Raw genomic sequence first — 52,744 nt, 5'->3', positions numbered from 1 at the left:
ACTACCTTTTTAGGAAAATTAAAGAAAAGTATGGTGACTTCGACATAAGAGTAATTAAAGAGCTCATACAGAAAATAAATAGTATATTTATAATTCTATATGGAATATATATTATTCTTTCTGTAATTTTATTGGATAATTTCTATAATATAGGAGAAGTAAAAGTAAAATTATCAACTCTAGAAATTGTCCTTCTAACTATATACTTGCTTTTAGGATATTTATTCTTAATTGTGGGAAGATTATCTATAGATAAGCAAAAGAAATCGCTAAAACTCATTATGATTACAGGATTTAGTCAGACTATATTTCTAATTGCAATTGGTGAAAACATAGTATCGATCTTACCTGTGCTCATCCTTATGGCTCTTGGATTCTATACTAGGGGTTTATTATTTAAGGAAAGATTTATATATAGTTGGGAAGAAAAGACAGTTGATTTCATGCTTATCCTGGTAGGATTTTTCTTCTATATTTTAAATATAAATAGGAATAAATACCACAGCTTGACCCTTAGCCTTGGATACATAATTCTTATCCTAGCTTTATTTATCCTAATTGCAAAAGCAATATTTTCTTATATGAAAAAGGGAGGAGATAATCTTTATAATACAAACTTAGATGATTTAGATACTTTGATAGATAAATATGGCTCAAGTCAATCTCTGGCTTCTGGATTATCATTTCTAAATGATAAATATATATACTATTATATCGATAAAGAAGGAGAAAAAACTGTAGCCTTTCAATATCAAATCATTAATAACAAGGCAATAGTCATGGGTGAGCCTTTTGGAAAAGAAGCGGATATTCCCTTAGCTTTATTTTGCTTTAACGAAGTATGTCAAAGGTCAGGCCTTAATCCTATATTTTATGAAGTAGGCGAGCAATTTACCCTTAGCCTACATGATTATGGATATGACTTTATGAAGTTTGGGGAAAATGCCATTGTAAGTCTTTCAGACTTCTCCCTAAAAGGAAGGAAGAAGTCAACGGAAAGAAATATTCTAAACAGATTTGCTAAAGAAGGATACAAATTTCAGATTGTATCTTTCCCATATACGGACGAATTTCTAGATAAGCTAGAAGATATATCAAACTCTTGGCTTAGGGATAGGAAGGAGAAGGGATTTTCTTTAGGATTTTTTGATAGAGATTATCTTAGAAAATCTGATATAGCAATCGTTATGGATAAAGACGAAGAAATAACTGCCTTTACCAATATTATGCCAAATAAAAATCCAGATGTCCTTACAATCGACTTAATGCGTTACGATCAAGATAAGAATGTAAACTCTATGATGGATTTTCTATTTCTTAATCTATTTATTTATGGGAAAGAAAATTCATACAAATATTTCAATCTTGGAATGGCGCCTCTGTCAAATGTAGGCCTTATGAAATCAGCCTACCTATCAGAAAGATTGGCATATCTTGTTTACACACATGGAAGCAGATTCTATTCATTTAAAGGCCTTAGAAATTATAAGCAAAAGTATGCTAGTATTTGGCTTCCTAAATACATGGCTTATGCCAAGGGGAATTGGCTCTTGTACTCACTATTAGCTGTATCCTTAATTGATAATAAACTTACAAAAAATAATAAATAATCTTTTGCAAAATGGAAATTAAAGTATAATAATTGTATCCTAGTAAAAGAATAGGGTATAAAGGAGTTTTTATGAAAGATAGTAAAATAATTTTAATTGGAGATGGAGCAGTTGGCTCCTCCTTTGCTTATGCTTCTACAATTCTAGGCATAGGTAGAGAGCTCGGAATAATTGACATAAATGAAGACAAGGCTTATGGCGACGCTATGGACTTATCTGATGCTTTAAGTTTTTCTAAGCCAAAGTCAATCTATAAGGCAGACTATAAGGATTGTAAGGATGCAGAAGTTGTTGTAATAACAGCAGGGATACCACAAAAGGACGGGGAGACAAGACTTGATCTAGTAGAGAAAAACCTATCTATTTTTAAAGACATGGTAGGAAAAGTTGTAGAATCTGGCTTTGATGGAATTTTTCTAGTAGCAAGTAACCCAGTAGATATTCTAACATATGCAACATGGAAATTCTCAGGATTTCCTGCAAATAAGGTAATAGGAACGGGAACAACCCTCGATTCTTCTAGATTTAAGAAAGAAATTGCTCAACTTATCGGCATAGATCCAAGAAGCGTCGATGCCTTTATCCTAGGTGAACACGGAGATAGCGAATTTGCAGTTTGGTCTCACACAAATATCGGTGGCCTACCAATTTATGAATGGGTTAAGGCAAACAGCGAAGTTGATGAGCTAGCCCTCCTCGATACTTTTGAAAAAACAAAAAATGCTGCCTATGAAATTATAAAAAAGAAGGGCGCAACATTTTACGGAATAGGCATGGCACTTGCAAGAATTGTTGAATCAATTATTAATGATGAGAACTCAGTATTTTCTGCATCATCATATCTTGATGGAGAATACGGACTTAAGGATATTTATATTGGAGTTCCAACGGTTATAGGTAAAGATGGAGCCAAGTGGGTTATAGAAGTGCCTTTGACTGATACAGAAAACGAAAGAATGCAAGCATCAGCCAAAACACTTAAAAAAATCATAGATGAATCATTTTAAACTGATAGAATTGAAGCGAGGTTAATCCTCGTTTTTTTTAATTAATTGAATGTGATTTCGTTATAATGAAACGTTATCATAGTAAAATATTTCTTTTTTGATTCTAATAATAACTATCAATAGAGCAGATACACAAGGCCTAGTACTATCTAATTGAGCAAAAATAATATTGACATGAAAACGTATATTTGATATTATAAGGATGATCAAATGATCAATTTTCATTTAGGAGGAAAAAATGAAAAAATTGGGTTTACTGCCAAGGCTAATCATAGCCATCATTTTAGGTATTCTAATCGGTCTATTTGGACCAGCAGTTCTTGTAAGAATATTAATTACCTTTAATGGACTATTTGGCAACTTCCTAAACTTTGTTATTCCTTTAATCATCATGGGATTTGTTATCCCAGGTATAGCAGATTTAGGAAATGATGCAGGTAAGACACTAGCTATTACTGCTGGAATAGCATATCTATCAACGGTAATATTCGGTACGGCTACATATTTCACAGGAAGCGCTATTTTACCACACTTCATAGATGCTGGTACAATGAACTTTAACCCTGACCAAAACACAGGCAAAGTCCTAGAACCTTTCTTTGAATCACCAATGGATCCTATATTTAGTGTAACAACCGCACTTATTATGTCATTCATACTTGGTGTAGGTATTGCTGCAGTTAAGGGAGAATTCCTTAAAAAAGCAGTACACGAGTTTTCTGATATTATTACAAAATTAATTTCAAACATAGTAATTCCTTTATTGCCTATCCACATTGCTGGTATTTTTGCTAATTTGGCATATCAAGGAACAGTAGTAAAAGTATTATCAGTCTTCTCAAAAGTATTCATAATGGTAATTATACTTCACTGGTTGACGATTTTGATCCAATACACGGTAGCAAGCTCTATGGGTGGTGGTAATCCATTTGAGAAAATCAAAAATATCTTCCCAGCTTATATGACAGCAGTAGGAACACAATCATCAGCAGCTACAATTCCTGTAACATTAAGACAAACCTACAAAATGGGTGTTAACAAGGGTATAGCAGACTTTGTTATTCCTCTTTGTGCAACGATCCACTTATCAGGTTCAACCATAACGATTACATCTTGTGCTATGTCTATACTCATGCTACAAGGTGGCGATGTATCTTTAGCTCACATGTTCCCATTCATATTGATGCTTGGTGTGACTATGGTTGCAGCACCTGGAGTACCTGGAGGAGCAGTAATGGCAGCTTTAGGTATATTACAATCAATGCTTGGTTTTACTGAGCCTATGACAGCGCTAATCATTGCTTTGTATGTTGCCCAAGACTCTTTTGGTACAGCTTGCAATATCTCTGGTGACGGTGCTATAGCATGTATGGTAAACAAAATTAGTGGATTCAAATTAGACCCACAAGCTAATGAAGCTTATATTGATGAATTAGTTAAATAAAAGAAAAAGTTAAAATAGGACTCATTTGAGTTCTATTTTTCCGCTCATATACATTTCTTTAATGTATTACATAAGGAGAGACAATGACTATTACAAGAAAAAAGAAAACAATGGATGGAAATACCGCCGCAGCACACGTATCTTACGCATTTTCTGATGTTGCAGCAATTTATCCAATAACACCATCTTCACCAATGCCTGAATTTATTGACAAATGGGCTGCTCAAGGTAGAAAAAACCTTTTCGGAAACGAAGTCTCAGTAACAGAGATGCAACATGAAGCAGGAGCTGCTGGTGCAGTTCACGGATCTTTAGCAGCTGGTGCTTTAACATCTACATATACAGCAAGCCAAGGATTCCTCCTAATGATTCCAGATATGTATAAGATGGCAGGTGAGAGACTTCCAGCAGTATTTCACGTAGCAGCTCGTTCCATTTCTACTTGTACAATTAACATGTACGGCGACCATCAAGACGTTATGGCAGGTAGACAAACTGGATTTGCAATGTTAGCATCTGGATCTGTTCAAGAGATTATGGACTTATCACCTGTTGCCCACTTAGCTGCAATTAAGGCAAGAATTCCTTTCGTAAACTTCTTCGATGGATTTAGAACAAGTCACGAGATTCAAAAAATCGAAGTTTGGGACTATGATCAATTTGAGGACATGGTTGATTATGATGCTATTGATGCTTTCAAAAACGATTCCCTATCTCCACATAGACCTACAATGCGTGGTGTATTTGAAAAGGGTGGATATTTCCAAAGAACAGAAGCACAAAATGAAGCCTATGATGGACTACCATCTATAGTTGAAGAATACATGGATAAGATTAACGAAAAAATAGGCACAGATTATTCACTATTCAACTATGTAGGTGATCCAGAAGCTACAGATATTATTGTGGCAATGGGTTCTGGTACTGATACAATCAACCAAACAGTCGATAGATTAAACGAAGAAGGTAGAAAAGTAGGACTAGTTAAAGTTCACCTTTATAGGCCATTTTCTGCTGAACACTTATTAAAAACAATACCAGAAACTGTTGAAAGAATAGCTGTATTAGATAGAACAAAAGAAAAGGGTTCTGTTGGGGAGCCTTTATACCTAGATGTAGTAGAAGTATTTGCTAATTCTGATAGAAATCCAAAGATTATTGGTGGTCGTTTCGGTCTTGGTCAAAAGGATACAAACCCAGCTCATATCAAGGCTGTATTTGATAATCTCGTAGAAGAAGACGCAAAGAATCACTTTACAGTAGGTATTGATGATGATGTGATGCATACATCACTTGATGTTGATAAAAGCTTCGTAATAGATGATGGTAAGACAAATAGATGTATCTTCTGGGGTAATGGTGGTGATGGTACTGTAGGTGCTAATAAAAACGCTATCAAGATTATAGGTGATAACACAGACATGTTTGCCCAAGGATATTTCGACTATGATGCTAAAAAGAGTAATGGTCTAACCCTATCTCACTTACGTTTCTCACCAAATCCAATTCATGCAGCTTATTTAATAGATGAGGCAGACTTTGTATCATGCTCTCCTCAAGCCTATGTAAAACAATATGACTTAACCAAAAACCTAAAAGACGGAGGAATTTTCCTTCTAAATACAATATGGAATATGGAAGAATTAGAAGAGCATATGCCAGCTTCTATGAAAAAAGATATAGCAGAAAGAAATATCCAGTTCTATACTGTAAATGCTTCAAAAATTGCCCTAGAAGTGGGCTTAGGCCATAGGACAAACATGGTAATCCAAACTGCCTTCTTTATCCTATCAAAGGTTCTACCAATTGACGATGCCATAGACTATCTAAAGGAATCTATCCAAGCTTCTTACGGTATGAAGGGCCAAGATATTGTCGATATGAACAACAAGGCAGTTGATAGGACTAGAGAAGAATTATCTAAGGTAGAAGTCCCAGAAAGTTGGAAGAACCTTAAGGTTGAGGCAGCAGAAGATAATTCTGATGAACCAGACTTCATTAGAAATATGGTTAAACCAATTATAAATCTTCACGAAGACGATCTTCCAGTATCAACCTACCTTCCATATGATGATGGACAATATATGGCAGGCACAAGCCAATATGAAAAAAGAGGTATTGCCTTATTCGTACCAGAATGGAAGATAGACAATTGTATCCAATGTAACCAATGTTCATTTGTTTGTCCTCATGCAACTATTAGACCATTCTTATTAGATGAAGAAGCTAAGGCAAATGCTCCAGAAGGCTTTGAAACAAAGAAAGCTATAGGTAAAGGCCTAGAAGGATATGAATTTAGGATTCAAGTATCTCCATATGACTGTATGGGATGTGGTAACTGTGTAGATGTATGTCCTGCCCCAACAAAAGCGCTAGAGATGAAGCCAATTGATGAGCAAATAGAAAAGCAAGCAGATAATTGGGAATATGCTCACAACAAGGTTGGCTACAAAGACGAAGAAATCGAAGCTAACAATGTAAAGAATTCACAATTCTCAAGACCATTATTAGAATTTTCTGGAGCATGTGCAGGTTGTGGTGAAACACCTTACGCTAAGCTAATTACACAACTATATGGAGACCACCAACTTATCTCAAACGCTACAGGATGTTCATCAATTTGGGGATCATCAGTGCCATCAATGCCATATTGTACAAACAACAAGGGAGAAGGTCCTGCTTGGGCATCATCACTATTTGAAGATGCAGCAGAATACGGTTACGGAATGCTTCTTGCAAGCAAGGCTAACAAACTAGCCCTAGAAAATCTAATGAAGAAATTCTTAAGTCTACACCTAACAAGCCCATTAAATGATGCATTTAATGAATGGTTAGAAAATAACAACGACTTTGAGTCAAGCAAGAAAGCTGCAATTAAGATAGAGTCACTTTTAGGAAATCAAATTGACGATCCAGAAGCTAAAAGAATCGTAGAAAGAGTAAAAGCACTTAGGGACTATATGGTTAAGAAGAGCCAATGGATATTCGGTGGTGACGGTTGGGCTTATGATATAGGATTTTCAGGAGTAGATCATGTCCTAGCAAGTGGTGAAGATATCAATATCATAGTATTCGACACAGAAGTTTACTCTAATACAGGTGGCCAATCTTCAAAGGCAACCCCACTTGCTGCAGTTGCTAAATTTGCCGCATCTGGTAAAAAAGTACGTAAAAAAGACCTCGGTCTAATGATGACAACCTATGGTTACGTATATGTTGCACAAGTAGCTATGGGAGCAAACCAAGCGCAAACCCTTAAGGCAATCAAGGAAGCTGAGGCTTATCCAGGTCCATCATTAATTATTGCCTACGCTCCATGTATCAACCACGGTATCAAGGCTGGAATGGGCAAGACTCAAAGAAGAGAAAAAGAGGCAGTTGCTTCAGGTTACTGGCACCTATGGAGATTCAATCCACTTCTAGCAACAGAAGGCAAGAATCCATTCATTTTAGATTCAAAAGATCCAGATGAATCCTTCCAGGAATTCCTCCAAGGGGAAGTTCGTTACGCATCACTTAAGAAGGCCTTCCCTGAAAGTGCAGACCAACTATATGCAGAAGCAGAAGAAGCAGCACGTGAAAGATTAGAATCTTACAAGAAAATGGCAGAAGAAAAATAAAAGAGGTAGTTATGACAGCAAATTTAGAAATGATTAAAGAAGCAAGAGAAATTCTTGAAGGTAACATCGAAAAGACTCCAATCTATACAGCATCTAGAATGGGTGAAAACCTCTATATCAAGATGGAAAACTTACAAAAAACTGGTTCCTTCAAACTTAGAGGAGCCTTCAACAAGATTGCCCACCTTACTGATGAGCAAAAGAAAAAAGGAGTAATATCTTGCTCGGCTGGAAATCATGCCCAAGGTGTGGCTCTTTCAGCAACAAGACAAGGAATCAAATCATACATCTGTATTCCATCAATTGCACCTCTTTCTAAAATCGAAGCAACTAGGGGCTATGGTGGTGAAGTAATCATAGTAGATGGAACCTTTGATGATGCACAAGCTAAGGCTTATGAGCTTCAAAAGGAAAGAGATCTAACTTACGTTGCACCTTTTGATGATGAATATGTACTATCAGGTCAGGGTACAATAGGTCTTGAGATATTAGATCAACTTCCTGATGTAAAATACATCGTAGTTCCAATCGGTGGAGGTGGACTAATTTCAGGAATTGCCCTAGCTGTAAAATCTATAAGACCAGATGTAAAGATTATCGGTGTAGAACCAGAAACAGCAGCTTCAATGCTTGCTTCAAGGAAAGCTGGTAAAATCGTAACTTTAGATTCTGCAAACACTATGGCTGATGGTATAGCTGTCAAAAAACCAGGCGAGATTACCTTCGATCTATGCGAAAAATATGTCGATGAAATAGTAACAGTATCAGAAGATGAAATAACCAATGCTATCCTAAGACTTCTAGAAGAAAGTAAGGTAAGTGCAGAAGGAGCAGGAGCTTCATCTGTCGCAGCAGTTCTTTCAAACAAATATGATTTCTCAGATGGGAAAGTCTGTGCGGTTCTTTCTGGTGGTAATATTAACGTTAACACAATCTATCAAATCATTAATTCTGGTTTATTCAAAACTGGAAGACTTACAGAAATTACCACAAGAATCTCCGATAAACCAGGTGAACTAATCAGACTTCTTACCATAATCAAAGATTTAGGTGCAAATATCAAGGATATCGACCAATTCAAATCAGCTGAAACAGTTGGATTTGATCATGCTGTAGTAAGAATAATAGCAGAAACTTACAATATAGATCACAGAAATCAAGTATACCAAGCTTTAGCAGATGCTGGTTATGAAGAAAGTCATATAAGACGAGATAAATAGATTAGGTAAAGAAATATGGTGCACGGAATACTTTCGTGCATCTTTTTCTTTACCTATTATTCACAGATGATAAGATTTTTTATTTCAGATTTTCCTTGATTATGGTAGAATATAATTAATTGTTAGATTTCAGAAGGAGGATTTATGTCAGATTATATTATTAGTTCTGAATCTATAATGGATTTATCTGCCGACTATGTAAAAGAAATCGGCGTAAGTTTTATAAAATCAAATTTCGAACTTAAGGGAGAAATATACTTAGATGATTTTGGCCAAAGTTTGGATATGGAAGAATTCTATATAAATATGGAAGAAGGTGCAGCTCCAAGCACAGCTGCTATTAATACCCAAGCTTACTTAGACTATTTTGAAGAACTTCTACAAAAGGATATGGACATTATTCATGTTTGCTTATCCTCAGGCCTATCTATTCAATACTCATGTCTCATCCAGGCAATTGAAACACTAAAGAAAAAATATCCTGAAAGAAAAATTTACCCTATAGATTCAAAGATGGCTTCTTCTGGTGTGGGTCTTCTTGTAGATAAACTTGTAAATCTCAAAAAAGAAGGTATGGGCATTGAAGACCTATATGAATGGGCAAAAGAAAACACCCTCCGTGTCATAAGCTATACTAGCAATGAAAATCTAGAATATGTAGCAAGAGGGGGAAGAATTTCTAAAACTGCAGCCAATATTGGAAATCTTCTCAAAATATGTCCTTTAATAGAAATTGATGATGAAGGTCATATGCAGGTAACCCAAAAGATAAGAACAAAGAAAAAACTTCTCAAAACCTTAGTAGATAGGATGGAGAAAAATGCTATCGGAGGCCTTGATTACGACGACAAATTATTTATAAGTCACGCTAGCAATGAAAAGACAACCGAGGAATTGAAGGAAATGATGGAAGATAGATTTAAGAAAATATCTTCTATAGATATATTTGAAATTGGTCCTACTATTGGTAGCCACATAGGTCCTGGAACTATTACAATGTTCTATTGGGGCGAGAAGCGACTAAGATAATCATGAAAAAAACCTTATCCAAAAATTTAATTTGTCTATTAAAATTAGATAAATAATTAGTAGACATAAGAGGGCTATATTACCTACAAAACATTATAATTAGCAAATACAATTATTTATGGTGAAGATGCTCTAGAATGCCTATCAATTATTGGTTGTAAGAAAGCAGTTCTTGTAGGCAGCAGAAATTAGAAAATTAAATAAAAAATTCGGTATTGCTCCTAACATTAAAGAAGGAAAAAATACAGTCATCATCGAGGAAGATTTTCTAAATCATCTAGATTTAATGAGCGAAAATGCCTTTAAGGATGCTTGCACATTGACTAATCCTAGAGAAACTTCAGCTAGTGATATCAAGAAAATTTACAAGACGAGCTACTACGGAGAAAAGATAGACTTCTAGTAAATAAGGGATGTTTAATTTAAGCGATGGATAATTATCTCAAAATTAAGGGGTAAATAGTTTTCCTTTCCATTAATATGAATTAAACATCTCTTTTTCCTATAGTATAATATATAGGAAAGAAGGTAGAATATGAATTTTTTTGAAAAATCTAACGAAATTAAAGAGTATATGATTGATATAAGAAGAAGAATTCACGAAAATCCAGAACTTGCTTTTGACTTGGAAGATACAAGTAAGCTTGTCAAAGAAGAATTAGATAAATTAGGGATTAGCTATACTTCCCCAATAGAAAATTCAGTACTTGCAAGTTTGGGCAAGGGGGATAGGACGATATTATTAAGAGCCGATATGGACGCTCTTCCAATACAAGAAGAAAATGATTTGGATTTTAAGTCCAAAAATCAATGCGGACACATGTGCGGCCATGATTTTCATACAGCAATGCTTTTAGGAACTGCCAAAATCTTAAAGGAAATAGAAGAAGACCTTGATGGTGTTGTCAAATTAATGTTTCAACCCGCTGAGGAAATCCTAGAGGGTTCAGAAAAAATGATAGAAGCGGGAATCCTAGACAATCCTAAGGTAGATATGGCAGTTATGGTTCATATGGATACTACTAGACCCGTGGGTATCTATATAAAAGAAGGGCAGATGGCTACATCAAATAATAACTTCAGGATAGAGGTTAAGGGTAAGTCATCTCATGGGGCTATGCCAGAAAATGGAGTAGACGCAAGCTTTGTTGCAAGTCAAATTGTAAATGGCTTACAAGAGATTGTAACAAGGGAGCTTTCCTTTACCAAGGGAGCGGTACTTACTACAGGTCATATCAAGGCAGGATCTGCTCCTAATATAATACCAGACAAGGCTATTATCGAAGGAACTTGTAGGAGTTATCATGAAGAAAGTAAAAAGCATATCCAAAAAAGAATTCCAGAACTTAGTAAATATATAGCCAAAGCCTATAGGGCAGATTCGACATTTGAGATTCTTTCGGATGTTCCTGCTATAATTAATGATAAGGACTTTTATAAAGACGCTATTAGAGTCTTAGAGAATGTTAAAGAAGAAAATAAGGGCTTTAACTTAATAGATGATTGTGAAGCTGTTACGGCAAGCGATGACTTCGCAAATGTAGCAAGGCTTGTTCCGTCCTTAATGCTGATGGTTGGTTGTAAAGTAGAAAATGGCGAGGTCTATCCTCTCCATAATGGTAAGGCGATCTTTAATGAAGATTCAATTGTCTATGGTCCTACTACTATGGCAAGTCTTGCCTATGATTATTTGAAAGGAGAAAATAAATGAAATTAATTTGTTATAAAAGATGTACAACATGTAAGGGCGTTAAAAAAATGCTCGATGAGAAGAATATTTCTTATGAATTAAGAGATATAAAGGATGAAAACCCTACAAGAGATGAACTAAAATCTTGGCATGAAAAAACAGACTATGATATTAAAAGATTTTTCAATACATCAGGGAAAATTTACAGAGAAGAGAACTTAAAAGATAAGTTAAAGGAAATGACTTTAGATGAAAAATATGACCTCCTAGCAACAGATGGAATGCTAGTTAAAAGGCCAATTCTTTTTACTGATGATGGTGAGATTCTAGTCGGACCAGATGTCAAAAAATACGTAGAGACTTTATAATGAATATAGATTTAAATAAAATAGCAGGGCTTGATGATGAGAAATGTCTTGATGAATTAATAAACTTTATCAAGATTCAAGTATCTGATGAAGAAAATCCTATAGCTCTAATGGCCAATGTTTCTGCTTTTATAAAGGCCTATGTGAGGGATTTGAATTGGGCAGGCTTTTATATAGTAAGAGAAGAAGGCTTAATACTTGGACCCTTCCAAGGACTTCCAGCTTGCACTAAGCTTTCCTTTGATAAGGGAGTTTGTGCCAAGGCTTATAGGGATAGGGAAATAGTTAAGGTCGATGATGTAGGAGAGTTTAAAGATCATATAGTTTGTGATAGTAATTCCAAATCTGAGCTTGTGATTCCCATATTTAATGAAGAAGACCTAGTCTGTTTAATAGACCTTGACTCACCAAAGCCAGCTCGCTTCACTGAATTAGAGCTAGAGAAATTTAGGGAGATTGGTCAAATTTTAGAAAATAGAATCTATTTATAAGAATAAGGTATGCCGCTGACTTATAATCATAAAGCCCTATTGATTGTGATTTATGATGACTATTATCAGTGGCTTTTTAGATGAATTAAAAATCTTATCTAATTTTAAATTGTAAAAATATCTTGAAATTATATAAAATACTTATATTTTTTTTCATTTATTAGTATAATAATCGGTAAGGCAGATAGAATTAAATAAAAAAACTTATATAATATTACTAATATACTTTTAAATGAAAAGAGAGGTTTGTATGACACATGCTAGCTATATAATTAGTGCAACATCTTCTGTCGATATTAGCGAAGAACTCTTTGAAAGGTTAGATGTAAAATGGATTCCGTTCCATTATCAGATAGATGGAAGAGATTACTTAGATGATTTGGGAGAAAGTATAAGTCTTAGCGACTTTTATGAAAAAATGATTGCAGGATCTTATTCAACCACCAGCCAAATAAATGTTTTTGAATATCTTAATTATTTTGAACAATTCTTAGAAAAAGGTAATGATATAATTCACCTTTGCTTATCTTCAGGAATAACAGGTGAATACAATAATGCTTTAATAGCTAAAGAAGAGCTTGCTGAAAAATATCCTGAAAGAAAGATATATGTTCTAGACTCGCTTAATGCTTCGGCTGCCCAACTTTTTCTAGTCAAAGAGATGGCGAAAATGAGAGACCAGGAAAAAAGTATAGAAGAGATAAATGATTGGTTGATAAACAATAGGGACAGGGTTAATGGATGGTTTTTAAGTTCTGATCTAACCTATTATATTAGGGGAGGCAGAATATCCAAGACCAAGGGAACTGTCGGCAATGCCTTAAATATTTGTCCGGTTATGGAAGTCAACAGATTTGGGGAGCTAATCGTAAGAGAAAGGGTAAGGACCAAAAAGCGTGCTATCAAGGTTCTTTTAAAGAAGATGGAAAGTTTTGCTGATGATGGTAAAGACTATGATAATAAATGTTTGATTATTCATTCCCATGACTATGAAGGAGCCCTAGATCTTAAGGAAAAACTTTTAGAAAAATTTCCTAATATAGAGAAGGATATTGAAATTTATCAGTTTGGAACTATAATAGGTTCTCATACGGGACCAGGTACCCTAGCTGTGGTATTTTGGGGTCAAGAAAAGGGAAGATAGTTAGGAGGGTGAATGAGACTAAGACATAAGCCAAATGCGATTCCTGAGATGAGGGAAAATAATAAAATATATTTTGATGCGAGCGTAAATAAGGGAAAATGGAAGGAAATTTTTGGCAATGATAATCCTATCCACCTAGAAATTGGAGCTGGTAAGGGAGACTTTGTCACACAAATGGCAAATTTACATAATGATATAAACTATATAGCCTTAGAGATGAATACAAATGCCTTTGTTGTAGCTAGCAGAAAGATGTTAGATGAAGATATGAAAAATGTCAGAGGCATAATTGGAAATGCCGAAAATCTTGAAGACTTCTTTGAGAAGGGTGAAGTTGATAAAATCTACCTCAATTTCTCTACTCCGTGGCCTAAAAAACGCCACCATAAGAGGAGGCTATCTCACAAGAGATTTCTAGATAGATATGAAAAAATAATATCTGATGGAGCGGAAATTGAGCTAAAGACTGATAATGAAGATTTCTTTGATGCAAGCTGCCTCTATTTTGAGGACTTTGGTATGGAGATTGAAGAAGACGATATGGACTTAGATATCAATAAATCAGTTGTTACAGAATATGAGGCGAAATTTAGGAAAAGAGATATGCCAATATATTTTGTAGCTGCAAAATTTTTAAATTAGTAAGGGAAAGAGCCTATGAAAACTAAAAAAGCTAAAAGATTACTCAGTGGATTTATTATTCTGATATTTCTAGTATTTGTTTCCTATTTCTTTGGGATGAAGGCAGGAGTATTTAAGACTAAAGAAGAAGTAACAAGCGACATTGTAAAGGAACAACTAGTAAGCGTTAAGGAGCTTACTACATTAAAATATAGATACACAAATGTAGGATCATTTGAAAATGACAATGAATTTTATGGAATCAAAATTCCTTTCACTACCAAGAAATTTATCATATCCTATGATGGAGAAATTAGTGCGGGAATAGATTTAGATAAGGCCAAGGTAGATATTAATGATGAGAAGAAAGCTATAAATATATCCCTACCTCAAGCCAAAATCTTATCCCATCAGATAGATGAGGACTCTCTTACAATCTTTGATGAGAAAGAATCTATCTTCAACCAGCTAAAGATAAAAGATTTCTCAGAATTTCGTAAAAATGAAATGAAAAAGACTGAACAAGAACTCTTAGAAAAGGGCTTTTTGGAAGAAGCAAGGGATAAGAGCAAGGATGCTATTATAGAAATATTAAATATCAATCCTTTAATTAAAGATGAATATACAGTAAAGGTAAATTAAAAAAATTCGCTAAGCTATCATGACTAAGATAGCTAGCGGATTTTTAGCTTAAGAAAAAACTTACTAAAGGATAAAGTATTATTTGATGGGCCAGATAAATTGGCATAGAAAGTCTTCCGATCCTTGCAAGAATATTGTCATTTCCCTTACTTACATTCTTTTCTTTAAGATGATTTCCTGCGCTTAGCCCAGTAAGATAAGCGAAAATCCAAGGTATTAAAGGAAAATAATCTGTTGAAGCAAAGCTTGATGAAGGAAAACCTAATATAAAGATATTATTTTCATATAAATCATCAAATAATCTAAAGCCAGTCAAGGAAGCTCTTGGTATATTATAAGTTCCTACAAAAATCAAGAGGAAAATAATAGCAAAGTATGGAGGAATCTTCCAGAATCTTTGGATAAGTCCGGCAATTATCATAGAAAGTCCCAACCCGTTTAAGACTCCCCAAACAATTAATTGGTTCTTAGCGAAAACATATGTGATTAATGTAATAGCAAAGCCAAAGAGTGAAGTTTTTATTCCTCTTTTTATATTCTTGTTATAATTGAGAAGGCTTGATGTGATTCCTGATATTATAAAAAATGATAAGGCTATAGATATTTGCCATATTCGGTTTAAAGTAGTTCCATCATACCAGCTTATAGGTCTAAAATAATTTATATTATAGGCCAGGTGGAAAAGAACCATCGATATAATAGTAAATCCTCTAAAGCTATCCAAATAATAATTTCTCTTCATATAAACTCCTTGTTTAAATTATACCACATAGGGTAAATGTCTAGTAAGTCGGAAGAAGAGAAAAGGAGTTTACATGAAAAAGATAGCAGTACTAGTAGAGTCACTATTCGAAGAAAGTGAATTAATATACCCATACCACAGACTAAGAGAGGACTTCGACGTTGTCCTTGTAGGAAGAGCGAGAAGGATGTAGAGTATCCATCTAAGGCTGGATACAAAGTGAAATCAGATATCTCAAGCAAAGAAGCTGATCCAAGTGAATTCGACGGAGTATATATACCAGGTGGCTACTCACCAGATGGAATGAGACAGCATGAGGCTACTATTGAATTTGTCAAAAAAGTTCACGAAAATGGTAAGCCAATCGCTGCTGTATGCCACGGTCCATGGGTTGTAGCTGACGCAGGACTTTTGGATGGAATAAAGGCAACATCAACTCCTACTATCAAAAACGATCTAATAAATTCTGGAGCAAAATGGGAGGATAGGGAAGTAGTTGTAGATAATAAGGCAATTACAAGTAGATCTCCTAAAGACCTACCAGCCCATGTAAAGGCCTTTGTTGAAGCTTTAAAATAATATAAGATTTTAGCCCCAAAATCCCTAGGGATGGCGGGGTTTTCTCTTGCCCAAAAGGTCTTTATTAATTATAATATGAAGGTGGAGGACATAATGGAAAATTTTAATCAATACTACGAATTTATATTAAATAGGGGAAGTACAAATGGAGGTCATAGTTTAGAGAAAATAAAAAGTCTCTTAGAATATTTTGACAATCCCCAGGATAAAATAAAGGTGATTCATATCGCAGGAACTAATGGCAAGGGATCTACTGCCAATATGATCGCCAATACACTTTCAAGGAAAAATAGGGTCGGCCTATTTACTTCGCCATATATGACCAAGATAAATGAAGCTATATCAATTTCTGGAGTTGATATAAGCGATGAGGGTTTTGCAGAAATTATTGATAGGTTGAAGAAGCCTTTGGAAGAACTTGATAAAAAAGGACTCCATAATTCTTATTTTGAAGTCTTGACAGCTATAATGTATATTTATTTTTATGAAAAAAAGGTAGATGTCGCTGTGGTAGAAGTAGGACTAGGAGGAAGTCTTGATTCAACTAATATTATAAAAGATCCGATAGCCTGTGTCATTACCACTATCTCAAAAGATCACATCCAAATCTTAGGAGATAGCCTAGAAGAAATAGCCCAAAATAAGGCGGGAATTATAAAAGATAATTCAGATGTTTTTCTGTATCCAAAGAAAGGTTCGGTGAAGGAAGTTTTCTTAGAAAAGATAGAAGATACTTCTAGCAGACTCCATACTTTTGATAAGAAAGAGATTTATATAATAAAAACAGGACCTGATTATAATGAATTTTCATTTAGGTCTTATAAGAATATTAAGACAAGGCTTGTTGGAATCCATCAGATATATAATGCAGTGACGGCTCTTATAACTTTGGATTTCCTAAAAGATGAGTTTTCTATCTGTGAAAAAGATATTTATGAAGGCTTATTAACTACTAGAAATCCTGGTCGACTTGAACTTATAAATAAGAATCCAAGAGTTTTAGTCGATGGATCTCATAATAGAGAAGCCATAGATGCCTTGATTGACTCTATATCTTCTTATAAATATAGAAAACTTATCGTTGGATTTTCTATTTTAAAGGATAAGGATTATGATTATGTAATTGATAGTCTGGCTAAGATCGCTGATGAAATCATAGTTACAGGAATAAAGGATAATCCTAGGGCTTTTGACACAGATGAACTTTACAGCTTAGTCAAGGATAAAGCAAGAGGACTAATAGAGATTAAAGATCCAATAGAAGCTTATGAGTATTCCAAAAAAACAGCGAGTGAAGACGACTTGGTTATTTGGTGTGGTTCCTTATATTTGGTGGGAGATATATTAAAACGCGAAAAAAGCTTCTTAAAAGGGAGCCTAGAGTAAGCCTTTGATTTGAGTAAAGAAGATTGAGGGGGATAGCTTTTCTGATCCCCTCTTTTTTATTGTTAGGATATGGAGATTTTTCTTAGCTCTAGTCATGGCAACATACATAACCCTTCTTTCTTCTTCGATTTTATTTACAATATCTTCATTATCAACTATGATAGGAAACTCGTTTTTTACCATGTTGATTACAAAGACATTATCATATTCCAAGCCCTTAGACTTATGGATGCTTGAAAGGATCAAGTCAGAATTAGAAGATGAGAGCTTCTTATAAAGCTTGTCTTTCTTGTTATAAAAGTCTTCTATAGTTTTTAAATTTTTTGTAAAATTAACCATTGATTCAACGAAGAGGTCTTTATTTACGACTTCTTCCCTGTATTTCTTACTGAAATTTGATATATATGACTTGTAGTCCATATATTTATAAATATAGGATATCTTCTTATCAAGACTTAGATTTCTTATGTGTTTTAATTGTTTTTCCTTTTGGACTAGGGTTTCGATCTTGTAATCTTCCAGATTCAGTTCATAAAGGGCTTCAAAGACATTTTTATTAATAGCCTTAAAGGAGAGCCTATCTACTTCTTTTTTCTTAAGAAAAGTCCCCATCTTATAATAAATCTCGCAAAAAAGGTCGAGCCTATCAAAATCATCAGAAAATTCAATAATATTAAATAAATCATCTATAATTTTTGACTCAAAGAAATCGAGACTAGAAATATTTATAGAAAAGTCGATATCATCTTCCATTAGAAAAGAAATAATGTTTACTGCTTTGATATTATTCCTAAATAAAATTGAATTTTTTTCTCCTTGATTCATATTTTCTATGATAAATTTGTATTGATCTTTTACGTTTCTTAGACTTTTGATTGATATTTGTCCCAAAAAATCATTTTTAGTGAACAAATCCTTAGGATAACGATCTTGATTAATATCTATAAAAGCCTTGGATAGATTTACTATCTTTCTTGAAGATCTGTGGTTTTCCGTCATCTCTACGATTTTTAAATTTGAGTATTTGCTTTTTAAATTGAGTAAGTAGGCTACATTGGCAGCTCTAAAGGAGTATATCGACTGGTCATCATCAGCTACTATCATCAAGTTATTTAAGGGAGCTGAGATTTTTTCTATAATTTTAAATTGAATTAAGGAAGTATCTTGTCCTTCGTCTACTTGTATATGCTTATATTTATTCCTAATAGAACGTAAAAGTCTTGGATCATTTTCAATTAGCTTAAGAGCTATAACTTGCATATCATCAAAATCTATATAGAAATTTCTTATTTTAAAATTCTCATAGGCCCTATATATTTGAAGACAGTTTGTAATCTTTGAATCTAATAGAAAAGTTTCATCTATCATTGCATTTTTCATATAAGAAGTTAATCTAAAAAACTCATTGAGATCTTCTTTTGATATTTTTTTATTATTGATATTAAAATAAATCTTACTAATCAAATCGTATTTATTATAGAGGTCATCGGATTCCAATAGTCTTAGATTCCTATTATTTTGTTTGAGATAATTTCTTATAATTAGATAGCAAAAGGCATGAATGGTCATAAAATTTGTTTTTGAGGACTTATATCTTTCTTTCATATCTAGGGCCTGGGCTTTAGAGAAGGTTATGGTAAGGATGTGCTTTGGATCAACTGTTTCTGAAAGAAAGTTTATTCTTTCCAAAAGCATGGTAGTTTTTCCTGCTCCAGGGCCAGCAAGAACCAAAATCGGACCATCTTTGTGCTTTAAGGCTAAATATTGTTGGCTAGTTAGTTTCATATCTATATTTTATCATATTAATTTCTTTAAATATATGTTAAAATATAAGAAGAAGAAAATAATAGATGGGGGAAATAATGCTTACACAAAATTTTTTGAAATCAAGAACATCAACTAGAGACTTTAAAGAAGATAATTTATCAAACAAAGTAGTAGAAGAATTAAATAAAGAAATGGAAGCTTCTGCTGTAGAACATGGAAAAGAAGACATCAAATTCTTACTACTAACAGATGGTGATGAAGTTTATCAAAAACTCCAAGGCCTCGCTGGCTACAAGGGAGTTATGATTAAGGCTCCAAGCTACATTGCTTTGAATACTCTAAATGACAAAAAAGAGACCTATGTCAAGGCCGCTTACGCAACAGAAGAGCTCATCACTAAATTAAATGAACTTAATCTTGGTAATTGCTGGATTACAGTAAGTGAGGTAGAAGAGGATATCAAAAAATCTGCCTTCAACTATACAGAAGGCGATGTTTCAATACTCTTAGCTATAGGTTATCCAATAGATGAAACAGTTAGAGAACACAAATACTATGATAGACTAGCAAACTCTGACTTGGTATATATCGATAGCTTTGACAATCCTGCAAGTGATGAAGATTTAGAGCAAAGAGGCCTTAGTAGCATCTTTGATTATGCGAAATACGCTCCATCAGCATACAATGCTCAACCATGGAGATTCCTAATAGAAGATGATAAACTTTCAATCTATATCAAAGACTATGCAGGCGATGTAAATTTAATAGATGCTGGTATAATAATGTATTATATTGACGAATTAGGAAAGACAATTTCATCTAATAGCAAGTGGGACATCGAACCAGTTGTTGATGGGAAGGAATATATCTATATTGCAAGTAAGAATTTATAGAATAATGGGCGCTCAAGCGTCCTTATTTTAATGAAGGAGTTAGAATTGATAAGATTATATACAGAAAAAGATTTTGAAAAAATGAGAGCTGCAGCAGAAATTCTCTGCCAAACTCATTTAGCTATAAGAGAAGTTATTAGAGAAGGAGTAACAACTCTTGACCTTGATAAATTTGCCAATGAGTTTATTACAAAACACAAGAAGGCAATCCCTGCCCAACTAGGTTATGGTGGTTTTCCATTTACTCTATGTATTTCAGTAAATGATGAAATATGCCACGGCTACCCAACAGATTATGTTCTCCAAGAAGGAGATATTGTTTCAATAGATAATGTAATAGACCTTGACGGTGGTCTTGCTGATTCTTGCTGGACTTATACAATTGGAAATATGAGTGAAGAAGATCAAAGATTAGTTGATGTCGATCTAGAATGTCTAAAAAGAGGAATAGAGGCCGCTGTTGTTGGAAATAGAATAGGGGATATCGGAGCTGCTATTCAAGAATATGTTGAAGATGAGAATGGATTTTCTGTTATAAGAGACTTTATAGGTCATGGAATAGGCAAGGAAATGCACGAAGATCCACAAGTTCCTCACTACGGAAAGGCAGGAAGAGGACCTAGAATCGAAGCTGGCATGGTATTTACTATTGAGCCAATGATTGCAGCTGGTGATTGGAAGATGAAAGTTGATGATAACGGTTGGACCGCAAGAACAAGAGATGGTTCTAAATGCTCACAATTCGAACACCAACTAATAATCCATGAAGACGGTCCAGAAATAATAACCGATCAAGATAAGTTCAAGTTAACAGAAGAGGACCTGGACTTTATAGAAAATTATAAAAAAAGAAATAATCTATAGTAAAAGCACGGCATAGGGCCGTGCTTTTACATATCTTCTAAAGATATTTGGTTTTTGTATTTTTCTTTTTCTTTCATTTTTTTGTTATAACAAGATCTGCACAAAGGTTCGTATAAGTCTTTTGATCCAATTTGGATACGAGATTCATCTGAGGTCTTTCTGTAAGAGGCCCAAGCATCTTCACCGCATGAAGCGCAAATTGCGTGATGCTTTACTAGCTCGTCTGCTATAGGCATGATTTCTTTTATAATCTCAAATGGTTGAGTCTTATAGTCCATATCAAGTCCTGATACAACTATAGTAATCTTCATTGCCATTAGTTCGTTGAATATTTCTATAACTTCGCTAGGATCATTAGGGAAGAATTGTAATTCATCAATTCCTATACAATCTATATCATTATTTTTAGCGTAGGTTAAGATTTCTTTTAGGTTTTCGACCTTATGAGCGTCCAATTCTAAGTTATCGTGGCTTACAATTTTCTTTTCGTCATCTCTATTATCAATCGATGGTTTAAAGGCTACGATTTTATAATTCGCTATTCTCATCCTATAAAGCTCTCTCCAAAGGGAGGTTGTTTTTCCTGAAAACATGGAGCCTGTGTGGACGATTAATCTTCCTTGCTTTTTCATAGTATCCCTATACATTAAACTTAAAGTTGACTACATCCCCATCTTGCATGATGTAATCTTTTCCTTCTTGCCTTAGTAGACCTTTTTCTTGTGCCTTGTGTATTGAACCAGATTCTACCAAGTCATCATAAGAGACGATTTCTGCCTTGATAAATCCTCTTGATATATCAGAATGGATTTTGCCAGCAGCATCTACTGCCTTGGTACCATTTGCTATAGTCCAAGCTCTTGTTTCCATTTCTCCAGTCGTCAAAAAGGACATTAGGTTTAGTGTCTTATATGAATCCTTGATTACCTTATCTGTACCAGATTCTTCAAGTCCAAGCATAGCTAAGAACTCTGCTCTCTCTTCTTCATCTTCAATTTCGGAAATTTCTTGCTCTATTTTAGCTGAAACTACAGAAACTTCGGCTCCTTCACTTTTTGCAAACTCACGAACCTTCTCTACATAAGGATTACCCTTACCATTATTTGCGGCGTCTTCTTCATTTACATTACATACATATATGATTGGTTTGGTAGAAAGAAGCTGATAGGCTCTAAGCATTTTATTTTCGTCCTCATTTAAGTCTAATATTCTTGCGGATTTGCCTTCTTCAAGAACTTCCTTAATTCTTTCTAGAAGCTCAACTTCACTTCTTACGCTCTTATCACTTCTTGCGACCTTTTTTCTTTTTTCTAAGACCTTATCTACAAGTTCAAGATCAGAGAAAATCAATTCAAGATTTATAGTTTCAATATCTCTTAGTGGGTCAACTGATCCATCAACGTGGGTTACATTAGCATCATCAAAGCATCTTAAAACTTCAACTATTGCTTCTGTTTCTCTAATATTAGATAAGAACTTATTTCCAAGTCCTTCACCCTTGGAAGCACCCTTTACTAACCCTGCAATATCATAAAACTCTACAACTGCTGGAACTATCTTTTTGCTAGAGCTCATTTCTGATAGAACTTCTAGTCTTTGATCAGGTACATTTACAAGACCAACATTTGGATCTATAGTCGCAAATGGATAGTTGGCAATAAGCGCACCTGCTTTGGTAATGGCGTTGAATAATGTTGATTTTCCAACATTAGGCAAGCCTACTATTCCTAATTTCATTTAATCACTCCATCCACTTTTTTTATTTTTGCAATGATTATATTATAATTGTTTTAAGAGAAATATCAATCAGAATATAAGATGAATTATTGCTAATAGTTACTTGTTTAATCTCTTTTTTCAAATTAATTATGTAAAGAGATTATTATTAGTATAATAGATTTAGATGATTACTTTAAGATTTTAAGGAGAGAATTATGAATATCAACGAACGATTAGAAAAACTTAGAAATCTAATGAAAGAAAGAAATATAGATGCATATATAGTACCTACTTCTGATCCACATCAGTCAGAATATTTATCTGATTTTTACAGGACTCGTGAATTTATAACTGGCTTTACAGGATCTGCTGGAACAGCCCTTATAACTATGGATGATGCACTTCTATGGACCGATAGCAGGTATTTCTTGCAAGCTGCTAAGGAACTTAAACATTCTGAGTTTAAATTGATGAAAATGGGAGTAGAAGGTGTCCCTAATCTAATCGAATACTTGGATGAAAATATTGGAGAGTTTGGGAAAATTGCTTTCGATGGTAAAAGCTTCTCAGTAAAAGCCTACAAGGACCTAAGCGAAAGTATGGGTGCAAGGATTTTGGTATCTGATGTTGATTACATCTCTCAAATCTGGACTGATAGACCTAGCCTAAGAAAAGACAAGGCTTGGATTATGGAAGATAAGTATGCAGGCGAAAGTATATCGCAAAAGCTTCTTCGCCTTAGAAATATCATGGCAGATAGGGATTATGATTATACCTTTATAGGATCACCGGAGGATATTTGCTATCTTTTAAATATTAGGGGTAATGATATTGATTACAATCCTGTTCTTTTATCATATTCTTTGATATCCAAGGATGAAGCTTACTTGTGCATTGATGAGGAGAAAATTCCTGGAGAAGTAAGTGATTATCTAGAAGCTAATGGAGTGAAACTATATTCTTACGATTCTATTTTTAAACTTCTAAATAATATTGCAGGAAAAAATAGAATATTCCTAGACCCTGAGAGAACAAATGTAGCCATATATGACAGTATAAATTCTAATGTTAAGGTAAGTCTCGGTACAAATATAACAACTGATATGAAGGCAATTAAAACTGATGTCGAAATAGAAAACATCAAAAAGGCCTATATTAAAGACGGTATTGCCTTGACTAAGTTTTTCTCTTGGCTCGAAATTGGGGCAAAGACTGGCAATTTAAACGAGCTTTTAGCAAGCAAGAAACTCCAAGATTTAAGAAAAGAAGATGAATCCTACATCGAAGATTCCTTCGAAACAATAGCAGGCTATAAGGAAAATGCAGCTATAGTACACTATGCTCCACAAGCTACAGGATCTAAGACAATCAAAAACGAGGGGATGATCTTAGTCGATTCTGGTGCTCATTATAAAGAGGGAACTACAGATATTACTAGAACTGTAGCGTTGGGAAGGCTTACCGATCAGGAAAAAACTGATTACACCCTAGTGTTGAAATCATTCTTAAGCCTATTTCTGGCAAGATTTAAGGATAAGACTAATGGCCAAAGATTAGATGCTATAGCAAAATATCCCTTATGGCAAGCAGGAAAGGACTTCTTCCATGGAACAGGCCACGGTGTTGGATTTGTACTTACTGTACATGAAGGACCACAAAGAATTTCAGAAAGAGATGATAGCCAATTTGTCGAAAACATGACTACATCAATTGAACCAGGTCTTTATATAGAAAATTCTCACGGAATAAGAATTGAAAATGAAGCCTATGTAAAAAGAGATATGGAAAATGAATTTGGAAAGTTTAATCAATTTGAAAGTCTAACCTATGTTCCAATAGATACAAGACCAGTTAAGACTGAAATGCTAAATAGAGATGAGATTGACTTGCTAAACGAATATAACAAGAACTGTTTTGAAAAGTTAAGTCCATATCTTGAAGGTGCGGAATTAGAATATTTGAAAGAGAGTTGTAAAGCAATTTGACAAAAAAAAAGATTAAAGATAAGTTAAAAGAACTTCCAGATCTACCTGGCGTTTATATAATGCGAAATGCTTGTGACGAAATTATTTATGTAGGCAAGGCAATTTCTTTAAAAAGGCGAGTGCGCCAATATTTTGACAATAACAAAAACAAGGGGGCTAAGGTCCTTGCCATGGTCAAAAATATCGACCATTTCGAATACATTATTGTTCAAAATGAGGTAGAAGCCTTAGTTCTTGAGAGCAATTTAATCAAAAAGAATAGGCCTAGATATAACATCGTTCTAAGAGATGATAAGCAATATCCTTATATTAAAATCTGTAAGGAGAAGTATCCTAGAATAAAAAAGGTTAGGCAAGTTGTAAAGGATGGGGAACGATACTTCGGGCCCTTTCCTGACGCCTATGCGGTAAATGATGCTATCGACTTATTTCACCTATATTATCCCTTTAGAACTTGCAATCTAAATTTCGATAAGGGGGCAAGGCTCGATAGGCCCTGTCTAAATTATTTCATCCATAAGTGCAAGGGGCCTTGTGTAGACAAGGAGGATGAAGAAAGATATTTAGATCATATAGATGATGTAGTTAAGTTTCTAGAGAATAAATCAGAAAAAATTCCAAATTGGGTTCTCGCAAGGATGGATGAGTCGAGTGCGGAATTAAATTTTGAGATGGCGGCAAAATACAGGGATTACTATAGGGCTTTATCTGTGATTTCTGAAAGACAGAATGTTACAGAAACAGGAGGAGATGATGTAGATATCATAGCCATGAGTAAGGGCATGAACTCTATCATAATCCAGGTTTTCTTTATGCGTATGGGAAAGATTGTCGATAGAGAGCACTTCATAATCAAAAATGATTTTATGGAAACTGATTCAGATATTATGTCTTCATTTATCAAGCAGTTTTACCTAGATATAATGTATGTCCCTAAAGAAATTCTAGTTCAATATATGCCAGATGACCTCGATTCTATTAGCGAATTCTTATCTAGAAAGAAAAAATCTAAGGTATATATTCACAATCCAAAACTTGGAAAGAAAAAAGAACTTGTTGATATGGCAAGCCGTAACGCTCTCGATATGAGGATTAAGTATGATAAAAGAGTTGAAAGAAAAGAAAGAAAGAAATCTTCAGGAATAAATCAGCTCATGGATATATTAAATCTCAAAGATGTATTTAGACTTGAATGTTACGATATATCCAATACTTCAGGAGTCCTTTCGGTAGGATCAATGGTGGTCTTTGAAGGAGGTATTCCAATTCCTAAGGAATATAGGAAGTTTAAGATAAAGACAGTAATAGGTAGCGATGATTACGCTTCCCACAGGGAAGTTCTCACAAGGAGGCTTAAGAGAGGCTTAGATGAGAAAGATAAGGGAAATACCCAAACAGGTTTTGGATCTCTACCTGATTTGATCTTGATGGACGGAGGAAAGGGACAGGTATCCATAGCAAAAGAAGTTATAGCTAGCTTGGGATTATCTATAGAAGTTGCAGGCCTTGTGAAAGACGATAAGCATACAACAAGGGCAATAGTCTACAACAACGAAGAAATCGCTATTAACAGAAGAGATCCAGTGTATAAGCTTATCTATGAAATCCAAGAAGAGGCTCATAGATTTGCAATCAACTACCACAGAAAGTTGATGCAAAACACAATGAAGACATCAGAGCTAGATAATATAAAAGGAGTTGGCGAGAAGACGAGGAAAAACCTATACAAGCATTTTGGGACTATTTCAAATATAAAAAAGGCAAGTGTTGAAGACTTAATGGAAGTTCCCTTGGTAGGTAAGGTACAAGCTTTAGAAATATACAAATACTTTAGACTGAAAGGATAGATATGGCAAATAGTACAGATATAAGCGATTTTAGCGAACACATAGACAAAGAGATTACAAGCGGAATAGACGATAAGACTGTTAAACTAAGTAAAATTGTAGAAATCTTAGATCTAGAGATAGTTCATAAATCGAGTGATTTTGAAGAAATAGAGCTTGAAAGTGCGGAAGTTAATAGACCTGGTCTTCAACTTACAGGATACCTAGAAAAATTTCCTCACAAGAGGCTTCAATTGATAGGTTCAGTAGAATACACTTATCTCACAAGTCTGGATTCAAGGATGCAATATGAAAGATTTAGGGGCATTCTATCATATAAAATTCCAGCAATCATCTTTACTTATGACAAGGAAATAAATCAAGATATAGAAGATTTGTGTGATTACTATGATGTTACCCTATTAAGATCTCCACTAAAGTCCACAAGACTCATATCCAAGCTATCGGATGAACTGGAATATCAATTGGCTAAAACCAGTAATGTACATGGAGAGCTTTTAGAAGTATTTGGTGTAGGAGTCCTGATTATGGGCAAATCATCTGTAGGAAAGAGTGAAACAGCCCTTGATCTTGTAAATAGAGGACACAGACTTATTGCAGATGATATGGTCGACATTATTTCCGTAAATAATAGACTTTCTGGAATGTCGCCAGAAAATATAAGGCATTACATGGAAATAAGAGGTCTTGGAATAATTAATGTAAGAAGATTATATGGTTCAGGTTCGGTCAAAACATCAACAGAGATTGATATAGTAATAGAATTAGAACAATGGAAGGAAGACTATGAATACGATAGACTTGGTCTTGATGATCACTTTATAGAAATTCTAGGTGTAAAGGTTCCTCACATAGTAGTACCAGTTAGAGCTGGTAGAAATCTTGCGATGATTGTTGAAGTCGCCGCAATGAATCACAGGGAAAAAAATCTGGGTTACAATGCTGCAAAGGTTATGACTGACAATATCTTTAGACAAGCTGCAGGTAGAGAGCCAGATAATCCTGTAAACCACTCTATTATAGAGGAGGATAATAATTTCTGATGTAATTGTGGGCAAATCATGAATAATGACTAATGTAATTGCTAAGATTAACACAATTTATCAAAGGAAGATGTAATGCATATAATCTTAGCTAAAAACATAAAAAGTTCCAATTATCCCTTGACAATTCTTTCAATAAACTTTATACTTTAAGTAGTGTTAACGATATTTGTTACTAATATTATAGGAGGTCTTAAATGACAGTTAAAAGAGCTATGAAGACTATGGATGGTAACACAGCAGCAGCTCACGTATCATATGCGTTCACTGATGTTGCAACAATCTATCCAATCACACCTTCATCACCAATGCCAGAAGCAGTAGATGTTTGGGCTGCTAACGGCAGAAAAAATATTTTTGGTAGACCAGTTGAAGTAAAAGAAATGCAATCTGAAGCAGGTGCTGCAGGAGCAGTTCACGGAGCATTAGCAGCAGGAGCACTAACCACTACATATACTGCAAGTCAAGGATTATTACTAATGATCCCAAATATGTACAAAATTGCAGGTGAAAGATTACCAGGTGTATTCCACGTTGCAGCAAGAACACTTGCAACACACGCACTTTCAATCTATGGTGACCATTCAGACGTAATGGCAGCAAGACAAACAGGTTTTGCTATGCTTTGCGCTTCTTCAGTTCAAGAAGTAATGGACTTAGGTCCAGTTGCTCACTTATCAGCAATCAAGGGAAGCATCCCATTCGTAAACTTCTTCGATGGATTCAGAACAAGTCACGAAATCCAAAAAATAGAAGTTTGGGACTACAAAGACCTAGCTCCACTTGTTGATATGGAAGCTGTAAACAGATTCAAAAACAATTCACTAAACCCAGAAAGACCAAAAACAATTGGTACAGCTGAAAAGAACATCTTCTTCCAAAGAATGGAATCAAGCAACAATGCTTATGAAGATATCGTAGGTATAGCTGAAGACTACATGCACAAAATCAATGAATTAATCGGTACAAATTACGAATTATTCAATTACTACGGTGCAGATGATGCTGAAGAAATCATAGTAGCTATGGGTTCTGTATGTCAAGCAGCAGAAGAGACAATAGATGCCCTACTAGCTGATGGCAAAAAAGTAGGTATGATTGAAGTTCATCTATTTAGACCATTCTCTAAAGAACACTTACTAAAAGCAATTCCAAAAACAGTTAAGAAAATTGCTGTTCTTGATAGAACAAAAGAAAAAGGATCTATTGGTGAGCCACTACTACTAGATGTTAAATCAGCTTACTATGATCAAGAAGATAAACCACTAATCATCGGTGGTAGATATGGTCTTTCATCTAAAGATACAGTTCCAGCTGATATTGAAGCTGTATTTAAAAATCTTGCTGAAGATGAACCAAAAGAAGACTTCACAATCTCTATCAATGATGATGTAACACACAAATCACTTGAAAGAACAGACCTTAAGATTAGACAAGAAGGTACAACAAGATGTAAATTCTGGGGATTCGGATCTGACGGTACTGTTGGAGCTAATAAACAAGCTATCAAGATTATCGGTGATAACACTGACATGTACGCACAAGGTTACTTTGACTATGACTCAAAGAAATCAGGTGGTCTAACAGTTTCTCACTTAAGATTTGGTAAAGACCCTATTAGATCAACATACCTACTTGACGAAGCTGACTTTATGTCTTGCTCAAAGGTAGCTTATGTTAACCAATACGACCTACTTAAAGGTCTAAAAGACGGTGGTAAGTTCTTACTAAACTGTGCTTGGACAGATGAAGAATTAGAAGAACACCTACCAGCAAACATGAAACGCTACATTGCTGAACATGAAGTAGAATTCTACACAATAGATGCTTCTCACTTAGCAGCTGAAATTGGTCTAGGTTCTAGAACAAACATGATTATGCAATCAGCATTCTTCAAACTAGCTGACGTAATTCCATTAGAAGATGCCGTTAAATACCTAAAAGAATCTATAGTTAAGTCTTATGGTCACAAGGGTGATGACATTGTAAACATGAACTACAAAGCTGTTGATAGCGGAATCGATGCTATGCACAAAGTAGAAGTTCCAGAAGCTTGGAAAGATGCTGTTGATGAAAAGAAAGAAGAAAGAGAACTTCCAGAATTCATCAGAGAAATTGTTAAACCAATGCTTGAACAAAAAGAAGACGACATCCCTGTATCAGCATTCGTTGGTAGAGAAGATGGAGCTTTCGAATCAGGTACAACTCAATACGAAAAGAGAGGTATCGCTCTTAATGTTCCAGAATGGCAAATAGACAACTGTATCCAATGTAACCAATGTTCATACGTTTGTCCTCACGCAGTAATTAGACCTTTCTTAGTAACAGAAGAAGAAAAGGCAAACGCACCAGAAGGCTTTGAAACTAAAAAAGCTATTGGTAAGGGCATGGAAGGATACGAATTTAGAATCCAAGTTTCTCCATTAGACTGTACTGGATGTGGAAACTGTGCAGATGTATGTCCAGCTCCAGAAAAAGCTCTTCTAATGAAACCATTCGAAGATGAAGTTGAAAAAGAAAAAGATAATTGGTACTACGCTCACGAAGAAGTTGGATACAAAGAAGATGTTATGGATCCAATGACTCTAAAGGGAAGCCAATTCAAACAACCATTACTTGAGTTCTCAGGTGCATGTGCAGGTTGTGGTGAAACACCTTACGCTAAACTTGTAACACAACTATTTGGTGATAGAATGTACATTGCAAATGCTACAGGATGTTCATCAATCTGGGGAGCAAGTGCACCAGCTATGTCTTACACAAAGAACTCTTGTGGACAAGGACCAGCTTGGGGTAACTCATTGTTCGAAGATGCTGCTGAATACGGTTATGGTATGAAGCTTGCAGCAGATGCTAATAAGTCATTACTTGAAACATACATGAATAACTTCTTAGAACTTGGTCTTGATACACCATTTAACGAAGCATTCAAGGCTTGGTTAGAAGGTAAAGAAACTGTTAATACTTCTAAAGAAGCAACAGCTAAGATCATGAAACTAAAAGAAGAAACAGTAGATAGCGAAGAAGGTAAAGACCTACTTGATAAGATCTTCCAACTAAAAGATTACATGATTAAAAAATCTATCTGGATCTTTGGTGGTGATGGATGGAGCTACGATATCGGATTCGGTGGAGTTGATCACGTACTAGCAAGTGGTGAAGACATCAACATCCTTGTATTTGATACAGAAGTTTACTCTAACACAGGTGGACAATCTTCTAAAGCTACACCATTATCTGCAGTAGCACAATTTGCTGCCGCTGGTAAAAAGGTAAGAAAGAAAGACCTTGGTCTAATGATGACTTCTTACGGTTACGTATACTGTGCACAAGTAGCTATGGGTGCTAACCAAAACCAAACAATTAAGGCTCTAAAAGAAGCTGAAAGCTACAATGGTCCATCACTAGTAATAGCTTATGCACCATGTATCAACCACGGTATCAGAATCGGTATGGGTAAATCACAATACAGAGAAAAACAAGCTGTTGATGCTGGTTACTGGCACTTATGGAGATTTGACCCAAGACTTGCTGACGAGGGCAAAAATCCATTCCAACTTGATTCTAGAGAACCAAAAGAATCATTCCAAGAATTTATTCAAGGTGAAGTAAGATACTCATCACTAAAGAGATCCTTCCCTGAAACAGCTGATGAGCTATATGCTGAAGCAGAAAAAGCTGCTAAAGAAAGATATGAAACATATAAGAGATTAGCTGGAAAATAAGAATAAGATTTTCAAAAACCGTCATTAATTTGACGGTTTTTTCTATTATTCAATAATCTTTAGCAATTTTATTATAATTAATGTATCGTTTATGGTATAATCATTATAAAAAGGTAATAGACTTACTGATCATACTGGAGGTATCATGACTATTAAGTATGTTAATAATTTAGGAAAAGTAACCATTGATGATTCACTTATAAATAATATTACAGTAGCAAGTGTAATGCAATCTTATGGGGTTGTGGGTCTTGCTAGCCAATCTGCAAAAGATGGAATATATGAGCTTTTGAGAGTAAACAATATGCAAAAGGGAGTTAATATAAAGAGGCTAGACAATGGGACATTATCTATCAATATTTCCTTGTTTTTGAAATATGGTGTTAGAATTCCTGTAGTTTGTCAAAATATAATTGAAAATGTTAAATATAATGTTGAAAAGTCCCTTAAAGTAAGAGTTGCCGAAGTGAATATTTTTGTTCAAGGGATCAACAAATAGGAGTATAAATGAAAAGTATTGATGCAAATAAACTCCAACAAATGATTATTGGAGCTTATGAATATTTAGATGAAAACAAAGATTTGGTCAATGAGCTAAATGTATTTCCTGTACCAGACGGAGATACTGGTACAAATATGTTTATGACTATAAAATCAGGTCTTGATAAAGTTAATAAATCTGGATTATCTTCTGTTGAAGAATTATCTAAGGCACTTAGCCAAGGAACCCTAATGGGGGCGAGGGGAAACTCAGGTGTTATCCTATCTCAGCTAGTTCGTGGAATGTCTAAGACTCTCAAGGGGAAGGATATAATCTACGCTAATGATATTAGAGAAATATTTGAAAATGCAAGCAAAACAGCCTACAAGGCCGTTATGCAACCAACAGAGGGAACAATCCTTACTGTAGCTAATAAAATGGCCGAAAAAGCTAGTGAAGCATTCGAAGATGAAATAGAGTTAGATGATTATCTTATAGAAATTATTGGAGCGGGCCAAGTAGCTTTAGATAACACGCCTAAGCAACTCCCTGTTCTAAAAGAAGCTGGAGTAGTAGATTCTGGGGGACAAGGATTAATTTTCTTATTAAGAGGAGCATTAAATGCTCTAAATTCAAATATAGATAGGGATATTAATTTATCTAAAGAAAAAAATGATGATGACTTTACTTATAAGGTTGAATTTGAACTTGCTGGCAATGAAGAAAAACTCACTTCTTTAGATGAGAATCTTACAAGGATTACTAAAGATTATGAATCTATTTTAAATAAAGACACATTAAAATCATCTTTTAAGACTGACAGTCCGCAAAACATCGTTCAAATGATTCTAATGGAAGGTGTGATATTAAAAATTACAGTAGAAAATTTAAAGCCTGAAGTAGAAATTGTCGAGAAAAACGTAGATATTTCTGATAAGAAATATGGGTTTATTGCTGTATCTAGAGGTGAAGGATATAATGCTATCATGGAAAGTATGAACATAGATAAGGTTATTGCAGGTGGTCAGACAATGAATCCATCTACCGAGGACCTATATAAGGCAGTTGAAGAAATAAAGGCTGAAAATATATTTATTTTCCCAAATAATAAGAATATTATCATGTCTGCAAAGCAGGCTGCTGAAGTTTCAGATAAAAATGTATTCGTTGTTGAGACAAGATCAATACCTGAGGCCTTTAGTGCTATTCTTGAATTCGATGAAGCTATGAGTCCTGAAGAAAACCTCGAAAATATGAACGAAATTATAGAAGATATTCATATTGCCGAAGTTTCAATATCTATAAGGGATACAAGTGTTAACGACATAAAGATAAGAAAAGATGACTATATTGGAATACTTGATGGAAAAATTGTCGCAACTAATTCTTCGATAGAAAAAACCTGTGAGGAAACTATAGCAGATATTATAGAAGAAGACGATATTTCATTGATAACTATTTATTATGGTGAAGATATAGAAAAAAGGAGAGCTAAGGATTTTTCTAAGAAACTTTCTAAAAAATTCAAGGACGTGGACTGTGAATTAGTCTACGGTGGACAGCCAGTCTACTACTATACAATCACACTTGAATAATGGATTTGAAGGCTTTAAAGGGCATAGGAGATAAGAAGTGTAAGGACTTTAAGAGGCTTGGTATATCTTCTGTATCAGATCTTTATAATTACTATCCTCGAGAATATGAGGACAGGAGCAAGTTAAAAAGTATAGTCGATATAGACGATAACAACAAACATTATTTTGTCCGGAAAATTTCTAGTAGACTGTACCAGAAGAATTTTGGTAAAATGACTATTTCCTATATCTATGCCTTTGAAGAAAAATCGCAATTTGGAAATATAAGACTCATATGGTTTAATGACAGGTTTACCCCGAGAAGGCTTGTTAGAGGAAGGACATATAAGTTTTATACCTCAGTTTCTAAGAAGAATGCTTTTTATGAAGCTGGGAATCCTTTATTTTGTGAAATGGATGATGATGAGATAGGCTCAATTGCATCGATTTACCCTCTTACAAAGGGAATTAGTAATAAACAAATCAGGCAATTTATGATTCAAGCTTTGGCTTACTTTGATAGGAGAGAAGAAATTCTGTCCGATACTATATTAGAAGGATTCTCTCTAAATAAAAGATATGACAATCTTAAAGAGATTCATTTTCCCACGTCAGTCGAAGGCTTAACCAAGGCAAAGAGTCAGATCAAAATAGTGGACTTATTAAAAGACTTATGCTTTTTGGACTTTCTCAAAAGTAAAACTAAGTTTAGACAAGATATTGATCTTGCTTACAAGCTAGATGAGATTTTATCTGAGCTTTCATTCACACTCACCAGAAGTCAAAGAAGGGTTTTGGAAGAAATTTTGGATGATTGTAAGAGTGCTTACACAGCCAATAGACTCTTGGTTGGGGATGTAGGAAGTGGTAAGACAATAGTTGCTATAGTAATTATGATAATTTTTGCCCTAAACGGCTATCAATCAGCTATGATGGTACCAACTGAGATTTTGGCTATTCAGCAATTTGAAAAAAACATCGAGCTTTTTGATAAGTTTAATGTAAGTGCAGCCTTACTTACAGGAAGTAGCAAGGATAAGGATAAACTTAAAGAGGACCTTAAAAATGGTAAAATTGACATCCTTATTGGAACTCATGCAATCATAGTTGAAGATGTTGACTTTAATAATTTGAAGTTTGTCGTAAATGATGAGCAACACAGATTTGGTGTAAGCCAAAGGCAAATGCTGGCCCTAAAGGGCGATGCTGTAAATTATCTTACAATGACAGCGACTCCTATTCCAAGGACCCTGTCTCTTAAAATCTCAGAAATTATCGACTTATCTATAATAAACGAACTTCCCAAGGGAAGAAAGCCTATAAGGACAAGGCTTTTGGGATCTGATAAAATTGAAATCTTATATGAGAAGATAAATCAAACGATAAGAGAAGGCAGACAAATATATGTAGTTAGCAACAATATTGACTCTGATGATAAAAATTCTTTGGAAAATTTATATAAAATCTATAAGAAGAGATTTCCACGATATATGATAGCTATCCTTCATGGCAAGATGAAAGCTAAGGAAAAGGAAGATATCTTAGGAGATTTCAATAAGGGTAAAATTGATATATTGCTAGCAACTACAGTTATTGAAGTAGGTATAGATGTGGCCAATGCTAATACCATGGTAATATATAATGCCAATAATTTCGGTCTTTCAACCCTCCACCAGCTTAGAGGAAGAGTAGGTAGGGGTGATTATGAATCATACTGCTATTTAATTTCTGATAATCCCTCACCATCAAATAAATTAAATATCTTAGTAGAAAGTAATGATGGATTCGAAATAGCTAAGAAAGACTATGAACAAAGAGGTGGTGGCAAAATCTTATCTTATTTACAACACGGCAAGAATCTATCGACTGTAGATTTTCTTAATATGAGTAAAGATGAAATTGAAAAATGTTTTAAGATATATGAGAAGCTCAAAGTTAATAATTACGAAGGAATCGACCTTACATATGTCGATGAATATTTTAGAGAGAATAAAAGGATTATTTTAAACTAATGAGAGTAGTAGCAGGAAAATACAAGGGATTCATTTTACAATCTCCAAAGTCAAATACGTCTAGGCCTACTGATAATAAAGTAAAAGAAGCTATATTTGATATGCTTTACCCATTTAGGAAGGAATTCACTGCCTTGGACCTATTTTCTGGAACTGGACAGATGGGAATAGAGTTTCTATCAAGAGGAGCTCGTGAAGTAACATTTAACGAAAGAAATTCCTCTACTTTTTCTATCCTAAATAAAAATATAGAGAAAGTTAAGGCTTCTAATGTAAGTGTAGATAGGCTTGATTTTAAAAAAGCTTTGAAAAAATATAAGGATTGTAATTGTAGCTTTGACTACATATTTCTAGATCCACCTTATGAGGGCGATTTAGTAGAGCAATCTATTAAGCTAATATTAGAATATGAATTATTAGTCTATGAAGGTATAATAATAACAGAATCAGATAGAGAATTAGATTTTTCTTATATAAGAGAATTAACTCCTATTAAGGCAAAATCTTATGGAAGGAAACAAGTAAACATATATAAAGCAAATGAAAGTTATTTATCCAGGTAGCTTCGACCCATTGACTCTTGGACATGTTGATATAATCAAAAGATTATCAAAGATGTTCGACGAAGTTGTCGTAGCTGTATTAATTAATGAACATAAAAAATCAGTCTTTTCTCTAGAAGAAAGAGAAGCAATTATAAAAGATCAAATGATAAAAGATGGAATTGATAATGTAAGCATTTCATCTTTTGATGGATTGTTAGTGAACTTTGCAAAAGAAAACGACATTAAGATAGTTGCAAGAGGCTTAAGAGAAGTCACAGACTATGAGTATGAGAAAAACATAGCTATGTTTAATTCAAAACTAATGGATGGTCTAGAGACTATATTTCTTTTAAGCGATCCTAACTATTCCTTTATAAGCTCAAGTGGAGTGAGGGAAGTTGCAGCATTCAAGGGGGATGTTTCTTCTTTTGTAAGTAAAGAAGTAGAAGAGAGAATCAAAGAGAAGTTTCAATAAGGGGGATGTTATGGCACAAAATAAATTGATTAACTTGATTAATGAGATGGAAGATGTGATGGATGAATCATCATCTGTACCATTTTCGAGAAAAGTTTCTGTAGATCCAGATGAAATCTATGAATTATTAAATGAAATGAAAGATGCTTTACCAGAAGAGATCAAGCAAGCTCAATGGGTAACTGATGAGAAAGATAGAATCATTGGTGAGGCCAAGAGTGAAGCTGATAGCAGATTAAATGAAGCAGAAAATGAAATTAATAATATTAAAGAGCAAGCTAGAAATAAATTTAGACAACTAGTTTCAGAAAATGAAATAACTAGAGAAGCTAGGAATGAAGCGGAAAGGATAATTGAAGAAGCTAATATGGAAGCTGATAAGATTAGGCAACAATCTTATGCTTACGTAGATAGATTATTCCAAGGCTCTGTTGAAAACTTCAGTCAACTCGCTAACCAACTTGAGAAGAATAGAAGAACAATTCTAGAAAATAAATAAAACTTAACCTATGAAGCTAATTGGCCTCATAGGTTTTTTTAATTGTAATATTTCTCGTAAAATCTGAGTTGAGCTTTCTATCTATTAGAAGGGAGTAGAGCTTGCTTGCCCTTAGCATATTTTCATAAATAATAAGATCGTTTCTACTTAATTTTACAAGATCAGACTTTCTTATTACAATTTGTAAATCTCCCTTTATCTCTTTAAAAACGCTTGTAGTATTTTCGTTAAATGCAAGCACTTTAATGAAATCAAAATCAATTTCATTAAGACATTTCTCGTTATTTAGTATATAATTTAGGATAAGTCTGTTAATTCTTGCCTTAGTATTGCGTCTAGATACAGCAAGATCAATGAACTCATCGTAGCTAGGATTATCTTTTAACAAATCTCTAAAATAGTTATCTAAACCTTCTTCATAGCATAAGGAGTCCCTAATCGGAGATTCTTCGATCATTAATTTGTATTTAAAAATATCAAAAAGTTTTTCCTTGTTTGCTTGTTTGTAATTCTTTTGGAAGTCTTGTAATTTTTGGTAAGATGAATAAGGCATAAGATTTTTAATCTCGCCAGATAGATTCCTCCTTATGGATGTAGATGAGGCAAATTTTTCATCTTTTATATCAAGATCCTGGTTATTGGCTCCTATCCTTCTGATCGGAATTGGCTTGATATTTGGGTTAATTTTACTAATAGATCTCATATATTCAAGAGCTAGAATATTGTTAGAGCTAATGAAATCATTCCCTCCTAAGAAACTTTTTAGGGCAAGGTACCTTGCTTGTGTGAATGAATGTTTATTATTTAGATAGTGCTTAGTTAACTCTTCTAACTTTCCGTTATTATTTATTATTTTATCTGAAATTTCTAAGAATTTCTCACTATTTATATGCTCAATTCCAAAAGCCAGATAATCTATCTTTAATTTATTTAAAAGCTCTATTGATTTGTGAGAAAAGAATTCTGCTGATTGTAGAGATATAAAATTTGGCATCTCTATAACTAGGTCGAAGGCATTATCTAAGGCTACATCGGCTCTCGAATACTTATCAATAAGGCTCGCTTCTCCTCTTTGTACAAAATCGCCACTCATTAGGCTAATAGATACGTCTGCTTCTGTAATTTCCTTTGCCTTGTCTATTAAATATTTGTGTCCATTATGAAATGGATTAAATTCAGAAATAATTGCAAGTTTTTTCATAGTATCACCATATTAATTATACGTTAAAGAGACTAATAAATAAATTATAGAGTTAGCTAAAAAGCTAATAGTTTTAAAAATATTAGTTCATATGGTATAATAATAGAAGAAACATGCGTAGGAGGATATATGATTTCAGCAAATGATTTAAGAAAAGGCGTAACTTTTGTATATGATAATGACGTTTATCAAATAGTTGATTTTCAACATGTTAAACCAGGTAAGGGAGCGGCATTTGTTCGTGCAAAAATTAGATCTGTAATGAATGGTGGCGCTAAGGATGTTACCTTTAACCCAAATGAAAAGTTCGAACAAGCTGTAATTTCAACTAAAGAAATGTCATATTTATACAATGATGGCCAGCTATATTATTTTATGGACCCAGAAACATTTGAGCAAATAGGTATTGAATATGAAGCGGTTAAAGATGCAATCATTTATGTAAAAGAAAATGAGCCTGTTCAAATTAAATTCTATGAAGGTAAACCATTCCAAATTGAAGCACCTAACTTTGTTGAACTTAAGGTAGAAGAAACAGAGCCAGCTATTAAAGGTGATACAGCAACAAACGTAACAAAACCTGCAACAGTTGAGACAGGAGCAGTTATACAAGTCCCAGTTTTCGTAAATGAAGGCGACGTAATCAAAATCGACACAAGAACTGGAGATTACCTATCAAGAGTATAAGGAGCAAATAATGTCAGGAACTTTCATCAATGGATCAGTCAAGATAGCAGACGAAATTCTTGATCAAATAGCGGTAGCAGCAGCTAGTGATGTATATGGTGTTTACTGCGAAGATGATCAAGGTAAGTCTTTCAAATTCCACAAGAGAAATTCTAAAAGTAAAGTAAGAAAACACGGAGAAAACCTACATTTCACTCTAGATGTTAATTTTGATAGAAATATTAATGTTAGAAAGACAGTTAAGAAAATACAAGAAAATGTCAAAAATATAGTTGAAAATATGACAGGGATTTCCGTAACTAGAGTGGATGTAAATGTTGGTAATTTAGAAATATAATGAATAGGATTGAGCAGAGAGAGTGGGTTTTTAAACTCATCTACCAAGACAGTATTAGTAAAATTGAAGATATAGATAAGGTCTTAGAAGACTTAGATCTTACTGGTGAAGATTTTGTAAAAACATCCATATCATCTTTTCTAAATAACTTCTCTAGCATTGATGATAAACTTACTAGTAATCTCGACAATAAACACAAGAGATTATCTAAGGTAGTAAGATCAATTCTACACCTGAGCATTAACGAGATATATTTTATGAATATTCCAGTGTCAGTTTCAATCAACGAAGCTGTAAATCTAGCAAAGAAGTACTCAGATGAAGATGATTATAAGCTGGTAAATTCTATCTTAGGATCAATCGTTAGAAAAGATGGAAAATGAGAAAAGCGCTTAGTGTTAAACAGTTTAATGAATATTTTAAATCTAATATAAAACACGATCCTATATTCCAAAATCTTTATATAAATGGGCAATTATCGAACGTTAGGATCAATAATTCCCATTTATATTTTTCTCTAAAAGAAGAGAGGGATATCATAGACTGTGTCATCTATTATTATGAGGATAAGGATATAGATTTTTCTGTGGAAATAGGCAAGGATGTGCTGGTTAAGGGAACCGTACTTTTTAATAACTTCTCTTCTAGGATTGTTATTTCAGTTAATGAAATAAGAGAAAAAGGACTATCTCAAAAATATCTTGAATTTCTTCAAATGAAGGAGGAATTTAAGAAAAAAGGATATTTTGATCTAGAAAACAAAAAAGAAATTCCTAAATTACCTCAAAAAATCGGCTTAATTACTTCTGAAGAAGGTGCTGCTATTGTAGATTTTCTATCAGTCATCAATCAAAAGCCAAATGATATACACATATTTGTATCCCCTGTAAAGGTTCAAGGAGAGTCTTCTCCACTTATGGTAAAAAAGGCAATTGAAAGATTAGATAAAAAGGATCTTGATTTAATTGTTATCACAAGGGGTGGAGGATCTAGTGAAGATTTGTCTTCATTTAACGATAGCTTAGTAATTGATGCAGCATTTCTAGCCAAAACACCTATTATTTCGGCCATAGGTCACAAAATAGATCAGACACTTTTAGATTTAGTAGCGGATCTAAGTCTACAAACTCCAACAGAAGCAGGATCTTATGTAATCAAGAATTACTCCGATATTTATAAAGAGATGAAAAACATCGTCACTAAGATGGGTGAAATAACCTTATCTAAAATTAGGGATTATGAATATAGATTGCGTGAGACAGAAAAGATTCTAGATAGGAAGAGTCCTATAAGAGAAATTGATAAGAGAATAAATAGTCTTACTTATCTAAAAAAAGATTTAGATCTAAGATTAAGGTCAAACCTAGCATATAATGAGCAAAAACTAAGGCTTATGTCATCAGAGCTAAAGAGATTTAAGGATATAATAGAAATTGGAAAGAAGAATATTCATATCAAAGATGATATGGGTAATACAATATTTTCTAAGCATTCTCTTAAAAAATCTGATATTGCTTTTATAGAATTTAACGATGGAAAAGTGAAGGTGGAAGTAGTTGATTGATAAGTCAATAGAAGAAAATTTCAAAAAAATGGAAGAGCTCTTAGAAGAGTTAGAAAATAGCAAAGATAATCTCGATGAGAGTATTAAGATATATGAAAAAGCTAGTGATATATATATTAAGCTAGAAGAGAGATTGAGTGAGTATAAAGCAAAGGTAGAGACGATAACAAGTGATGAATGATACGATTTACGAAAAATATGAAAATAGACTAGCCTACAATAAGAGAATTATTGATGAGGAAATGGACGAGTATTTCTCTAAAGATTCTAAAATTAATGAAGCTATGCTTTATGCAGCTGATTCTGGTAAGAGAATTCGTGCAAGCTTATTCTTAGAAACTAGGAGACTACATACAAATGAAATCAGTAAAAACGATTTAATCTTTGCTTTAGCAATAGAGATGATTCAGGCTTACTCCCTTGTTCATGATGATTTGCCAGCTATGGATAATGATGATTACAGACGTGGAAAGGAAAGTGTTCACAAACATTTTGGCGAGGATTTGGCGATACTTACTGGAGATGCTCTCTTAAGTGAAGCAAGTATGCTTATGATGGATATTTCTATAGATGATCCAGCCTATCTTAAAGCAGCTTCTTATCTAATGAGAAGGGTTGGCAAAGATGGGATGATCAGCGGTCAAATATTAGACCTTAGGAGAAGAAAATCTTATGATGAAGACTTCTTAGTCGAAGTATATGATAAGAAAACAGGAGATTTCTTCAAGGGTGCTATTGTAGCAGCTGGTCTTGTTAATGGTTTTGATGATGAAATTATAGCTAGACTTGAAAGATATTCATATTATTTAGGCTTAGGGTTTCAGATTCAGGACGATTTATTAGAAGAAGACTTCAAAGATGAGATTAATATATTAAACTTAAAAGATCACGATACTAGTAAGAAATTTCTAGCTGAAATTAATGGTAAATGTAAAAAAGAAATTGAAGATTTAGAAAATAATGATTTTCTTTTATTTCTAATCGAATTTCTAACGAATAGAAAATATTAGAGGCGATTATGAAAAAGTATACAAGACAAAGATTAATTTTAGATATAATTCAAAACAACGACGTAAAGACACAGAGTCAATTGTCTGAGATGCTAAAAGATCACGGGGTCGATGCGACACAAGCTACTATATCTCGAGATATTAAAGAGCTTAGGATATCTAAAGTTCAAACTGATGATTATGAATACAAATATACAGTTGTTGATACAGTTTATGATACACTCACAGAAAGAATGGAAAAGATTTTCAAGGAATCCGTTTTATCAATAGAGAAAACTTCAGGACTGATTGTAATAAAGACAATTTCTTATTGTGCGACTGTATGCGGAGCCTATATTACAAACGAAAAGCTTGAAAATGTTGGTGGAATTGTTACTGGAATCGATACTATTTTTATTACTCCTACGTCAGAAGATACGATTGAGATATTAATAGAAGATTTGAGGAGTCTCATAAAATAATGCTTTTAGAGCTATTTATAGATAATTTTGTAATTATTAAAAGAAATCATATATATTTTGAAGAAGGTTTTAACGTCCTTACAGGCGAGACAGGTTCTGGAAAGAGCTTGATTCTACAAGCAATCAATCTTTGTTTAGGAGCAAGGGCAGATAAGGATAGTATTGGAAAATTTGCTGACAAGACTATTATAGAGGCAGTGTTTGAAGTTAACTCTGAGACTAAAGCAATACTTTGCGATATGGATGTATCTTTTGATGATGATAAACTTATAATAACCAGAACTATTGGCAAAAAATCATCAAGCATCAGAGTCAATGGGAGGATTACAAACCTTACAAGTTTAAAAGAAATTTCTCATATTTTGATAGATATATATAGACAAGGCGATAGTAATTCTTTTATGAATAGTACAAATTATCTAGATCTTATAGACAATTATACCAAGGATAATGAAAGCAAGATTTTAAGAGAAAGCTTAAATGACTCCTATCAGAGAAAATCTGAAATGTTAGAAAAGTTTGATAAATTAGATTTATCTGAAGAAGAGATTACTAGAGAAAGAGATTTAATAAATTATCAGATAAATGAGATTGAAGAAGTTGATATTTTCAACCTAGATGAGGAAAATTTAGACAGAGAATATCAAAAGCTAAACAATATTTCCTCTATCATGAACTCCTCTAATAAAATCAAAGAGTATCTTGATTCAAGCGAATTTGGCCAAGTATCATTAACTAGTATGATTAACGAGTGTATTTCAGAAATCAATTCCTATACTTATGTTGATGAAAAGATAGATGATATATATAAGAGTTTGGTAAATGTTTCAGAGCTAATAAATGACGTTTATCAAGATATAGATTCCTATGAATCATCACTAGAGCAAGATCCTGAGAGGATGTATGAACTAGATATGATAAATCAAACTCTCTTTAGCTTAAAGAGAAAATATGGGTCTACTATAGAAGATATTAAAGAATACTATAACAAGATAAGCATGAGAATTAAAGAACTCGAAGAAATAGAAGAATTGAGGACTAGCATAGACAAGGGTATCTCAAAAATAGAGAGGGAATTATCAGACTATGCTTCAAAATTAAGTGAAATTCGTAAAAATAAAAGTAAAGTCCTTGAGGCAGAAATAAACAAGGCTATAAAAGAATTGGATATCAAAAATGGTAAGTTCGAGATAGACATTGATAGAAAGAAAGGTCTTGGATCAAATGGATTCGATAATATTGAGTTTCTAATCAGTACTAACAAAGGCGATTGTCTAAAACCTCTATCAAAAACTGCTTCAGGTGGAGAGTTATCCAGAATTATGCTTGCCTTCAAGGAAGTATTTTCTGATGCAGATAGTGTAGACACCTTGATATTCGATGAAATAGATACTGGAATAAGTGGCAGAACTGCTCAAGTTGTGGGGGAGAAAATCCTAGATTTATCTAATAAGAGACAAATTATAGCGATAAGCCACTTACCTCAGATTGCATCTCTTGCGAATAACCATATACTTATCAAGAAAGAAGACGTTAAAGATTTCACTATAAGTAGAACAGAAAAGCTATCTAATGATGATCGCGTCTTAGAGATTGCAAGGATGATAAGCGGAGTAGATATTACATCTACAAGCAAAAAATCTGCGGAAGAAATGTTACAAATGGCGGAGGATTTAAGAAATGAATGAAGATAAATTTTATGAAAAGTCTATAAAATCTGATACTATCTATGATGGTAAGATTCTTAAGTTAAGAGTCGATACCGTTGAACTTGAAAACAAAAAGTATTCTAAAAGAGAAATTGTAGACCATCAAAAGGGTGTAGGAATTATAGCTTTTGATGACGAGGGTAAGTTGTGGATGGTTAAACAATACAGAAAAGCTATAGATAAAGTGACACTCGAGATTCCAGCAGGCCTAGTAGAAAGCAATGAACTACCTATAGAGACAGCTAAAAGAGAGCTCCAAGAAGAAATTGGATATTTTCCTGAAAATATCTCTTACTTATTCGACATGCATGCATCACCAGGTTTTACAAATGATAAACTATCGTTTTTTATAGCAAGTGGTCTGGTCAAATCTGAACTAGAACAAGATGAAGATGAAAATGTAATGGCTTATTCCTATTCTATCGATGATTTGTACAATATGATAGAAAATGGAGAACTTACAGATGCAAAAAGTATTATAGCTGTTTTATATGCGAAGAAAATCTTAAATGAGCGAGACTAGATTAAATATAGAACTTAAAGCCTTCACAGGCCCTTTTGATTTGCTTTTAAAATTAATTGAGAAAAAGAAAATAGATATTTACGATATAGAACTAGAAGAGATTACAAATTCCTACCTAGAAGAAATTAATAAACTAGATGAAAATATAGAAAATTTGTCGGAGTTTATATATATAGCATCTATACTATTGACTATTAAGGCCAATAAATTGTTGCCTAAAGATGAAAAAGATGACCTAGAAGAGGAATTTCTTTCTTATTTAATCTACTATAAAAAGATCAAATCAGTAGAAGATGAGTTTAAGGATATGGAAGAAGAAGCTAGGAAAATCTACAGTAAGTATCAAGAAGACCTAACTCAATTTGAAAAATATGAAGAAGTAAAAATAGATAAAGATATTAATATACTGACACAAGAATTTAGAAAATTGATGACAAATTTAAAGAAAAAGTCAGAGAAGTCTGTAGTCAAAAGCATAAAGCAAGAAGATGTAAATGATTATGTTGAGAAGATCAAAAAGACTTTGAATTTCACTAAAAAATTGGATTTATCTTCTTTAACTGATAGGATCAAAAATAAGGCTGAGTGTATAGCTACATTCTTAGCACTTCTGGAATTAGTAAAACTAAAGGAAATAACTTTAGAGGCTAAGGGTCTAAATTCTTTTGTAGTTATAAAGAGGTAATATGGATAAGGAATATCTTAAAGGACTAATAGAAGAAATTTTATATATATGGGCAGAACCAATAGACTTGGAAGACCTTTCCGCAATAATTTACGACTCTAATAAAAAAGAGATTCAAATAACTTTAGATGAAATGATTGAGGAGAGAAATTCTAGGAAATCAGGCTTAATTATTAGAAAATTCGATAAGTCTTATCAATTCACCACGAGAGAATGCCATGACAGGTATTTTGAAAAAGTAATAAAAAAATCTGAAAAAAAGCTGTCAACTTCAACTTTGGAGACCCTTTCAATTATCGCTTACAAACAACCAATTACTAGAGCCGAGATTGATAAGATAAGGGGAGTAAATTCCCAATCGACCATCGATTCTTTAATGGCTAGGGGATTAATTAAAGAAAATGGAAGGTTGGATAAGATTGGAAAGCCTATTATTTACGTGACAACAACAGAATTTCTTAAGTATTTTAATATCACTTCCTTAGAAGAATTGCCGGAAATCAACTTAGATGGAGACGATTATGAGGATTAATAAGTATATAGCAAGATGCGGATACACTTCAAGGAGAAAAGCCGATGATCTTGTCAAACATGGTAAGGTTAAAGTTAATGGCAAGCTTACATATGAGCTAGGTCTTGATATAAAAGACTCTGATATTGTGGAAATAGATGGAGAGCTTCTTCAAATAGAAGAAAAAATCTACATCAAATTATATAAACCAAGAGGATATATTACCAGTAACTTCGATCCTTATAACAACCGAGATCTTAATGATTTAGTAAAAACTGATCAAAGATTTTTTGCTGCAGGAAGACTTGATAAGGATAGTGAGGGTCTATTAATTATTACAAACGATGGTATCTTTACTAATCAAATAATTCATCCTAGCAAGAAGCTAGATAAGACTTACATAGTTAGGGTTACTAGATTATTAAACAAGAAAGATTGTCAAAGATTCGAATCTGGGCTTGATATAGGAAATTCAGAAATAACTTCTGATTCTAGGATAGAACTCATTGATAAGGCTAGTAAAACTTACAAAGTTACTATTCATCAAGGATATAAGAGGCAGATTAGAAGGATGTTTGCTCAATTTTCAAGTGAGGTGACAATGCTTAAAAGAATCAGCATAGGACCTATTGAACTTAGCGATATGAAGCCTTATGAGAAAAGAAAGTTTGATCAGGCTGAGATGGATTTTGTAAGAAAAACTAGGGGATAGGGGTCTATCTCTTTTTTTATGGTAAAATTTATATATGAGAAATATTGGAATAATAGGTGCAGGTCCAGCGGGGGTCTTTGCAGCTATAAATATAAAAAATGAAAATAATGAAGTCTACTTACTAGATAAAAACAATAATATCGGTGAGAAGTTAAAAATTACAGGTAATGGAAGATGTAATGTAACAAACGCTAATTACTATGATGAATTTATGGAAAATATTATTAGGAATAGAAATTTCTTTTATTCTTCATTTTCTAGATTTGACAATTTCTCTATGATTGATTTCTTAAATAAGGAAGGTGTAGAAACGATAGTAGAAGATGATGGGAAGGTATTTCCTAAATCTTCAAAGTCGAGTGAAATTATTCTTTTATTTGAAAGTTTGATTAGAAAAAAACGAATTAAATACCTTCCTAATACTACAGTTGAAAATATAGAAAAGACAGATTGTTTTGTAGCAAATACAGCTGGGAAAAAATACAAATTCGATAGCCTCATTATTGCAACTGGTGGTCTAACTTATCCCAAAACAGGATCGACCGGTGATGGGTATAACTTTGCTCAAAGTTTTGGCCATAAGATAATCAAAGCAAAAGCATCTCTTATGCCATTATATTTAGAGAATAGATTAGATGTAAAGGCGCTAAGCTTGACCAATAAGAAACTTATCTTAAGGGCGAAAGAAAAATCTTATGAGATCATAGGAGATATAATGCTTACTCCAAACTTTATTACAGGACCAGCTGCCCTTAAAATTCAAGCTCTTGCGGCAAGAGATCAACTAGAGAGCTTGTCAATAGATTTTCTTCCTGACTTAACATATGATATGCTCGATACAAAACTCATATCCTTATTTGAAAGGAATAGTAAAAAGAATATATCAAATGTTTTAAATATACTACTAAATGATCAATTGACATCAATTGTAATTGATAGACTAAAAATTAAAAGAGACATTAAAGCAAGTACAATCACTCGAGAACAAAGAAAAAGAATCTTGGAATTAATAAAAGATTTTGGTTTTAAAATAAGGCAAAAAGAAAATTTTAATAATGCTGTAATTACTAGTGGAGGAGTGGATCTAAAAGAAATTAATCCTAAAACAATGGAATCAAAACTAGTCAATGATCTATACTTCATAGGAGAAGTCCTGGATATTGACGCTTTAACAGGAGGTTTCAACTTGCAGATTGCCTTTACTACAGCCTACGCAGCAAGTCTTGATATAAAGGAGAAGGTATGACATATATAATCGCACTTGATGGACCAAGTGGCTCTGGCAAATCGACCATTGCCCAGAAATTATCTGATAGGTTAGGGATTGAATATTTAAACACCGGTTCTATGTATAGAGCAGTTACCAAATATTTCTTAGACAATGAAATAAAAGAGGTAGACTTAGACAGAATACTTAAAAATTTAGAAAATATTCAAATTGATTTTAATGAGGGAGCAATCTTTCTTAATGGCGATGACGTTAGTAGTGAAATAAGAAGTGATAAAGTCACTAAAAACGTATCATGGGTTTCAGCTAATGAAGATGTTAGAAGAAAACTTGTAGATATGCAAAGACAAATTGCTCAAAATACTAGTTTTATTCTAGATGGTAGGGATATAGGTACGGTAGTTTTTCCTAATGCTAAGTACAAGTTCTTCCTAACAGCCAGTCCAAGAGTAAGAGCTATGAGAAGATTTGAACAAAACGAATCTAATTTAAGTCTAGATAAATTAGAAAAATCTATCATAGCAAGAGACGAGTATGATTCTAATAGAGAAACTTCTCCCTTGAGAAAGGCAGAAGACGCTCATTTGATTGATAACTCTGACTTAAATATAGAAGAGACTATAGATGCGATTTTAGATATAATGGATAGAGAAGATGTTATATAATTTTTTTGTAGTGCTTTTAAAAATAATCTGTATACCAATATTTAGGATAAGGGTTAAGGGTCTTGAAAATATTGAAGAAACTGATAAAGTTATCGTATGCGCCAACCATAAGTCTTTGTTGGATCCGATATTTTTAGCAGTAAGTTTACCTCAAAGAATCTATTTTATGGCGAAAAAAGAACTTTTTGATAAGCCTTTTGTAGGTGGATTTCTAAAAGCTCTTGGAGCCTTTCCAGTAGATAGATTTGGGCGTGACTTAAAAGCTTTGAGGGCTTCTGTAGCCTTGGTTAATGAGGAGAAGATTCTTGGGATTTTTCCTGAAGGAACTAGGGTTAAGGAAGCTAAGAGAGAAAATGTAAAAGATGGTGTGGCATTTATCGCCCTAAAAGCTAAGGCAGATATTATGCCAATAGAGATAATTTCTACTTACAAACCATTTAGAAGAAGTGAAATTTTGATAAAAAAACCTGTAGCTGTTAACGAATTCGCTTCTTTAAAAAACAAAGAGGCTATGAAGAAGATGACAGATAGGGTTTATGATAAAATCTATGAGCATCACACAATTGTGGAAAGTGAGAATCAATGGAAATAATTATTGCAAATTATTCAGGATTTTGCGGTGGTGTAAGAAGGTCTGTGGAGCTTGCCGAAGAAGCTATAAAGAAGGAAGGCAAGCGCTACTGTGTAGGGCCTTTGATACATAATCCGCAATTAGTCGAGAAATTAGAAAATGAAGGACTAGAAGTTGTTGATAAAAAAGAAGCTCTAAAGATAAAGAATTCTACAATTCTTATAAGGGCGCACGGAGAAAGTGCCGACTTTAAAGAAAGACTTTTAGCAAACGGTAACGAAGTAGTGGATGCTACTTGTCTAGTACTAAACAATATATACAAAAAGATTGTAGAAAAAGAAAATGATGGATACCAGGTGGTTATTGTTGGAGATAAAATGCATCCCGAAATAATTGCTATGGAATCTTTCCTAAACAATGGTATAATAGTTTCAGATGAGACTGAAGCAAAAAATATAAAATGTAATGACAAGCTTTATGTTGTTAGTCAAACTACAAATAGGCTTGATTATTTTTATGATATTGCTAACAAGTTAAAAGAAAATAATGATAGTGTAGTAATAGAAAACACAATATGTAAAGCAACTGAAAATAGGCAAGAAGCAGCCAAATCCTTAGCTAAGGAAGTTGATTGCATGATTGTAGCTGGTGGTTTTAATAGTTCTAATACAAATAAGCTATATCAAGTAGCTGATCTGTATTGTAAAAATGTTTTTAGGATTGAAACTGTTAAAGATCTACCTTTGCAAAAGCTCTCTAAATTTAAAAAAGTTGGTATAATCGCAGGTGCCTCTACACCTGATGAGATTATCGAGGAGGTAGTAAGTAGTATGGATGAATTCACAAAAGAAGAATTTATGAACAGTCTAGAGGATAGTTTAAAGAAGATTTACCCAAAGGAAATCGTAAAGGGTACAGTTATTGATGTTAAGGATGATGAAGTATTCGTTGACATTCAATTTAGAGCTGACGGGATTATCAAACTAGACGAAATGACAGAAGAAGAAGCAAAAGATCCAAAAAACAGTTTTAACGTAGGTGATGAGATTGACGTATTCGTTATCAAATTAGATGACGGTGAAGGCAACGTTTCACTTTCTACAAGAAGAGTTGAAGGAATGAAGGTATGGAAAGACCTAGCAGAAAAGGCTGAAAATGACGAGTTAGTTCACGGAGTAGTAAGTGGATTCAACAAGGGTGGTCTTACTGTTAATGTTGAAGGAATAAATGGATTTGTTCCTGCAAGCCAAATCGCAACATACTTTGTTAAAAACTTCAAGAAATTCGTTGGAGAAGAGTGGGATCTAAAAATCATCAGCATCGATGAAAGAAAAAATAGACTAGTTCTTTCTAGAAAAGAAGTAGTTGAAGATGAACTTGACGGACTATGGGAAGAACTTGAAGAAGGACAAGTAGTAACTGGAAAAGTCGCAAGACTTACAGACTTCGGTGCCTTCGTTGAAGTGAATGGTCTTGATGGACTCCTACACGTATCAGACATCGCTTGGAGCAGAGTTGAACACCCATCTGATGTACTAAACGTTGGTGATGAAATCGAAGTTAAAATCCTAAAATTAAATCAAGAAAAGAACAGAATTTCTCTTGGACGTAAACAACTTCTAGAAAAACCATTTGAAGCATTCGTTAACCAACACGAAGTTGGTGATGTTGTAACAGGTAAGGTTGTTAACCTACTTGACTTTGGTGCGTTTGTTGAAGTAGCAGACGGAGTTGAAGGACTAGTTCACGTTTCAGAAATTTCATGGGAACATGTTGAAAAGCCATCTGATGAGCTTAACGTTGGTGATGAAATCGAAGTTAAGATCATAAGCATCGATACAGATGAAGAAAAAGTTGGCCTAAGCATTAAAGCTCTTAAGGAAGCTCCAGAAAGATCAGAAAGAAGAGCTAAGAGACCTCAAAGAAACAATGATAGACCAAGAAGAAGACTAGAAAGAGATAATTCTGCTTCATTTGGTGATGACGATCTAAATAACAATTTAGGTAACCTACTAGAACAAGCATTATCTGAACAAGGTAATGAAGGATTACTAGAAGGCGAAGACGAATAAATCTTAGAAGACTAAGAGGAGATGATTAACTCATCTCCTTTTTTCATGATTGGAGTAATATGCAAGTTAAAGAAAAATACAAATATTATTTTAAGGACAAAACATACAATATAACAACCTTTGGTTGTCAAATGAATGAGCACGATTCTGAAAGAATATCTTATATACTTGAAGATTTAGGATATACAAAGACAGAAGATAGATCAAGTGCAGATTTTATATTATTTAACACCTGCCTGGTAAGAGAAAATGCTGAGCTAAAGCTATACGGTCAAGTCTCTTCCCTTAAGAAACTAAAGAAAGAACATCCCGAAAAAATCATCGCCGTATCAGGGTGTATGATGCAAACATCAACCGCAAGAGAAGTAATTATCAAAGACCATAAGGAAGTAGATATTATCTTTGGTACAAAAAATATCAACTCCCTAAGAGATCTTATATTTAGATATCTAGAAACAAATGAGAGAGTTATAGATATTTCTACAGATGATGTAAAGGATGATTATGTAAATTATAATACCTTAAATGAGTTCCAAGCCTTTGTAAATATTATGACAGGTTGCGACAATTTCTGCTCTTATTGTATAGTTCCTGAATCAAGGGGAAGGGAAGAGTCAAGAAGGCCTTCTGCAATTCTTGCTGAAGTGGAGCATCTTGTTGAAGAAGGATACAAGGAGATAACTCTTTTAGGACAAAATGTAAACTCCTACGGCAATAAGGCTGATTTTGATATGACCTTCCCACAACTTTTGGAAAAAATTAGTCAGATTGAAGGTCTTAAGAGATTGAGATTTACTACAAGCCATCCCAAAGATTTATCAGATGAGCTAATAGAAGTCATAAAAAATAATGATAACATATGTAATTACTTCCACTTACCTTTACAATCAGGCTCAAGTAAGATCCTAAAAGATATGAATAGAAAGTATGATCAGGAAAAATATATCGAAAGAGCGAAGAAATTAAGGGAAGAGATTCCAGGGATTGCGATCTCTACAGATATTATTGTAGGTTACCCAACTGAAACTGAAGAGGATTTTAAGGAGACTCTAAAGGTATGTAGAGAAATAGAATTTGATTCAGCCTTCACCTTTAAGTATTCACCTAGACCAAAAACAAGGGCAGCAAAGCTAACTCCTATTGATGAAGAAATAGTTCAAGATAGGTTTGATAGATTATTAGATACGATTTATCCAATATTTAACGAGAAGAATAAAGAATATATAGGAAAAACCGTAGAAGTCCTCTTAGAATCGGAAAGCAAAAACAATCCTGATATCCTTACAGGTAGAACTGACACCTTTAAGTTAGTCCACGTTAAGGCTAGCAAAAAATTAATCGGAGAAATTGTAAAGGTCAAAATTACAGATAATACATCGTTTACAATTTCAGGAGAGCTTGTAGAATAGATAAAAATAGACAAAGCTTAATAAATTTCATTTAAGTTTTGTCTATATTTGAAAAAGATTTCCGAAAACTTGTATTTATCAATACTTTATAGAGATTATTTTTTATGCTTTTAAATGTTGAGTGCAAGTGATAAAATAAATATGTATCAAAAGAAAGAGGTTGTTATGAGAGATGTGACTGTTAAAGCGAAAGCAAAAATGGGAAAGCTACCCAGCGACGATCTCTATAATAAATTAATTCATGAGAGCAATTTGGAAAGAAAAATAGGATTGCTTAAAGAGCACTATGATTTTCTAAATAATGAGACTGGCAAAAAGGAAGTCGAATTAAAGGTAGTTAGGAATTTCTATGATGAATTAAAAAGTTTAGATTTTTT

48 protein-coding genes and 1 pseudogene are annotated in these 52,744 nt (G+C 33.7%); 44 read left to right on the top strand and 5 right to left on the bottom strand.

Going from position 1 to position 52,744, the window contains the following annotated elements; all coding sequences use genetic code 11:
- From RCH56_RS02095 to RCH56_RS02040, 12 genes are all read left to right on the top strand, one after another.
- Positions 1-1,610, top strand: a 1,610-nt coding sequence (locus RCH56_RS02095) for a phosphatidylglycerol lysyltransferase domain-containing protein (protein WP_306483344.1), incomplete at its 5' end; no start/stop codon positions are given.
- Positions 1,611-1,681: 71 nt separating this feature from the next.
- Positions 1,682-2,617 carry an L-lactate dehydrogenase gene (locus RCH56_RS02090; RefSeq protein ID WP_306483343.1) on the top strand — a complete coding sequence of 312 codons (936 nt, stop codon included), beginning with the start codon at positions 1,682-1,684 and terminating at the stop codon, positions 2,615-2,617.
- Positions 2,618-2,855: 238 nt separating this feature from the next.
- Positions 2,856-4,061: a dicarboxylate/amino acid:cation symporter gene (locus RCH56_RS02085; RefSeq protein ID WP_306483342.1), complete on the top strand. Its 1,206-nt coding sequence runs from the start codon at positions 2,856-2,858 to the stop codon at positions 4,059-4,061.
- An 83-nt stretch (positions 4,062-4,144) separates the two neighbouring features.
- Positions 4,145-7,681, top strand: coding sequence for a pyruvate:ferredoxin (flavodoxin) oxidoreductase (gene nifJ, locus RCH56_RS02080; RefSeq protein ID WP_306483341.1), 3,537 nt, complete (start codon positions 4,145-4,147; stop codon positions 7,679-7,681).
- 11 nt (positions 7,682-7,692) lie between these two features.
- Complete coding sequence (gene ilvA / locus RCH56_RS02075; RefSeq protein ID WP_306483340.1) at positions 7,693-8,901, top strand: threonine ammonia-lyase; 1,209 nt, start codon at positions 7,693-7,695, stop codon at positions 8,899-8,901.
- Between the two features lie 144 nt (positions 8,902-9,045).
- Entirely contained in the window at positions 9,046-9,930 is an 885-nt protein-coding gene (locus RCH56_RS02070) for a DegV family protein (RefSeq protein WP_306483339.1), read from the top strand.
- Positions 9,931-10,465: 535 nt separating this feature from the next.
- Positions 10,466-11,641: a M20 family metallopeptidase gene (locus RCH56_RS02065; protein WP_306483338.1), complete on the top strand. Its 1,176-nt coding sequence runs from the start codon at positions 10,466-10,468 to the stop codon at positions 11,639-11,641.
- Complete coding sequence (locus tag RCH56_RS02060; protein WP_306483337.1) at positions 11,638-11,988, top strand: Spx/MgsR family RNA polymerase-binding regulatory protein; 351 nt, start codon at positions 11,638-11,640, stop codon at positions 11,986-11,988. The genes RCH56_RS02065 and RCH56_RS02060 overlap by 4 nt, the downstream gene beginning before the upstream one ends.
- Positions 11,988-12,479 carry a GAF domain-containing protein gene (locus tag RCH56_RS02055; protein WP_306483336.1) on the top strand — a complete coding sequence of 164 codons (492 nt, stop codon included), beginning with the start codon at positions 11,988-11,990 and terminating at the stop codon, positions 12,477-12,479. The genes RCH56_RS02060 and RCH56_RS02055 overlap by 1 nt, the downstream gene beginning before the upstream one ends.
- Positions 12,480-12,729: 250 nt before the next feature.
- Positions 12,730-13,623: a DegV family protein gene (locus RCH56_RS02050; RefSeq protein ID WP_306483335.1), complete on the top strand. Its 894-nt coding sequence runs from the start codon at positions 12,730-12,732 to the stop codon at positions 13,621-13,623.
- A 12-nt stretch (positions 13,624-13,635) separates the two neighbouring features.
- Entirely contained in the window at positions 13,636-14,265 is a 630-nt protein-coding gene (trmB, locus tag RCH56_RS02045; RefSeq protein WP_306483334.1) for a tRNA (guanosine(46)-N7)-methyltransferase TrmB, read from the top strand.
- 15 nt (positions 14,266-14,280) lie between these two features.
- Positions 14,281-14,886, top strand: coding sequence for a DUF4230 domain-containing protein (locus RCH56_RS02040; protein WP_015777984.1), 606 nt, complete (start codon positions 14,281-14,283; stop codon positions 14,884-14,886).
- Positions 14,887-14,929: 43 nt separating this feature from the next.
- On the opposite strand, the gene RCH56_RS02035 is transcribed toward RCH56_RS02040, so the two are convergent.
- Complete coding sequence (locus tag RCH56_RS02035) at positions 14,930-15,628, bottom strand: heparan-alpha-glucosaminide N-acetyltransferase domain-containing protein (RefSeq protein WP_306483333.1); 699 nt, start codon at positions 15,626-15,628, stop codon at positions 14,930-14,932.
- Between the two features lie 219 nt (positions 15,629-15,847).
- Here RCH56_RS02035 and RCH56_RS02030 point away from each other — a divergent pair, with 219 nt between their 5' ends.
- On the top strand, positions 15,848-16,207 hold the full coding sequence (locus RCH56_RS02030; RefSeq protein WP_306483332.1) for a DJ-1/PfpI family protein: 360 nt from the start codon (positions 15,848-15,850) through the stop codon (positions 16,205-16,207).
- Positions 16,208-16,300: 93 nt separating this feature from the next.
- The gene (locus RCH56_RS02025; RefSeq protein WP_306483331.1) at positions 16,301-17,593 is read left to right on the top strand and encodes a folylpolyglutamate synthase/dihydrofolate synthase family protein; all 1,293 of its coding nucleotides are present in this window, start codon (positions 16,301-16,303) and stop codon (positions 17,591-17,593) included.
- Here RCH56_RS02025 and RCH56_RS02020 read toward each other — a convergent pair.
- Positions 17,585-19,378 (bottom strand): ATP-dependent helicase, encoded by a 1,794-nt coding sequence (locus RCH56_RS02020; protein WP_306483330.1) that lies wholly within the window; start codon positions 19,376-19,378, stop codon positions 17,585-17,587. The genes RCH56_RS02025 and RCH56_RS02020 overlap by 9 nt on opposite strands.
- A 77-nt stretch (positions 19,379-19,455) precedes the next feature.
- On the opposite strand from RCH56_RS02020, the gene RCH56_RS02015 reads away from it, so the two are divergent.
- Positions 19,456-20,253, top strand: a complete 798-nt coding sequence (locus tag RCH56_RS02015) for a nitroreductase family protein (RefSeq protein ID WP_306483329.1) — start codon at positions 19,456-19,458, stop codon at positions 20,251-20,253.
- Positions 20,254-20,298: 45 nt separating this feature from the next.
- Entirely contained in the window at positions 20,299-21,117 is an 819-nt protein-coding gene (gene map / locus RCH56_RS02010) for a type I methionyl aminopeptidase (RefSeq protein WP_306483328.1), read from the top strand.
- A gap of 26 nt (positions 21,118-21,143) precedes the next feature.
- Here the strand turns inward: map and RCH56_RS02005 are convergent, their stop codons facing one another.
- Both RCH56_RS02005 and ychF read right to left on the bottom strand, forming a co-directional pair.
- Positions 21,144-21,749, bottom strand: a complete 606-nt coding sequence (locus RCH56_RS02005) for a thymidine kinase (protein WP_306483327.1) — start codon at positions 21,747-21,749, stop codon at positions 21,144-21,146.
- 7 nt (positions 21,750-21,756) lie between these two features.
- Positions 21,757-22,854, bottom strand: coding sequence for a redox-regulated ATPase YchF (gene ychF, locus RCH56_RS02000; RefSeq protein WP_306483326.1), 1,098 nt, complete (start codon positions 22,852-22,854; stop codon positions 21,757-21,759).
- Positions 22,855-23,051: 197 nt separating this feature from the next.
- Here ychF and RCH56_RS01995 point away from each other — a divergent pair, with 197 nt between their 5' ends.
- The 10 genes from RCH56_RS01995 (at position 23,052) to RCH56_RS01950 (ending at position 37,022) form a co-directional block, all read left to right on the top strand.
- Positions 23,052-24,821: an aminopeptidase P family protein gene (locus RCH56_RS01995; RefSeq protein ID WP_306483325.1), complete on the top strand. Its 1,770-nt coding sequence runs from the start codon at positions 23,052-23,054 to the stop codon at positions 24,819-24,821.
- The gene (gene uvrC, locus RCH56_RS01990; RefSeq protein ID WP_306483324.1) at positions 24,818-26,668 is read left to right on the top strand and encodes an excinuclease ABC subunit UvrC; all 1,851 of its coding nucleotides are present in this window, start codon (positions 24,818-24,820) and stop codon (positions 26,666-26,668) included. Before RCH56_RS01995 ends, uvrC begins: the two co-directional genes overlap by 4 nt.
- Positions 26,669-26,670: 2 nt before the next feature.
- Complete coding sequence (gene hprK, locus RCH56_RS01985; RefSeq protein WP_306483323.1) at positions 26,671-27,711, top strand: HPr(Ser) kinase/phosphatase; 1,041 nt, start codon at positions 26,671-26,673, stop codon at positions 27,709-27,711.
- Positions 27,712-27,908: 197 nt separating this feature from the next.
- Positions 27,909-31,436: a pyruvate:ferredoxin (flavodoxin) oxidoreductase gene (gene nifJ, locus RCH56_RS01980; RefSeq protein WP_306483322.1), complete on the top strand. Its 3,528-nt coding sequence runs from the start codon at positions 27,909-27,911 to the stop codon at positions 31,434-31,436.
- A 145-nt stretch (positions 31,437-31,581) separates the two neighbouring features.
- On the top strand, positions 31,582-31,935 hold the full coding sequence (locus RCH56_RS01975) for an Asp23/Gls24 family envelope stress response protein (RefSeq protein WP_306483321.1): 354 nt from the start codon (positions 31,582-31,584) through the stop codon (positions 31,933-31,935).
- An 8-nt stretch (positions 31,936-31,943) separates the two neighbouring features.
- A complete protein-coding gene (locus RCH56_RS01970) occupies positions 31,944-33,512 on the top strand; it encodes a DAK2 domain-containing protein (RefSeq protein WP_306483320.1) in 1,569 nt (522 codons plus the stop codon).
- Complete coding sequence (locus RCH56_RS01965; protein WP_306483319.1) at positions 33,512-35,503, top strand: ATP-dependent DNA helicase RecG; 1,992 nt, start codon at positions 33,512-33,514, stop codon at positions 35,501-35,503. Before RCH56_RS01970 ends, RCH56_RS01965 begins: the two co-directional genes overlap by 1 nt.
- On the top strand, positions 35,503-36,066 hold the full coding sequence (gene rsmD / locus RCH56_RS01960) for a 16S rRNA (guanine(966)-N(2))-methyltransferase RsmD (protein WP_306483317.1): 564 nt from the start codon (positions 35,503-35,505) through the stop codon (positions 36,064-36,066). The genes RCH56_RS01965 and rsmD overlap by 1 nt, the downstream gene beginning before the upstream one ends.
- On the top strand, positions 36,044-36,523 hold the full coding sequence (coaD, locus tag RCH56_RS01955; RefSeq protein WP_306483316.1) for a pantetheine-phosphate adenylyltransferase: 480 nt from the start codon (positions 36,044-36,046) through the stop codon (positions 36,521-36,523). The genes rsmD and coaD overlap by 23 nt, the downstream gene beginning before the upstream one ends.
- 10 nt (positions 36,524-36,533) lie before the next feature.
- The gene (locus RCH56_RS01950) at positions 36,534-37,022 is read left to right on the top strand and encodes an ATPase (protein WP_306483315.1); all 489 of its coding nucleotides are present in this window, start codon (positions 36,534-36,536) and stop codon (positions 37,020-37,022) included.
- 16 nt (positions 37,023-37,038) lie between these two features.
- Here RCH56_RS01950 and RCH56_RS01945 read toward each other — a convergent pair whose 3' ends face one another.
- Positions 37,039-38,223 (bottom strand): nucleotidyltransferase family protein, encoded by a 1,185-nt coding sequence (locus RCH56_RS01945; RefSeq protein ID WP_306483314.1) that lies wholly within the window; start codon positions 38,221-38,223, stop codon positions 37,039-37,041.
- Positions 38,224-38,352: 129 nt separating this feature from the next.
- Between RCH56_RS01945 and efp the strand changes: the two genes are divergently transcribed.
- The 18 genes and pseudogenes from efp to RCH56_RS01855 form a co-directional block, all read left to right on the top strand.
- Positions 38,353-38,910: an elongation factor P gene (efp, locus tag RCH56_RS01940; RefSeq protein WP_015777965.1), complete on the top strand. Its 558-nt coding sequence runs from the start codon at positions 38,353-38,355 to the stop codon at positions 38,908-38,910.
- Positions 38,911-38,920: 10 nt separating this feature from the next.
- Entirely contained in the window at positions 38,921-39,247 is a 327-nt protein-coding gene (locus RCH56_RS01935) for an Asp23/Gls24 family envelope stress response protein (protein ID WP_306483313.1), read from the top strand.
- Positions 39,247-39,630 carry a transcription antitermination factor NusB gene (locus RCH56_RS01930; protein WP_306483312.1) on the top strand — a complete coding sequence of 128 codons (384 nt, stop codon included), beginning with the start codon at positions 39,247-39,249 and terminating at the stop codon, positions 39,628-39,630. The genes RCH56_RS01935 and RCH56_RS01930 overlap by 1 nt, the downstream gene beginning before the upstream one ends.
- The gene (xseA, locus tag RCH56_RS01925; protein ID WP_306483311.1) at positions 39,627-40,811 is read left to right on the top strand and encodes an exodeoxyribonuclease VII large subunit; all 1,185 of its coding nucleotides are present in this window, start codon (positions 39,627-39,629) and stop codon (positions 40,809-40,811) included. Before RCH56_RS01930 ends, xseA begins: the two co-directional genes overlap by 4 nt.
- Positions 40,804-40,992, top strand: a complete 189-nt coding sequence (gene xseB / locus RCH56_RS01920; protein ID WP_306483310.1) for an exodeoxyribonuclease VII small subunit — start codon at positions 40,804-40,806, stop codon at positions 40,990-40,992. Before xseA ends, xseB begins: the two co-directional genes overlap by 8 nt.
- A complete protein-coding gene (locus RCH56_RS01915; protein ID WP_306483309.1) occupies positions 40,985-41,821 on the top strand; it encodes a polyprenyl synthetase family protein in 837 nt (278 codons plus the stop codon). Before xseB ends, RCH56_RS01915 begins: the two co-directional genes overlap by 8 nt.
- 8 nt (positions 41,822-41,829) lie before the next feature.
- A complete protein-coding gene (locus tag RCH56_RS01910; RefSeq protein WP_306483308.1) occupies positions 41,830-42,282 on the top strand; it encodes an arginine repressor in 453 nt (150 codons plus the stop codon).
- The gene (gene recN / locus RCH56_RS01905) at positions 42,282-43,970 is read left to right on the top strand and encodes a DNA repair protein RecN (RefSeq protein WP_306483307.1); all 1,689 of its coding nucleotides are present in this window, start codon (positions 42,282-42,284) and stop codon (positions 43,968-43,970) included. Before RCH56_RS01910 ends, recN begins: the two co-directional genes overlap by 1 nt.
- The gene (locus RCH56_RS01900) at positions 43,963-44,514 is read left to right on the top strand and encodes an NUDIX hydrolase (protein WP_306483306.1); all 552 of its coding nucleotides are present in this window, start codon (positions 43,963-43,965) and stop codon (positions 44,512-44,514) included. The genes recN and RCH56_RS01900 overlap by 8 nt, the downstream gene beginning before the upstream one ends.
- A complete protein-coding gene (locus RCH56_RS01895) occupies positions 44,501-45,199 on the top strand; it encodes a ScpA family protein (RefSeq protein WP_306483305.1) in 699 nt (232 codons plus the stop codon). The genes RCH56_RS01900 and RCH56_RS01895 overlap by 14 nt, the downstream gene beginning before the upstream one ends.
- Before the next feature lies 1 nt (position 45,200).
- A complete protein-coding gene (scpB, locus tag RCH56_RS01890) occupies positions 45,201-45,731 on the top strand; it encodes an SMC-Scp complex subunit ScpB (protein ID WP_306483304.1) in 531 nt (176 codons plus the stop codon).
- Complete coding sequence (locus RCH56_RS01885) at positions 45,721-46,422, top strand: pseudouridine synthase (protein ID WP_306483303.1); 702 nt, start codon at positions 45,721-45,723, stop codon at positions 46,420-46,422. The genes scpB and RCH56_RS01885 overlap by 11 nt, the downstream gene beginning before the upstream one ends.
- Positions 46,423-46,456: 34 nt before the next feature.
- Positions 46,457-47,668 carry an NAD(P)/FAD-dependent oxidoreductase gene (locus tag RCH56_RS01880; RefSeq protein WP_306483302.1) on the top strand — a complete coding sequence of 404 codons (1,212 nt, stop codon included), beginning with the start codon at positions 46,457-46,459 and terminating at the stop codon, positions 47,666-47,668.
- A complete protein-coding gene (gene cmk / locus RCH56_RS01875; RefSeq protein WP_306483301.1) occupies positions 47,665-48,315 on the top strand; it encodes a (d)CMP kinase in 651 nt (216 codons plus the stop codon). The genes RCH56_RS01880 and cmk overlap by 4 nt, the downstream gene beginning before the upstream one ends.
- A complete protein-coding gene (locus RCH56_RS01870; RefSeq protein WP_306483300.1) occupies positions 48,305-48,907 on the top strand; it encodes a 1-acyl-sn-glycerol-3-phosphate acyltransferase in 603 nt (200 codons plus the stop codon). Before cmk ends, RCH56_RS01870 begins: the two co-directional genes overlap by 11 nt.
- The gene (locus tag RCH56_RS01865) at positions 48,898-50,958 is read left to right on the top strand and encodes a bifunctional 4-hydroxy-3-methylbut-2-enyl diphosphate reductase/30S ribosomal protein S1 (RefSeq protein ID WP_306483299.1); all 2,061 of its coding nucleotides are present in this window, start codon (positions 48,898-48,900) and stop codon (positions 50,956-50,958) included. Before RCH56_RS01870 ends, RCH56_RS01865 begins: the two co-directional genes overlap by 10 nt.
- A gap of 59 nt (positions 50,959-51,017) precedes the next feature.
- Entirely contained in the window at positions 51,018-52,367 is a 1,350-nt protein-coding gene (gene miaB / locus RCH56_RS01860) for a tRNA (N6-isopentenyl adenosine(37)-C2)-methylthiotransferase MiaB (protein ID WP_306483297.1), read from the top strand.
- A gap of 165 nt (positions 52,368-52,532) precedes the next feature.
- A pseudogene (locus RCH56_RS01855) lies at positions 52,533-52,744 on the top strand (ATPase); the annotation flags it as partial.

The sequence above is a fragment of the Anaerococcus sp. genome, assembly GCF_030825785.1.
GTDB lineage: Bacteria > Bacillota > Clostridia > Tissierellales > Peptoniphilaceae > Anaerococcus.
Note: the sequence above shows the minus strand (reverse complement) of the source record. Positions and strands in the feature narration are given on the sequence as shown.

What these genes read in the sequence shown, in the direction of transcription:
- RCH56_RS02090 (WP_306483343.1), top strand. Translation starts at nt 1,682, where the DNA reads ATGAAAGATAGTAAAATAATTTTAATTGGAGATGGAGCAGTTGGCTCC.
- RCH56_RS02085 (WP_306483342.1), top strand. Translation starts at nt 2,856, where the DNA reads ATGAAAAAATTGGGTTTACTGCCAAGGCTAATCATAGCCATCATTTTA.
- nifJ (WP_306483341.1), top strand. Translation starts at nt 4,145, where the DNA reads ATGACTATTACAAGAAAAAAGAAAACAATGGATGGAAATACCGCCGCA.
- ilvA (WP_306483340.1), top strand. Translation starts at nt 7,693, where the DNA reads ATGACAGCAAATTTAGAAATGATTAAAGAAGCAAGAGAAATTCTTGAA.
- RCH56_RS02070 (WP_306483339.1), top strand. Translation starts at nt 9,046, where the DNA reads ATGTCAGATTATATTATTAGTTCTGAATCTATAATGGATTTATCTGCC.
- RCH56_RS02065 (WP_306483338.1), top strand. Translation starts at nt 10,466, where the DNA reads ATGAATTTTTTTGAAAAATCTAACGAAATTAAAGAGTATATGATTGAT.
- RCH56_RS02060 (WP_306483337.1), top strand. Translation starts at nt 11,638, where the DNA reads ATGAAATTAATTTGTTATAAAAGATGTACAACATGTAAGGGCGTTAAA.
- RCH56_RS02055 (WP_306483336.1), top strand. Translation starts at nt 11,988, where the DNA reads ATGAATATAGATTTAAATAAAATAGCAGGGCTTGATGATGAGAAATGT.
- RCH56_RS02050 (WP_306483335.1), top strand. Translation starts at nt 12,730, where the DNA reads ATGACACATGCTAGCTATATAATTAGTGCAACATCTTCTGTCGATATT.
- trmB (WP_306483334.1), top strand. Translation starts at nt 13,636, where the DNA reads ATGAGACTAAGACATAAGCCAAATGCGATTCCTGAGATGAGGGAAAAT.
- RCH56_RS02040 (WP_015777984.1), top strand. Translation starts at nt 14,281, where the DNA reads ATGAAAACTAAAAAAGCTAAAAGATTACTCAGTGGATTTATTATTCTG.
- RCH56_RS02035 (WP_306483333.1), bottom strand. Translation starts at nt 15,628, where the DNA reads ATGAAGAGAAATTATTATTTGGATAGCTTTAGAGGATTTACTATTATA.
- RCH56_RS02025 (WP_306483331.1), top strand. Translation starts at nt 16,301, where the DNA reads ATGGAAAATTTTAATCAATACTACGAATTTATATTAAATAGGGGAAGT.
- RCH56_RS02020 (WP_306483330.1), bottom strand. Translation starts at nt 19,378, where the DNA reads ATGAAACTAACTAGCCAACAATATTTAGCCTTAAAGCACAAAGATGGT.
- RCH56_RS02015 (WP_306483329.1), top strand. Translation starts at nt 19,456, where the DNA reads ATGCTTACACAAAATTTTTTGAAATCAAGAACATCAACTAGAGACTTT.
- RCH56_RS02005 (WP_306483327.1), bottom strand. Translation starts at nt 21,749, where the DNA reads ATGAAAAAGCAAGGAAGATTAATCGTCCACACAGGCTCCATGTTTTCA.
- ychF (WP_306483326.1), bottom strand. Translation starts at nt 22,854, where the DNA reads ATGAAATTAGGAATAGTAGGCTTGCCTAATGTTGGAAAATCAACATTA.
- RCH56_RS01995 (WP_306483325.1), top strand. Translation starts at nt 23,052, where the DNA reads ATGAATATCAACGAACGATTAGAAAAACTTAGAAATCTAATGAAAGAA.
- hprK (WP_306483323.1), top strand. Translation starts at nt 26,671, where the DNA reads ATGGCAAATAGTACAGATATAAGCGATTTTAGCGAACACATAGACAAA.
- nifJ (WP_306483322.1), top strand. Translation starts at nt 27,909, where the DNA reads ATGACAGTTAAAAGAGCTATGAAGACTATGGATGGTAACACAGCAGCA.
- RCH56_RS01975 (WP_306483321.1), top strand. Translation starts at nt 31,582, where the DNA reads ATGACTATTAAGTATGTTAATAATTTAGGAAAAGTAACCATTGATGAT.
- RCH56_RS01970 (WP_306483320.1), top strand. Translation starts at nt 31,944, where the DNA reads ATGAAAAGTATTGATGCAAATAAACTCCAACAAATGATTATTGGAGCT.
- RCH56_RS01965 (WP_306483319.1), top strand. Translation starts at nt 33,512, where the DNA reads ATGGATTTGAAGGCTTTAAAGGGCATAGGAGATAAGAAGTGTAAGGAC.
- rsmD (WP_306483317.1), top strand. Translation starts at nt 35,503, where the DNA reads ATGAGAGTAGTAGCAGGAAAATACAAGGGATTCATTTTACAATCTCCA.
- coaD (WP_306483316.1), top strand. Translation starts at nt 36,044, where the DNA reads ATGAAAGTTATTTATCCAGGTAGCTTCGACCCATTGACTCTTGGACAT.
- RCH56_RS01950 (WP_306483315.1), top strand. Translation starts at nt 36,534, where the DNA reads ATGGCACAAAATAAATTGATTAACTTGATTAATGAGATGGAAGATGTG.
- RCH56_RS01945 (WP_306483314.1), bottom strand. Translation starts at nt 38,223, where the DNA reads ATGAAAAAACTTGCAATTATTTCTGAATTTAATCCATTTCATAATGGA.
- efp (WP_015777965.1), top strand. Translation starts at nt 38,353, where the DNA reads ATGATTTCAGCAAATGATTTAAGAAAAGGCGTAACTTTTGTATATGAT.
- RCH56_RS01935 (WP_306483313.1), top strand. Translation starts at nt 38,921, where the DNA reads ATGTCAGGAACTTTCATCAATGGATCAGTCAAGATAGCAGACGAAATT.
- RCH56_RS01930 (WP_306483312.1), top strand. Translation starts at nt 39,247, where the DNA reads ATGAATAGGATTGAGCAGAGAGAGTGGGTTTTTAAACTCATCTACCAA.
- xseA (WP_306483311.1), top strand. Translation starts at nt 39,627, where the DNA reads ATGAGAAAAGCGCTTAGTGTTAAACAGTTTAATGAATATTTTAAATCT.
- RCH56_RS01915 (WP_306483309.1), top strand. Translation starts at nt 40,985, where the DNA reads ATGAATGATACGATTTACGAAAAATATGAAAATAGACTAGCCTACAAT.
- RCH56_RS01910 (WP_306483308.1), top strand. Translation starts at nt 41,830, where the DNA reads ATGAAAAAGTATACAAGACAAAGATTAATTTTAGATATAATTCAAAAC.
- recN (WP_306483307.1), top strand. Translation starts at nt 42,282, where the DNA reads ATGCTTTTAGAGCTATTTATAGATAATTTTGTAATTATTAAAAGAAAT.
- RCH56_RS01900 (WP_306483306.1), top strand. Translation starts at nt 43,963, where the DNA reads ATGAATGAAGATAAATTTTATGAAAAGTCTATAAAATCTGATACTATC.
- RCH56_RS01895 (WP_306483305.1), top strand. Translation starts at nt 44,501, where the DNA reads ATGAGCGAGACTAGATTAAATATAGAACTTAAAGCCTTCACAGGCCCT.
- scpB (WP_306483304.1), top strand. Translation starts at nt 45,201, where the DNA reads ATGGATAAGGAATATCTTAAAGGACTAATAGAAGAAATTTTATATATA.
- RCH56_RS01885 (WP_306483303.1), top strand. Translation starts at nt 45,721, where the DNA reads ATGAGGATTAATAAGTATATAGCAAGATGCGGATACACTTCAAGGAGA.
- RCH56_RS01880 (WP_306483302.1), top strand. Translation starts at nt 46,457, where the DNA reads ATGAGAAATATTGGAATAATAGGTGCAGGTCCAGCGGGGGTCTTTGCA.
- cmk (WP_306483301.1), top strand. Translation starts at nt 47,665, where the DNA reads ATGACATATATAATCGCACTTGATGGACCAAGTGGCTCTGGCAAATCG.
- RCH56_RS01870 (WP_306483300.1), top strand. Translation starts at nt 48,305, where the DNA reads ATGTTATATAATTTTTTTGTAGTGCTTTTAAAAATAATCTGTATACCA.
- RCH56_RS01865 (WP_306483299.1), top strand. Translation starts at nt 48,898, where the DNA reads ATGGAAATAATTATTGCAAATTATTCAGGATTTTGCGGTGGTGTAAGA.
- miaB (WP_306483297.1), top strand. Translation starts at nt 51,018, where the DNA reads ATGCAAGTTAAAGAAAAATACAAATATTATTTTAAGGACAAAACATAC.